Below are 57,671 nucleotides of genomic sequence, written 5' to 3'. Positions count from 1 at the left end.
AATCATCACTACCCCGTTCCGACAAAGAAATGCCACCCAAATGCTTCCGCACCGCATCAGAGCGAATGTGAATTGCATTTAATTGTCGCGCCAAATATCTTGCGGTTGTACTCTTCCCTGAACCCGACAAGCCCGACATTAAAATTAGCCTTCCTTGTTTGGGTTGAGTATATTCCCAAGCCAGCTTGTAATATTTGGCTGCGGTTTGTGCTGCTTCTTGTTTAACTTCTGCTGGTACGCCAGGATCATCTAATAAAAATGACGTGACTTTTGCCCGGACATAAGACTGTCGGTTTAAATATATTGGTAATACCTCTAAGCCTTCCCAGTCGCCAGTCTGCTCTAGATAAGTATTTAAATAAGCATTACTCAAGTCTAGACGTGCTTGCGCTTCTAAATCCATCACCGCATAAGCAATATCAAACATAACATCGACAAAGCGAAACGGTTCATTAAACTCTATGCAATCAAATAAGAGAATTTTATCTTGCCATAAACAAATATTCCGCAGGTGTAAGTCACCATGACATTCTCGAATGCGCTGATTTTGCATTCTTTTGTGGAATAATTCTTGTCTTTCGGCAAAAAATTTATCGGTATAAGCTTTGCTGTCATCAAACTGCTGTTGTGTCTGGGGGCCGCCAATATATTTTTCTGTTTGCTCGTAATTTTCATCAAACGCCGCCCGTATTTGCGGAACTTCGCCAAAACTGCGAATATAATCGTTTGTCTCGGTTTTAGCATGATACTGCCCCACAACCCGACCCAATTCTTCTAAATGCGCCTCATTTAACTTGCCTTGGGCAAACAAGTTACTTAATAGTGTGTCTTGGGGAAACTCGCGCATTTTGAGTACATACTCGACAGGCTCACCCGTGCCGCCTAAATGATATTTTTCACCTTCTTGGGTGATGGGTAAAACTTCCAAATATAATTCAGCCGCGCCTCGTTGATTGAGTCGTAATTCTTCCTGACAAAAATGCTGCCGTTTCTCCAAAGTCGAAAAATCTAAAAACCCAAAATTCACGGGTTTTTTCAGTTTATAGGCGTAGTTTCCTGTCAACAGCACATAAGAAACGTGGGTTTGGCTGAGTTGAATTGGTTCTGTTACAGGGTGGGGATAAAATTCAGGCTGTAACATCTGCTGAATTAAAGGTGGAAGAGTTACTTCTGTCATATTTTTCTGTAGTAGCTTAACAAAAAACCAGGGTTTTACCCCTGGCATCATCAGCAATTATTTCACAGTTAAACTATCTAGAAAAACAAATAATGCAATTGTTCTAGCGTTTTGCACCAGCATAGAAACTCAAGTGGTAGAGTGTACCCTTAGCTGGGTGGACTTGAACTTCTTTTAAAACTGTTTTACCAGTCCATTGCAGTTCAGGAATGTTGAGTTCAATTTCGGTTTTGTTCACAGCTGCTTTTTTGAGCAGGCGTTCAACTTCTTTGGCATCAACTACCAAAGAAATAGATTCGGAACCGTTATGTCCGTATACGTTGGCAGGGATTAAACCAGAACGACGCAAAGCGTTTGGTTTACTACCTTCTGGGCGCTTTTTAGATTCAACTGTCACAGTCATGTTGTTTGTCCTTTGTCAATTTTGTTCTTTGTCATTTATTCTTTGTCATTTGTCATTTACTAATGACGAATGACCAATGACAAATGACTAAATATTATGCACTCAGCAAGGAGGCTGGTGTGCCGTCAGCGTGTAGTAATGCACGTTTGGGGCCGTGAATGGGGTCTTCTACAATTATGGTTTGATCGCGGCTTGCCCCTAAAGAGACGATCGCAATTGGGACTTCCATTAATTCTGCTAAGAATTTTAGGTAGTCTAGGGCTTGCTGTGGCAAGTCTTCTAAGGTACGACAGTCACTTGTAGACTGCTGCCATCCTGGTAAGGTTTTGTAGATGGGGCGACAACGGGCAAACTGACGGGAACTGGTGGGGAAATGTTCGCAGCGTTCGCCATCTATTTCGTAGGCGACGCAAACTTGAATTTCCTCTAATTCGTCAAGCACATCAAGTTTGGTAATGGCCATACAATCCATGCCGTTAATGCGGACGGCATAGCGACCAATTACCGCATCAAACCAGCCACAGCGCCGCTTACGTCCGGTGGTTGTGCCGAATTCTGCGCCGCGATCGCACAAATGTTCACCTAACTCTCCATGCAACTCTGTGGGGAATGGCCCTTCTCCCACGCGGGTAGTGTAGGCTTTAGATACGCCAATTACCCGGTCTATCATTGTCGGCCCTAATCCTGTACCTACGCAAGCTCCACCCGCTACAGGGTTAGAGGAGGTAACATAAGGATAAGTGCCATGATCTAAGTCCAGGAGTGTACCTTGCGCTCCTTCAAACAAGATATTGCGTCTTCGTAGAATGGCATCGTATATTTTCAACGATGTATCAATTACGTAAGGACGCAAGCGATCGGCATAACCCAAATACTCGTCAATGACTTTTTTGGGATCTAATGGCGGCAGGTTGTAAAGTTTTTCTAAAATGACGTTTTTATAATTGATTGTCCACTCTAACTGGTCGCGCAGACCTTCTGAGTCCATCAAATCTAAAACTCTGATGCCTGTACGCTCTGATTTATCAGCGTAAGTTGGGCCAATTCCTCGACCAGTTGTGCCGATTTTATGGCTTCCCCGCCGTTCTTCTGATGCCTTGTCAATCAACCGATGGTATGGCATCGTGACATGGGCTGTCTCAGATATCAACAGTTTGGCAGTGGAAATATTGAGTTTTTCTAGTTGGTCGAGTTCTGCAATCAAAACCTGTGGATCAATGACTGTCCCACAGCCAATGATGCACTCGGTATCTGGATACAAAATACCAGAGGGAATCAGGTGGAGTTTAAAAGTTTGGTTCTGAGCTACGATTGTATGCCCAGCATTGACACCCCCTTGGTAACGTACCACTACATCTGCGGAACGGCTGAGTAAGTCGGTGATTTTACCCTTCCCTTCGTCGCCCCACTGAGCACCTATGACAATGACGTTAGCCAAGCGTTTATATTATGAGGTAAAGTTTCCACAAATCGCTATTCTATACATATACATCTAAAAATGTCAAGTCAATATAGGAACAAACTTTGGGGGTTGTGGCTTGTTGCTAATAAGGGAAACAATATTGAGTGTTAATTTATACTTAATACATTCATCAAAGAAAGTGCGATCGCACTTTCTCTAACAGCTTTTTACCTACCAATATCATATCTGTCAAGTTACTTATCATGACAAACGTTTAGGCTAAGAGCTAGAGACTAGAAAAATTTACTTGACTGGAATGAAAATTGCTGTAGTTATCATCCTTAATATCGTTAAGTTTTGACTTATGACTACTGTATGCTGAAGTCTTAATTAATATGTACGGAATGTATTCAAAAAATCCAATCAAATGCTGATAATTTTTCTCCTGATTATTAACTATAAAATTCGCAATTTTTGCTTAAATTTCGATAATTAACCGTAGCTTTACAGAATCTTACTCTCAGTATAGAGTTTTCTTCTTAATGTTTTTGTTACCATTAATAAAATTTTCTAAAGAAACTACTATGGCTTTACATGCTGAATTACACAGACATTTAGGCGGTTCCGTTGTACCGCGCGTTTTATGGCGATATTTTGAGCGACATTCTACAGAATTAATTTCTCGCTTTCCTAACTACGGAGAATTTGAGGATTTTTATACCAGACCTCGTAACACTTTAGATGAGTATTTGGAATTGCATACTTTAGTGGAAAGTGTGCAAACTGTAGAGACTTTGCCTTACTTTATTTATCGCTTGGTGCGGGGTGCTTATATATTTGAAAATTTGGCTTATCTGGAACTGCGCTATACTCCATACCTACGGACACCAGAACATCTGAGTCAATCACAACGAATTGACAAAATGGCAGAAATTGTGGATGTGGTTGGTAAAGCTAGTCATATTCAAGAATGCCCGATTGTGACGAGTCAAATTTTGTGTATGCACTCGCGCTTGCCGTTTGAAGTCAATAAGGCGATTATTGATTTGGCTGTGGAGAACAGACAATATGTTTGTGGGATAGATGTGGCTGGGGGTGATAGCTATTATGCCGATCGCCTGCAAGAATGGATTAGTTTGTATGATTATGCGCGATCGCAAGGTGTTAACACTACCGGACACCTTTACGAAACCACGGCTGGTTGTTACCCAGAACTTTTACCTTATCTCAAACGCATTGGTCACGGTATCCAAATTCCGTTATTGTATCCAGAGTTACTTCCAGAAATTGCCAGACGCGGACAATGTTTGGAAGTTTGCCCAACCACGTACATTAAAACAGGTACTTTACAGGATATCCGCCAACTTAAATTAGTTTTTGACCGTTGTTTTGAGGCTGGAGTAGATATTGCGATTTGTACAGATAATGCTGGCTTACACAATGTCCGTTTGCCATTTGAATACGAAAATCTCTTGACTTACGACATTATTAGCTTTGCACAGCTACAAGCTTGCCAAGAGGCGGCTTTTCGCCACGCCTTTGCTTGGCCTTATACCCATCGTCCAGCATCACTGTTAAATGGCTTACTACAGCCAGAAACTCCCAAGGTAATGGCGATGAAGGATTAGTGAAAAGAGACAGGGGGGCAGGGTGCAGGGTGCAAGGGGAAAGAATCTCTGAAAGGTATGGTTTTTGACGCTATTCTGAACAGACAACCTTTGTGCGTAATATCATGTCAGGCAAATCAGTTATGATTCAGCATATCTGTGCAGAAAGACAAAACTCTTCCTCCTCCTGCTCCCTGCTCCCAGCCCCTTTTTCTCTACCTCTTCGGTGACTTGTGGTGAACATTTCGGAAATGGTACCGTCTACAAGTTGGCAAAGGAGTAGAAAAAGTTTTCTCATCATGAAGCGCAGACACAAAGTAGCTGGTTTTCAAGCATTACTCTTCAGTGTTAGCTTAGTTTCAACATATTTGTTACCTGAGCCTACTATTGTTGCTGCATCACCAAGAACCCCAGATAAAACAGTCAACTGCGAGATGTTGGTAGTAGGTGGTGGACTGTCTGGGGTAGCCACGGCTTACGAGGGGTTACTAGCAGGACGAACAGTATGTTTGACAGAAATTACCGACTGGTTGGGGGGACAAATTTCATCTCAGGGGACATCTGCGTTAGATGAACGACCAACTCAACGCGATCGCCAATTCTATTCTCGCGGATATTCAGAATTACGCAACCGGATTCAACGCTATTACGGCAAACTTAACCCTGGGGAGTGCTGGGTAAGTGACTCTTGCTTTCTGCCTCGTGATGCACACATTATTATGACGCAAATGCTCAAGGATGCCGAAAAAAAGGGTAAAGGTAAGTTGGAATGGTTTCCCAACACAGTAATTAAGGAATTAAATATTAGTCAGAATCGGAAAATCATTGAAGGTGCGATCGCAATTCAACATCAACCAGCCAAAGGCGCACCACCTCTCAACACTTTTACCTTATCTCAAACTATTGAAGATGCCTATCGCTACCAAAATTCATCGCGGTTGAGTAAAAAAATTATCCGCTTTGTTCCCAAAATTCCCAAAAAACCAACCACCAGCAATTCTCCCCAGTGGTATGTGATTGATACCAGCGAAACTGGCGAAATCATTGCCTTAGCTGATGTTCCCTATCGTTTGGGTATTGATGCGCGTTCTTTCCTCGAACCATCTTCTTCTAGCACCAGCAATGATCCTTACTGTACCCAAGGTTTTACTTATACCTTTGCAATGGAGGCTACCAAGGAACCGCAACCCCAAACCATGCCCCCATTCTATTTACAGTATTCACCATATTTCAGCTATGAATTAAAAAGATTAGCAGACTTTGGCTTAGTTTTCACCTACCGCCGGATATGGCATCCGAATCCCGGACAACCCACACAATTTAACGGCGTGAGGTTTACTGCACCCACACCAGGGGATATCTCGATGCAAAACTGGACTTGGGGTAACGACTACCGTCCAGGAACAGCCAAAGATAACTTGATTTACACTCGCCAACAACTGCAAGCTACAGGACAGTTAAAACCAGGCGGTTGGATGGGGGGACTACGGACAGAAACTCTCCGCAGAGGTGAGGAAAATGCCCTGGCGTATTATTACTGGCTGGTAAAGGGAACTACAGATTCTCAGTTAGGTAAGGGTGTGAAGCAACAGCAAACGAATAATCGATTGCTGACTGGGTTAAATGCACCAATGGGGACAGTGCATGGCTTATCAAAATATCCCTATATGCGAGAAGGTAGGCGAATTATTGGTCGCCCTAGTTGGGGACAACCGGAAGGCTTTATGATTTGGGAAGTTGATATTTCTCGCCGCAATTACAACGATGAGTATTATCGTAAAACCTTATCTGCGGATACCTATCGTCAGTTAAAAGCAACACTCGCAGGTTTAGAGGCTGCATCTGTAATTACTGGTCAAGTCTCACCAGATAAATCCTTACGCCGTAGCCGTTCCACCATTTATCCTGATGCAGTGGGTATTGGTCACTACGCCATCGACTTTCATCCTTGCATGACTCAAAGTCCGCCAGAAGCCCCAGGAAATAAAGAACGTCCAGGAGAAAGGCGCGGCGCAGGACAGGCTTACCCGTTCCAAATTGCACTGCGAGCGATGATTCCTCAAAAGATTGATAATTTAATTGTGGGTGGTAAGAGTATTGCTACCAGCCATATTGCTGCGGCTGCATATCGGGTACATTCCTTTGAATGGTCTTCTGGTGCGGCGGCGGGAACTGTGACGGCTTTTGCTTTAAAAAATCAGATTGCACCTTATCAACTCGTGGATGATTTACCCAAAGCAGAACCGCAACTACAAGCCTTAAAAAGTTTATTAGAGAAAAATGGCAATCCTACCGCTTTCCCTGACACTTCAATTTTTAATCAAAATTGGGAAGATTGGCGATAGTTAATAGTTTGAGGGATTGGGAATGAGAAATCTGTTATGTTCATTCTCAGTCCTGATTTATAGCGGTTCTCGACTCAGTGAAGTACAGGAAAAAATAATTAACCGCAGATGGACGCGGATGGACGCAGATGAAAATAGATAAATTTGTACCTCAGTAGACTAGTAAATGCTATATCATCATTTCTGCTTTTAAATTGTTAAACTATCTGCTATTGTTACATCCCAAGCACTATCAATTTCAGCAGATGCTTGGCGGTAAGCTTCTTCTAGTTCTTGATTTCGCAGCAATTCTAATGCTTGTTCAATTACCTGAGAACGAGATTTACATCCTTTATTCAGCTTGTAATTTTCGATAAACTCCACTAAATTCAGTGGTAAAGAAATAGATAGTTTTTCGACTTTCATCTTCCTACCAATTAGTAGTAAAAATAATTCATACTACTATAGTATAGGAATTTGATTGGATTTCTGACACCAGAAGAACATGAGTAAGTGCGATCGCATAATAAAATGGTAGCTAAGGAATTAACCAAAACGCCCTGAAACATAGTCATGGGTACGTGCATCGATGGGGTTATAAAAGATTTGATTTGTGACACCAAATTCCACCATTTGACCAATTCGGCTTTCGTCTGTGCTAAAGAAAGCGGTAAAATCGGAGACGCGAGCAGCTTGCTGCATGTTATGAGTAACAATGGCAATTGTTAATTCTGAACGCAGACTGTGAATTAATTCTTCGACTTTCATCGTTGCTATGGGGTCAAGGGCTGAACAAGGTTCATCCATTAACAGTACTTTGGGTTTAATGGCTAAAGCACGGGCTATACAGAGTCGTTGTTGTTGACCCCCAGAAAGTCCTAATGCAGATTTATGTAGTTTATCTTTTACCTCTTCCCATAAAGCTGCACCTTTTAAAGCTGACTCGACAATTTCATCTACTTCTGTTTGCGATCGCCTACCTGCTATTCTGACTCCATAAGCGACATTTTCATAAATACTAATCGGAAAGGGATTTGGTTTTTGGAATACCATCCCAATTTGACGACGCAGGCGGTTGACGTTAATTTTTGGGTCGTAAATATTCTGTCCAAAGAACTCTACTTTTCCTTCTACTTTGACAGGCCCTTCTAATTCACTAATCCGATTGAGAGTTTTGATAAAAGTTGATTTACCGCAACCACTAGGGCCAATTATTGCCGTTACTTGATTTTGATAAATATCTATTGATATGCCTTCAATCGCTTTAGAAGTATTGTAGTAAAAGCTGAGGTTTTTAACTTTGATAGCGGGATTGAGATTATTCATGTTTAGTAGAATCAGGAAAGAGTTTTTAACTAAATTTTTTTCTTACTTGTGATTAAGCGAGAAATCAAACTCACACAAATAACTAAGCCAAGTAAGACGATAGCAGTAGTCCAAACCAATTGATTCTTTTCTGGGTCTGGGTCGTTATACAGATTAAAAATTAATACAGGTAACGAAGCTGTTGGACTCAGCAATCCTGGAGACCAATCTAAACTAAATAATGCAGTGAAAATTAGGGGTGCTGTTTCACCTGCGGCGCGAGCGATCGCTAGTAAAATACCTGTAGTAATTGCAGGTAAAGCGGCAGTTATTACAATGCGAAATGTTGTCTGAAACCGCGTCCCACCCAAAGCAGCAGAAGCAAGGCGTTGGTCTTTAGGAACTAATTTTAAAGCTTCTTCCGTGGTCAGAATCACGATGGGTAACATCAACACAGCTAAAGCAAAGCCACCTGCAACTGCGCTAAATCCTTTCGTGACTAATACAATTACACCGTAAGCAAAAATACCAACAATAATTGAAGGTACACCAGTCAAAATTGTGGTGATGAAGCGAACAAATTGTGATGCTGGGTTAACTTGACTAAATTCTGCTAAAAATATCCCTGTTAATATGCCAATTGGCAGGCTAAAGATTGAGCCAATCATGACAACTGTAATCGTGCCTGTAATAGCATTACCCAAGCCATAATCAATTACTGAATTGACAAACATTTCTGGTCGCAAGCTAGAGAAACCGCGTTTAATAATTTCCCATAAAATTGATATTAAAGGAATTAACGCTAAAGCTGTGAATGCAAAGGCGATCGCATTCATGCTATGGGTGAATAATTGTCTACTTGTTGGCAGTGGAGCATATAATTCTTTTGCTAATAAAGATTCATCTATTTGCGAGTTTTGATAATCAGTCATATATTTAGTTTATGATTTATTTTTATTACTAAACCAACGCACAAATAACCTAGCAGCAATATTTACACCCAAGGTTAATCCAAATAAAATTAACCCTAAATAACTCAATGAGCCAACATGTAATCCTGGTTCAGCTTCTGCAAATTCATTGGCTAATATTGAAGGAATTGTGTAGGCTGGGTCAAGTAAAGAAGCACTGATTTGAGATGAATTACCAATCACAAGAGTGACAGCCATTGTTTCACCCAAGGCTCTACCTAAAGCCAGCATTGCTGCACTGACAATACCAGAAAATCCTGCTGGCAATAACACCCGAAAAATGGTTTCCCAACGTGTACTACCCAAAGCCATTGAGGCGCTGCGTAATTCTTTAGGAATGGCGAGTAAAACATCGCGGCTAATAGCAGCCATTGTCGGCAAAATCATAATAGCTAACACAATTCCTGCGGTTAACATATTTGTGCCGATAGGATCTACCGAGTTAAATAATGGTATCCAATTAAAATAACTGGCCAACCATTTTTGTAACGGTTCTAAAACTGGAATAAACACAAAAATTCCCCACAAGCCAACAATTACACTGGGAATTGCGGCAATTAATTCTACAATGAATGCTAATGTGCTTCTAACAGATATAGGTAAGAAATTTTCGCTAGTGACTATTGCAATTGCAATGCCGATTGGGATAGCAAATAAAATTGCGATCGCACTACTTACTAAAGTTCCATAAATATAAGGTAACGCCCCAAAAACCTGATTACCCGTATCCCAATCTTGACCCCAGAAAAACCCAATACCAAACTTCTCAATTGCTGGTTTCGCTTCTTTATAAATTACCCAACTCATCAAAAACAATATGGCAACTGTAATCGTAGCAAAAAAATATGTTAACCACGTAAAGCCTTTATCTAACCAGAAATTTGCACCACTTGTAGCTGTTAATCCTAAATCTTCATTACTTAAATTTAAAAATGACTTGTGACTATTTGATTCTGATGAGTTATCCATAAATTAAATAGCTAAATATTTTTTTAACTAACTTGATATTTTTAAATGATACCGAATCCATACAAAGAAGCATATAATTAACCTGCAAAGGCGGTCATTGAGCTTATCGAAGTGCAGGCTTTGTTTGTATATCCCATATATAAATTTTGAGGGATTTGTATGCTTTTATTCTTAGTTAATTATGAATAGAGTGAAATACTATCCACCCTATTCATATTCAGAAAATTAGTTAGGTAATACAACAGATTAAGTATCTATTTAACTGAACTATTCACTGTTTGTAATACCCGATTGCTAACATCAGATGGAATTCTGGTGTAGTTGAGGTCATCATTATATTGTTGACCATCTTTGAGTACCCAATTAATCCATTTCTTAATAGCGTCAGCTTTTGCAGCTGTAGGATATTGCTTGTAAACCATCATCCAAGTAAGACCAACAATTGGATAACCTTGTGTTGGATCACCAACAAACACGCGATAGTTATCAGGGAATCTCACAGATGATAAAGCTGCGTTAGCAGTTTGTAAAGAAGGAGAAACAAATTCGCCTGCTTTGTTTTGTATTTGAGCTGATCTTAAATTGTTTTTGGTAGCAAAGGCATATTCTACATAACCAATAGAACCAGGAGTACGCGCTACTAAGCCAGCTACACCTGGGTTGCCTTTACCTTTGAGGACATTTGGTAAAGTCCACTTAGGCGCGGTGCTTGTACCAACTCTACCTCTGAAATAACCACTTATGTTACTCAAGTGGTTGGTGAAAATAAAAGTTGTACCGCTACCATCAGCACGTACTACAAATTTAATCGGTTGATTAGGTAAATTTACACCAGGATTATCAGCTTTGATTTTAGCGTCGCTCCAGTTGGTGATTTGACCAGAAAAAATAGCTGGTAATGTAGCACGAGATAATCTCAGATTGCTGACACCAGGGAGATTGTAAACAACAGAAACTGCACCGCCTGCGGTGGGTACTAATATGACACCTCTTTTAACTTGGGCGATTTGTGCATCTGTCATAGCTGCATCACTACCACCAAAGTCAACAGTACCCGCAGTGATTTGACGAATCCCGCCACTACTACCAATTCCTTGATAGTTAATTTTTAATTCTGGATGCTTCTTTCTCACTTCACGAGCATATCTTTCGTACAGTGGAGCCGGAAAAGTTGCGCCTGCACCATTGAGAGTTTCAGCCTGAGCAACTGCTGACAAAATAGGACTCAAGGCCACAGCAGATGCTACGACTGAAGTAGTAAACGCTCGGTACAAATTGGTGGTCGAAAAGGTCATATTTCTCCGTATTTTGGCAAGATTTTTACTTTACTTGCAGGTGTATATAAATGTGTATTATTTAACTATTTAAATTAGTTTAATAAATGGTAAACAATAGATTAAATATGATTGAAAACATAATTAATTACGACTTTTGAAAGTCGCAATTAATCATGTTTTACGATATAGAAAAGTGGACAAATTAAGCATAAAATTTTACTTAATAGATAGGCAAAAATTACGTTTTCAAATAATTAGAATGTGAAATAATTTTCAAGACTAAATTAAACAAAACTGGTTATAAATTTTACGAATTAAAGTAAATGAGCTAATAAATAATTTTTCAAGAAAAATATTTTGTAATCTTTCAACATGAGCAACTTAATTTCAAATGAGGAATTTACAAATTTCTTCATAGATACACTAGTTTATTTATCTCTCACAAATAAACACTGATCGACTATTGACTTTGATTTTTTGGTTAGTTCAGCACATTTTAAGCAGTTGAAATCATGCTCATATAAAATAAGTGATAAATTTAGTATTTTTAGTAAAAATAACCGTTCAAGAAAATTGAGAGGTTAATGATTGGTTTTAATAAGATTAAATTTTGGTTATATCCAATTTAATTAAGGCTGAAAGGCTGATTAGTGAGATGAAGTTTAAGATTTTCATGTACATTAACTAATTACCCTCTTTTGTCACTTTCCGTACAGTCAATCTCTGAAAGCTTTATTAGTCAGTCAATATAGGCTTTCCTATTAGAAAAAAATAGGTCTTGTATTTGTTATTAAGAAATAATCTGGCGATCGCTTGCTATACAAAAGCTTTAGAATTCAGAAATGGCAAAAGTTTTCGGAGACTGACAGAAGAGGGGTATTACTGTTAATAAATTAATGTCTGTGTCTTTGTACCTATTCTTTTCCTGACAGAAATGCTGCGCGAACGAGAGGACGCTACCGCATCTAGGCGCAAAACATACAATGCTTATTTTTCCACATTCATCATCTACAACCCATTCCCAATTAAAATAAAAGCCGACCAATAATAAGGATGATTAAACTCACTATTCTTATCTGTTAATAAAGCAATTTGCGCCTTTTGCAACGCCTCGGCTTTAGTAAATTTCCCAGCTTTCAACGCTGCATAAAACTCATTCATTAAAGCTTGTGTTCCGCCATCAGATACAGCCCATAATGAAGCCATTGTGGCTTTCGCACCAGCTAATTGGATCTGATATCCTAAACCGAGAATTTCTTGTCCATTGGCTGATTTTTCACCTAAACCAGTTTGACAAGCACTCAATACTACTAAATCAACATTCGACAAAGACCAATTTTCAATATCGCGTAAAGTCGCGTGTTCGCCATCACCAAATACAATAAATGAATCTTCTGGGGAACCATTCACCAACTTACCATGCGTCGCCAAATGTACAATTTTGTAATCATTCATTTGGGGAATTGTTGCATTAGGATTAAAATCTTTATCTAAGATAACTTTGCTACCAGGAAGAATTTTAGCTAAGTTTTCGACTTCGGCTTTAGCAAATTCTAACCCACTAAACATTTCTTGGCGTTGACCAACTGCTACTGTATATTCGCCTTTAGTAAAAGCCGCAGCTAAAGCATTGCTTGGAGTTGGTGGTTGATTCACTAATTTAGTCAAACTAGTAGAAGTAATATTATTAATTACAAACTTCTGTACTAACCAATTCTGCCCATCATATAATGCAGCTAATGGCACATATCTCAGCTTACCATCAGGTGCATAAATTATAGTTTTGGCTTCGGCTTGTTTTAAGTCATTTTCTATAGGTTTAATCAGCCAATTATATAATTTATTGGCTGGGGTTTTACTATTTTTGTAAGGAACAAGAATTGCTTCTCGAAATTCATTAATTGTTTGGTCTAACTCTGCGGCTTTGACTGGTACAGTACGATGAATTGGTGGCGCATCCGCCGAGACAATAACTAATTCTAATCTGTCATCTAAAACTAAAGGATATAACAAAACAGCTTTTTGATTTAACTGGCGTAAGTTATCTCTTAAAGAATTGAGTTGGCGTAAGTTTAAATTTTCCTGTCCTGATGTGGCTGATAATTGTTGTACCAACGCCACAACCGAGGGACTTTTAATAAACTTGTTAAACTCGGCGTTGGTAGTTTGTTCTAGTTTCACCAATTCAGCAAGGCGTTTTTCTTGAGTTGCGGTACGGGTTTGCGGTGGAATTTTTCGCAGGGTGGTGAGTTCTTTACCCAGAGCGATCGCTTGATCTTGAATTGCGCTATACTTCTGAGATATTTGCTCTTCCTGTGGTTTCAACGGTAATTTTTCCGGTGTCACTGCTACAGTTGCAGAACTTCCCCGTTGAGTATTGCGATTTGTGGCTTTTGGCGTACTAGCACCGTGATTCCCAATATAGTCAGTAACTTCCTGAATTTTCAGCAAATCTAAAACTTGTTGCGCTTCGGCTGGACGATTTTGCTGCAATAATAAGTCAGCTAGACGGCGATATCTTTCCGAGACGGTTTCGGTGTAAGATTTCTGCACATCTGTCGGCACAAATCGCAAACTTTGGCGAATCGTTTCTGTTAAGTTAACCGATTGCTTGTAAAATGCGATCGCTAGTGGTGGTTGATTTTGGGCTGCTAAAACATCGCCTAAAAACTTCAGTGTCGCAGCTTCACTAATTTTGTCTTCCACCTCTCGATGAATAGCGACAGCTTGCTGATATAACCCCAAAGCTTTATCGTACTGATTTTGTTTTTGATAAACTTGCCCTAAGTTACTAATTGTTACGCCTTCGCCAGTGCGATCGCCAACTTCCCGATAATTAGCTAAAGCCTGCTGATTAAATTCTATAGCTTGGTTATAGTTGCCTAAGTTTTGGTAAACACGCCCAATATTATTTAGTGCTACCGCTATCCCTACTTTATAGTTATTTTGCTTGTATATATCTAAAGCTTGCTGATATAACTTGAGTGCTTCGTCATACTTACCCAAGCTAAAATAAATCTGCCCAATATTATTCAGATTTAACGCTGCACCTTGAAATTGAAATGAATCTTTGCCAAACGCATCACCTACATTAGCACGATTGGTAACTTGTTGCAGAGCTTGAGCATTTTGACCAAGGGCATTGTACAATAGCTTGATTGCTTGCTCGTCTGTACTTTTATATTCTCCAGTGCCAAGTTTTTTATAAATATTTGTAGACTTTTCCGCAAACTCCAAGGACTTTTGATACTGACCTAAGCTAAAATATGCACCGGAAATATTATTAAAAATCGCTGCTTGCGTTCCATAAAAAGTAGAACAGCATTCTTGTAAATTTTTTAATCCTTGCTGATAAGAATCTAAGGCTTGAGCGTAGTTACCCAAGTTGAGATAAACAACACCAATGTTGTTTAAAGTTTGAGCAGTACCGCTTTTATCACCCTTGGCTTTTTGAATTGTCAAACTTTGTTGATAAAACTCTAAAGCTTGAGAATATTTGCCAGTACGGAAGTAAACTGAGCCAATATCTGCTAATAAAATAGTTTCGCTAGTTGCGTAATTATAACCTTGAGGATTTGCCGCTTTTAGTTCTTGGAGAACTTTTAAAGCTGGTTGATAAAAATTGAGGGCTTTTTCATATTCTCTGAGATTCAGATAGACTTCGGCGATATAAGATAATGGTATCCATTCATTCTCTTTATCGCGGAGTTTGCGGCGAATATCTAAGGCTGACTGCAAAAAATCCAGTGCTTTAGTGTACTCTCCTTTACGTAAATAAACGTAGCCAATATTTACCAAGCTATTGGCTTCTCCAGCCTTCGCGCCATACTGTTTAAATATTGCTAAGGACTGTTGAAAGAGTTCTAACCCGGCTTGTAAATCAGCCAAACCCACTAAATCTTTATAAACTAGTCCTTCACCTTGATTATTTAACATGATGGCTTCGGTGAGGCGTTCTTCCGCAGTGGGGGTTGGCGCTTGAGCAAGGCTAGGTTGTGAATAATACAATACTACAGCCGGAGATCCAACAGTCAACAAGATAGTAGCAACTATGGGAGAAAATTGCATAAGCACAGTTTTTTATGCAGTTAAATAGTTATAGTTTATTGTTCCCATAAACGAAACTAAAGTTATAATTAAAAACTTAATATTTGATAAAGCTATCTTTTCTTTAAAGCAGGCGATCGCTCCCACAAACAATGGTATAATTACGCTAATTTTCTCAGACTTCTTTGCAATACTTAACTTGCTTCTAATGAATAAAAGTTAATATAGATTAAAAATAATAAATAACATCATATTTTATAAAGTTAACTGAGCTAATATTAAGAGTAAGCTTAATTATTGAAGCCTAGTTAAAAGACTAGGTAAGAGGTAGCAATCAAACTCAAATCTTCTAGTTGATTTCATGTATTTCATCTTCAAAATGCTAGTGATTTCAACTTGATTTGCTCTCAAATACTCAGTCAGATAGTTAGGCAGAAATAATTAACATTTCAAACAACAGGTAATCCTGCGTAAACAGCTAGGTTATTGAGCCAAAAGTTGGTAAATCAACTGAGCCAATTCCTGAATAGCAAACACTAAAGCAACATTTACAAGTCAGAATTAAGCAATGATAGAAAAAATTTTGTTAGCGGTTTCGGGCTTAGGTCATGCAGAAGAAATGCTCAAAACCTTGAAAGAAGTACCATCAATTCAACGTGCTAAAGTAACAGTTCTGCACGTTGTACCTCCCCAAAGTACTGCTTCTGCAATGACAAATAAATGGGAAGAAGGGGGTAAAATTCTTGCCAACGCCATTCAGTCTTTAAACTTAGATCCTAGCCAAGTTTCTTCGATTTTACGGCAAGGTGAACCCAAAGACGTAGTTTGTCAAGTAGCCGATGAAATTGATGCTGACTTAATCATCATGGGTTCACGCGGACTCAAGCGTTTGCAGTCAATTTTGTCAAACTCCGTCAGTCAGTATGTTTTTCAATTGTCTTCTCGCCCCATGTTGCTGGTGAAAGATGACATTTATGTCAAAAGAATCAAGCGCATCATGGTAGCGTTAGACAATTCTGATCCAGCCAAACATTGTTTAAGTTTAGCTTTATTCTTGCTGCGAGGTGTTCCTGGTAGCCAATTAATTTTGACTCATATTAATACTGATTTGCGCGGCAAAACCTCAGAAGTGACTGAAGTTATCCCCGAAAAAAATCCCGTTTTTGGCGCAGCTTACGCCGAAGCTCAAAAATATGGTGTCCAAACTCGCTGCTACACCAGTAGCGGTAAACCCGGTGAAGAAATTTGTCGTCTCGCCGAAGAATTGAGTGTAGACTTACTTCTACTCGGTTCTCCAGATCGTCGTCCATCAGTAGCTAAGAGCTTTGTCGATATAGATAGACTCATCGGTGCTTCTTTGTCTGATTATGTTCGAGTCAACGCTACTTGTCCAGTATTGTTGGCAAGAACTAGTGCATAAAACTACAAGGGGCTAGAGGCTAGAGATTAGAAAAAAGTATTTTTAACTTAGCACTCAGCGAGAACTTGCGTGCGGAGAGAACTTGCGTGCGCGGGTTCTCCCCGTTGAGCAAACTTCGGTGACTCAGCACTCCAAATTTAGCGGTTGATAAATAAAAACCCCAGCACCAATGGTGTAGGGGTTTTTTATATTATGCACAAACTATTAACTATCTTTTTTACCTTCGCGGCTGGCTGTTTGGATGTACAGAATTAATAAAAACACAGAGGGAACTAGTACGAACAGAATGCTCGCTACGAACCCTAAGTCATTAACTTGCATGGCAAAGAAGCCTCTCTATATTTTCCAGTCAACACCTTTAGAATAGCATCATCGATGCCCGTGTTAGCCTTATTTTTTTTACTTCTCATATCACCAATGTTGTTGGCAGGTAAGCTTTAAGGGTTAAGGTTTTGTTACTACACTCACAGGGCCATGCACTAAAGCTTGACAGGCGAGGCGGTAATTATCTGGTTTTTTCTTAAATTTGCGCTTTTCTACCTCGGTGCGCGGCGACAGATTTTCTAAACCTTCTACTACCTCTACAACACAAGTACCACACTGACCATAACCACCGCAATTGGTCATTTTACCGAAAAGTGTATACAAATCAATGCCGTTTTCTACAGCTTTTTGTCGTAAGTTAGCGCCATTAGCAGCTATGACTTCTTTATCTTCTTTAACAAATTTAATGTTACCCATAAATATTTAATTCCTTGTTGACTGTAAAATGCTTGGCTAAAAAGGCTAATACCATTTTGGATTGAGAATTGCAGTCTATGTCTAGGTTCTGTCAATCCATGCGATCGCCATCTTTTTTCCAATTGGCATAAGTTTAAATTAGTCTGTATCAACTATATTACTTAACTTCTAGTTACTTGTTACAAATAATTAAGAAATATCAAGTTTTAGCAAAAACATATTGTCAAAAAAAATAGGACAGGTATTTTGCCTGTCCCATTGATGAAAAATTTACTTAACTTACCTAAATCCCACAGCTGCTTGCCATACGAAAGCAAGTAACAAGAAGAAAACAGGAATTACTGGAAGAACGTCTACCAGAGGATCGAAAATTTGGTAAGCTTCGGGCAGTTTAGCTAATAATAGTGCTGCTTCCATGTTCGTTTTTATCCACTCTATCCAACACAGCTTTCATAATTGAGATGTATCTTAACATGGTTTAGCCACTGAGAATTAGTTATTCGCCGCTTTGAAAAAAAGTGAGTAGAGACTAAGGACTAGTACAGGTCGGCGGAAATAAAGATATCATTTCAAGTTAGTGAAAAGCTTGTAATATAAGCTTTTTGACTTTTAACTTTTGACTTTTGACTTCCGCGTAGCGGTACTAGCCTCTAGCCTCTGAAATATCAGACACCGAGTAATTTGTAGATTAAGCTGTTGATGAAGGTGAGGGCTAACGCGCCTAAAACAGCACTCCAGATACCGAAACGTAACCGGAAGCCCTCTACTAACCAAGCAGCAATACTAAAACAAACAACGGCAATCATAAAAGTGAAGATGCCGGATAATAGATCAAATGTGAGGAAATTCGGTACTGCAAAGATTAGGCGTAAAATCGGTCTGATGATCGCCGTAACAATACCGAGAACTGCTGCTGAAATAAAGGCTTTTTTGGGTGAGTCAACTTCAACTCCGAGGGGAAGTTTACTAATAATCAGCAGGCTGATAGATGTTACTACCCAAACAATAAAAAGCGTTACAATTGCATTCATTGCCACAACCCTTGAAACGCGAATGGCGATTGGCGATCGCTTATTTAAGCAACCGATTTCAGATTTTTTGAAGCTTTGCCAATTACTTGTAAATTACCAGATATTTTTATCTATCGATAATTTATTTTTTATATCTTTAGGTTTGGGCGATAAATTATCAGGAGGCAGAAGGCAGGAGGTAGGAGAAAATTTATTACTCAGCACTCAGCACTTTCAACTCAAGAGTCATAATTTAAAACCCAAGGTGGAAGATGAAGAAGGATTTTTGCTGCATCTTCCATTGCTGCATTTTGAATGGGAAAATTCTGCTCAAATTTATCAGTTTGGCGCAGAATTATTAGTATTTCCTGGTGCTACTGGTACTTGTGTTGCTGGTGCATTTGGTACACCAGGAATTACACCTTCTCCAGAGGAAGGCTGCCCATAATTAGGAGGTATTTGGTTAGGGTTAATAGGGATATTTGGATTAAAATTTTCCTGGGGATTAATTTCTGGAACTGGTGCAGGCGGCACGCCAGGATTATTGGGGAAATAGGATTCTGGTAATTGATTAAGTTGAGTAGTGGAAGGTTGACTAGGCCCTGGGATAATACCTAAAGAAACGCGATCGCCGCCTATTTGTCGTAATAAATCTAGCGTTTCTACCACATCATTATAAGTGGTAGTTCGAGAAGCATTTAATACCAAAATTCCATCAGGATTTTGTTCGAGATATTGTCTGAGTCTCTGTGCTAATTCCTCGCGTTTTACTGGTTGTTTTTCAATGTAAGTATTGCCTACAGCATCAATAGTCACAATTTGACTACCAGTTTGTCCAGCGATCGCAGCCGTACCTGTAGAAGCTTTGGGCAAATCAACATTAATAGCTTGTTGGCGAGTAAATTGTAACGCTGCTAACAAAAAAAACGTCAAAATACAAAAAACAACATCAATTAAAGGAATAATTTGAATTTGTACTTCTTCAACTGGAGTATGCAGATTAACTTTCATCGTCTGATAAATTTTAGTTATAGCAAAGTGTTAAGTGCTGAGTGCTGAGTAATAAATTGCCTCCTGCCTCCTGACTTGAAAGTGCTGAGTGCTGAGTGCTGAGTGCTGAGTAAAAATACTAGTCCCACTTTCATGCTTGGCTATGAAACTTGTTTCATCGGGACTGTCTTCTGCGTTATGACTCAGGATCTAATGAATCAGTCACATCTGGTTCTTCTGGAGGTTGGGGAAATAGATTTTTAGCTTTTTTGCGGGGTGGAGTGACAGTTTCACGAGAAGCTTCATGCACAATTGCTGTATTGTTGCTAAATTCCGGTGGAGATTGACGATAAAGTAATTCCAATTCATTCCCCGCCTTGCGAAAAATTTTGACTTGGTTAACTAAAAAACTTTGGAATAGCCGATAAAATACCAAGCTAATAATTGCAACGATTAACCCTGCGGCAGTACTAATCAAAGATTCACCAATCCCAGTAGTTACCCCAGCCGTCGATTCTGTACCTAAATCACCAATGCGAATTGAGCGCAAAGAGTGAATCAAACCCAACACTGTACCCAACAGTCCCAAGAGTGGGGAAAGTGCAATCACCGCTTCTAAAAGTTTTTCACCACGACGCATCCCGGCTAATTCGTCTTCGGCTGTGGCTTCTAGTGCTAAACGAAAAGTTTCCAAATCCACCTTTAACAGGCGTAAAGGTGCATAGAGAAATCGCCCAATTGGCTGATCTGTAGCTCGTTTGGCGATATCTGCGGCTATATCCCAATCTTCTTGGGCTGCATCTAGTACACGGTTAACTATTTCCTTTTCTTGATTTAAAATCCGCAGCCAAAACCACAAACGCTCTAAAATCACACTCAGCGCCAGAATTGACAAAACTGCCAAAGGCCACATCGCTGGCCCACCTTTTTGAAACAGTTCTAAAATATCCACTGCTTAACTTTCCTCCCTCCGTACTTAGAGCAATTATCCCAAAGCATTTTAATTCTAAAGATTAATGTGCAGTTAGAAACTCAGATAATATAAATTTCCTGAAGCAAAGAAGGATTAGACCCTAATTTCTCACGTATGGGTAGGGGCTGTGGGAAGTGTGGGAAGTGTGGGGAGTGTGGGGGGTGTGGGGGGTGTGGGAAGTGTGGGGAGTGTGGGGAGTGTGGGAAGTGTGGGGAGTGTGGGAAGTGTGGGAAGTGTGGGGAGTGTGGGAAGTGTGGGAAGTGTGGGAAGTGTGGGGAGTGTGGGGAGTGTGGGAAGTGTGGGAGGGGCTAGAGGCTAGTATTTTTATTCACTACTCCCAACTCCCTATTCCCCACCCCCAACTCAGTTACGGAACTTAACTATTGCTAGACTGGCATGCAGGAATTATGTCATAAGTAAAAAAGGCTGTTCAATGCAAATCAACTTATGACTGCTGCTGTACAAAACTCTCCTAACTGGGCTGTTAACTTGGTCAACGGCATTTTAGCAATTAAGCCTTTAGCGAACCTCGCCAAGCACCAAGCCCGGCAAATGATGATTAAACGCGCTGAAAAAATTGGTGTGCCTTGGACAAAGGAAGTAGAGAAACTAAAAGCGCGTAATTGGTCAATAGATTTAGCGCAAGTCCAAAATCCGCAGCTTTCCTATCCAGATTATTATGTCACTTCATTTCATGCCTACGAACAGGGCAATCTGAGTTGGCACGCGGCGTTTGAAGTCGAACCTGCGGCCCATGCTGTTCACGCGAAGATTTGGCCTGGTGCTGAAGTTGAAGGCGATCGCCAACTCCGGCAGAGTTATCATAATATTCTCAAACCTTTTTTGGCTGAGGAACCACGCGACATTCTGGATATGGGATGTAGCGTAGGATTAAGTACTTTTGCTTTGCAGCAGGTTTATCCCGAAGCGAAAGTGACAGGCTTAGATTTGTCTCCCTACTTTCTGGCTGTTGCTAACTACCGCGCCCAGCAACGTCAAGCTAAGATCAATTGGCTTCATGCCGCAGCCGAATCAACAGGGCTACCAGATGCGTCTTTTGATTTGGTTTCGCTGTTTCTGATTTGTCATGAATTACCCCAAGCACCCACGCGCCAAATTTTTGCGGAAGCGCGGCGGTTGTTGCGTCCCGGTGGTCATTTGGCAATTATGGACATGAATCCCAAATCGGAAATTTACAAAAAAATGCCTCCCTACATTTTGACTTTGCTCAAGAGTACTGAACCATATTTAGATGAGTACTTTTCTTTGGATATTGAGCAAGCTTTGATGGATGTAGGTTTCCAACGTCCTACAATTACCAGCAATAGCCCCCGTCACCGGACTGTAATTTCTAAGGTGCGTGACTAATTTAGCTGTAATACTTTGGGCTGCAATTCCCCCACTGTTACTTTTAGGTTATTACTATTACCGTGTCGCCTTTGCTCCGGCTTTACTGCGTTTGCTGTGGTTTTTTATAGCCGGGGCAATTTCTGGTGGTGCTGCCTTGGGTTTACAATGGTTGGCGGAACTTGCATTTAACTCGATTGTAAATTGGCAACAAATTCAGCGATCGCTTTTTGGCGCAGCCTTACGTCAACTCATAGAAATCGGCCCCATTGAAGAAGGTTGCAAGTTCATCGCCGTTATTCTCCCCATTATCTATCTCCAACGCAGATATCGATTCCGCAGCAGTAGCATTTTGCTATTTACCATTGCTGTGGCTTTGGGGTTTACCGCCGAAGAAAACTGGATTTACCTTTACCACGGTACCGCCTCAATTCTTGACCGGAGTATTGGTACACCAGTTCATACAATGTTTTCTGCACCTTGGGGTTATGCTTTAGGAGTTTATTTTGCCTCAAATCTCAAATTACATCACCACAAGAAGTTAATTTTCTCAGCTTTTATCAATTCTGTGGTTTGTCATGCACTGGTGAATTTTTTATCAATTGCTTGGCGTTATGCTGTACCAATTAACTTTCTCAGTTATGGTTTATTTCCCTTTTTATTGTGGATGTTTTGGCGGTTAGAAAAATTATTAAGAAGGGTACAGAAGCAACCACCCATCATCTTAATTTCTCGCTCATGGCACAGAGGTTTAGTGTTATTTGGACTGATGTTGGGAGGAAATGCTATTTTTGGATTATTTTTGTTAGCTAGAGTTATTGAACCTTTACGTTGGAGACATTTTTTTTATCCAGAAATTGGGCGTTTTATTCTGAGTCGTTTTTCATGGAATTTATTTTTGGCAATTTTGGCATTGTTGATTTATTTGTATTTACGTCATGGGGGATAGGTTATAGAGTGAGGTTTAAATTGGCAGTCAGATACTAAAAAGGAATTAACCGCAAATGGACGCGGATGCACGCAGATGATTTTGGATATTATCTAAGATGAAAATGACTTAATAATAATATACTGAAGGTTCATTTTCCCTTGATTTTAATTTCACTAATCTTACGATTGTCATCATCGCTAAATTTATAGATATTAGAAACATAGAATTTAATGTTGAAGATAATGAAAAGATTTTTAGTCATACCGATGGCTTTAGCCAGTTTAACTATTGCTTTATTGCCTGCTCGTGCTGAAGTTACAGAATCAGTAATAAACAATATGCGCTTTTTTATTACTAGTGATAACTTATTAATTGCTGCCAACATCAAGAGTGGTTCTGCTTGCTCTTTAAACAAAGGTACTTCTATTACTAAAATGGCTGGGTTTAAAGCAATCTATCAAGACAAGACTAATGCCAGGGTTTCAGGGAGAGTTGAAAGTTTTTTGGCACTGAAAAATAATGAAATTTATCCAGTTGCAGGTAAGTTTCAAAGCAATGCTAAAGTTAGAACTGCTGACTGGTTAATTAGAAATACAGAATATTATCCTGAGTTTCTCAGTGAAATGGTAGATTGTACAACTGAAGGCGGATTAAGAAGAATGCAGTTCGACTCTTCTTCACCTTGAAGCTTTTACGAAGTTTATATTGACTGAGATTTTCACTATCTTACACAAGTTTGAACAATGATGATGACAAACGGATTACTGAAAATCTCAGCAGTAAAATATTCTCTAACTTACAATCAAAAATTTCAAATCCAAAATAGTATTATGCTATAATGCTTTATTCAGACGTTTAGAACAGTATTTACATAATCTTATGGAGGAAACAAAACTAAAATTTGTTGATTTATTTGCTGGCATTGGAGGTTTTAGATTATCTTTTGAAAAAGCTGGATATGAGTGTGTTTTCTCCTGTGAGATTAATGAGGCTTGTAGACAAGTTTACTTTAATAACTTTGGAGATATACCTGCGGATGATATTAGAAATATAGATATACAAAGTTTGCCTGACTTTGATGTTTTGACAGCAGGCTTTCCTTGTCAACCTTTTAGTATTTGTGGCAGAAGAAAAGGGTTTCAGGATACTAGAGGTACTCTATTTTTCCATATTTGCGAAATTATTGAACATATTAAGCCATCTGTTGTTGTACTTGAAAACGTTAAGCATATATTACATCATGATCAAGGAAGAACATTAGAAACTATATTATATTCCTTAGAAGATATAGGTTATGTGGTAAATTACGAAATACTCAACTCTAAAGATTTTGGTTTGCCACAAAATAGAGAAAGAGTAGTATTTGTTGCTACGAGAAATAGAAAATTTGATTTTAAGCTGCTCAAAAAAATTTATCCGTTTCCTACTCTCAAAGAATTTTTGTGTACTTCAGGAGATTTTGAGTACTTAAATCCTCAAGATTACACAATGATAGAAAACCCAAAACAACAAACTTCTGGGTTAATTTTTGTAGGTTATCGTAATAAAAATATTTGGAAAACAGGTGTTAGACCAAATACAGAACATTTATCTAGGGTGCATCATCAACCCAATAGAATATATTCTATTAAAGGTGTACATCCAACAATACCATCTCAAGAGACTTCCGGTAGATTTTTTATTTATATACCTGAAGAAAAAGCTGTGCGGAAATTAACTATTAGAGAGTGCTATAGAATTATGGGGTTCCCTAATAGTTTTAAAATTCATAGTAATTTAGGAGAGTGTTATAAGCAAATAGGTAATTCTGTTGCTATACCAGTCATGTATGAATTGGCGAATCAAATTAAGAAACAGTTTTTTCATGATTCAGAAACAAACGATAAAAATATTAGTCATAATAAAAGTTTTCATATTGAGCGACCTATTCAACTAGAATTACCTCTTTAATATTAAGAATGAATCATCGAGAAAAACTTTTAAAAGTTTATCAAGATATAGCTAAGGTTGAAATTAATCAAATTATTTTACCTGAAGAATATCAAAATTATGTGGCAGAAGTTGCGAGGAATTGCTTTAAACGAAAAGCTGCTCACACAGTATTAATAACTCTTTTGGTACATAAAATTTTACATCCATCTCAAGATATTCGCTATCATCAAGCTGAAATGATGGATGGTTTTTCTGGAAGAAGTATAGATACAAAATACATTACTCCGACATTAACAGAGTTAGGCTTACCTGCAATGGCTGAAAGTGGTTGGTTAACTCGTTCTTTTGAACAACCTTACCCTTACACATTAAGTTATAACGGAAACATAAGCCCTAAATCTTTAAAAATAGCCTTTCTAAATATTATTGATTTTGTACAGACGCATTCTGAAAAAGCAGAAGATGTATTGAAATTGCTGCTGAAGCTTATTAAATCAGCTAAGGATGATAACTTGGTTGAGATTGTTAAATTAACAAATCCAGAGAAATTGTCAATACAAAATGTCATTAATGCTTTAGATGAACATTTTAACCATAATTATGCAACTGTAGGTGGTTCAAAACTACCAGTGATTGCTTTCTATGCTATTTATCAGATTCTAATTAAGGAAATATCTAGATATAGTTTTTGTAAGCTTGGTAAATTAGGTAGTCACACAGCTTCTGACAGAACTTCGAGAACTGCGGGAGACATTGAAATATTTAATCAAAATAATCATCTTGTTGAAGCGATAGAAGTAAAACATGTTCAAGAAATAACTCTACAAATTGTTTATCGTGCTAGAGAGAAGATAATTAAATACAATCCCAGAAGATATTATATTTTTGCTGCAAAAGATATTAAGCAATCAGAAGCAGAAGAAATTAATAAATTGATTACACAAATATCGTCTGAACATGGTTGTCAGGTAATTTTGAATGGGATTATCCCAACAATCAAATACTATTTAAGATTGATAGACTCTATTAGTGATTTTATTGAGGGATACTCTTATTTGATAGCGTCGGATAATGAGCTACAAAAAATACACAAAGAGAAATGGAATGAAATTTTAGGCGGATTAATGAATGAAGAGTAACAGAAGTTCAGCTTGTTTACGCGGGATGAAAGTAATCGTAGATTTCTTGCGCTAGTCGTGGGCCGATTCCTGGGACTTCGGCGAGTTGGGCTGGTGTAGCTTGGCGGATATAATCGACTGAGCGAAAATGCCCTAATAGTTGCTTTTGGCGATGATGTCCTAAGCCGGGGATTTCATCTAAACGCGATCGCTTTAGTTTATCACTGCGTTGTTGCCGATGGAAACTCACGGCAAACCGATGGGCTTCATCCCGTAACCTTCTAAGTAGTTGTACTCCCGGTTGTTCTGCGTCGGTGGGTAAGGGTTGTGACTCTCCCGGTAAAAAAATCTCTTCGCGCTGTTTTGCCAAACTCACAACCCGCAAGTCTTCTAGTAAGTTCATTTCTTGCAACACGCCAACGACAGATGATAGCTGACCTTTACCGCCATCAATCATAATTAAATCAGGCCAGTCAGGATTACCAGCGCGTAGTAGTTGGGAATCTTCGCTATATTTCCGAAACCGCCGTTGAATGACTTCCGCTAAACTGGCAAAATCATCAGAATGTCCTATTGTGACGGTGGGATTTTTGATTTTGTAATGGCGATAATTTTGCTTGGCGGGTAAACCATCAATAAATACCACCTGAGAAGCAACCGCATTGGAACCTTGGATATGGGAAATGTCGTAACCTTCAATGCGGTGGGGTAATTCTGGTAAGTCGAGAATATCAGCTAAATCTTGCATAGCTTGATTATTGCGATCGCCCAATTTTTGCATTCTTTGTAATTCGTATTGGGCATTACGCTCGACCATCTCAATTAATTCTGCCTTGGTTTGGCGTTGAGGCGCAACAATTGTGACTTTTCTACCCTTCCTCTGAGTTAAAACATCCGCTAATATTTCTGTGTCGGGTAACTCATACTGTACCAAAATCTCTGTTGGAATTTCCACCGCATCAGCAGTTTGATAATGTTCTTCTAAAACTCGTTGTAAAATTGCACCTGGTTCAGCTTGTGCATCTGCAACAAACGCCAAGCGTCCGACTAATTGTCCAGCGCGAATTTGAAATAATTGAATGCAGGCGTGTTGTGTATCTGCGGCTAAAGCGATCGCATCCCGTGAAACTGTATCATCTGGTAAAGATACTTTTTGATCTGCCGTCAGAGATTTTAACCCAGAAATTTGATCACGTATCCGCGCCGCCGATTCAAAGTTTAAAGCTTCGGCGGCTTTGTGCATTTGTTCGCTCAAAATATCAATTAATTCCTGAGTTCTACCTTGGAATACCATTGCTACTTTCTGCACAGTTTTGCGATATTCGGACGGGGAAATCAATTGTTGACAGACACCAGGACAACGCCCCATGTCATAATTCAAACAGGGACGGTCTTTAAATAAAGGTTGTGGTCGTTGTCGCAGAGAAAAGATGCGCTTACTAATGCGGAGGATTTCTCTTAATAAACCTGTATCTGTATAAGGGCCGTAGAACTTATCTTTTTCTTTACCTAGCTGGCGTTTGCGAGTAATGAAGATGCGGGGATAGTCTTCTGACCAAGTGATGCAAACGTAAGGATATTTTTTATCATCTTTGAGCAGCACATTAAAATATGGTTGATGCTGCTTAATTAAATTTGCTTCCAACGCCAAAGCTTCGGCTTCGGTGTCGGTGACAATAAACTCAATTTCTGTGACTTGTCTCGCCATTGTGGCGATGCGTTCGCTTTTGATGTAGCCTTCACGAAAATAAGAACGCACACGCGATCGCAATTTCCGTGACTTACCTATATATATAATGCGATCGCTGCCATCCCGCATAAAATAAACACCGGGTTCCGGCGGGATTTCCGCTAATCGATTTTCTAAACGCTCTGGATCTTTGACCAGTGGTAGTATTTGAGCAGATGTTGTCACAATTAAATTTTTGGTAATCTGACGCTTTTACCTATCTCTATTTTAAAAAATAAATTGGGCGTTGCGGAATTTGAAGATGAAAGAGAATAGGCACTTAGTCCCGACGAATAAAATTCGCGGCTAGAAAAACAAAGTCCGCCTGCGCGGACTAATATAAAATCAAGGTTTTGAACCCGCGCAGGCGGGTTTTGTCTGTGTAGCCGCGATTTCAATCGCCGAGTGCTTTTTCCTTTTGCCTTTTTACTTTTGCCTTGTTGTACTAGTGCAAGATATGTGTATATATTAATTAACTAGCGATCGCTACTGACTTTTTGCGAGCGGGACGTTTACGGTCGGATTTTTTCTTAAATCCTACGGCTTGCGCTTGATCACTATCTGAACCATATTGTCCCCGCACAACTTCTTTCATGGCTAACACTGCGTTGTGAAATTCCCACTCGGCTAACCTCGCCGCATCAGTAGCCGCACGGTATAAAGTGAGTTTTTCATTTTCGACTTGTTGCAACGTTAACATTTTTTGATAAGCTGTCTGCAAAGCGTCTTCTGTGGCATCAGCGCGGGTTGTTGTATAGTTGTTAATCGTTTGCAAACCGTGTAAGGAAGTGGTGTCTTGAATAATTATCTGGCGAGATAAACGACGTGTCATGTCTTGGGTAGGCATGGATGTTTCCGTATAAGGATACATATTTAACGTACCCATTGCAACTAAAAATCTATCAGTAATATAAATTTTTTAGCTAGGCTAATATTTAATGTAAGCGTGCAGTTTGATTGCAGACTGATACATTGTGAATGTGAGTCGTTACATTCACAATGTGAACCAGTACATTCATGATGTGAGCGATCGCATTTACAATGTGAGCAATCGCATTCATAATGTGAACCGTCACATTTATCATGTAAGTAATTATATTTACATAACAATAATGTTTATTTTAGAGTTAGCTTAATATAGATTTTTAAATCCACAGTTATTAGTATTTATTTAATACCAAATCGATATATAGCCTTTCTCATTCTAGTGAAGTACAAACAAGAATAATTAACCGCCGATGAACGCAGATGGACGCAGATAAATTTGTACCTCAGCAGACTAGGAAAGGCTATATAAAAATCCTAAATCATTTGTAAAATTTTCTTTCTTCTCTTCCTTCTCTTTCTTTGTGTCCTTTGCGCCCTTTGCGGTTCGTTAAAAAGAATACTTTTTCACAACTCAGATAGAATTGCTATATAAAAACAAATTTTCACAATTTAATCTCTTCCGTGAAAATAGTTGATAACGGCAACTCTGATTGACACAGATTGAGATAAATTTGTGCGACTTGATCTAAGGGATTTTGTTGTAAGCAATCTTGAAAATGTTGGGCGGCTAAGTTAAATTGTTGTACTTGGTAAAATTTGAGGGCGCTGTTAAATAATTCTGTAGTTGCTAATTTACCTTGGCGAATTTCAGGAACATCGGCGGTAAATACTTCATGAACAGTTACAGCCGTAATTTTACCTTTGACTTTTACTTGTCCAACTATGCGAATATAAGAGCGATCGCAATTTTTCAAACGTTGAAATGTTTGGTCTGTAATTAATAATGGTGTGTTAAATGTTTTAGTTAAACCTTCTATTCTTGAGGCTAAATTTACAGCATCACTAATTACTGTGCCATCCATGCGATTAAAGCCGCCGACTGTGCCTAAAATCAGCGAACCAGTGTTAATACCAATACCAATTTGAATTGGTGTTTTACCTTGGGTTTGCCGTTCTTGATTGTAAGTTACTAAAGCTTGTAACATCGCAATGCCGGCTTGCACTGCATCATCAGCATTACCAGCAAATAAAGCCATAATTGCATCGCCAATATATTTATCAATGAAACCATTATGTTGAATAATGATTGGTTCCATACAACTCAAATATGAGTTGATGAATTGAAAGTTTTCGGCGGGGGTTAAAGTTTCTGATAAAGTGGTGAATGAGCGAATATCAGTAAATAAAACTGACATTTCCCGTTGGACTTGATCACCCAACTCCACATCAACAATACTTTGTTTGTTAAGAAATTGAAGAAATTGACGGGGAACAAAGCGTTCGTAAGCTTGGTTTAAGGCAGCTAAATCGGTGTATAACCGGGCGTTTTCGAGAGAAATTGCTGCTTGAGTCGAAAGTAAGTTAAGTAACTCTAAACGGTCAGGGGTGAATGCGCCTGTGGTTAAGTTATTCTCTAAATAGATGATACCAGTGAGTTTGCCTTGGTTAATTAAGGGCGCACATAAAAGCGATCGCGGTTGAAATTGGCGAATATAAGGATCACGGATAAATTCACCTTTGCGTGTGGCATCATTCAACACTACACTTGTTTTAGTGCGGATGGCATAATTGACAATTGCCACAGAAAGTATTGAGCTATTTTCTATCGGTAATGATTCTAAGACTTGAATGTTATTTTGTTCAACTGTGCCTCGCGCCTCAATTAAAAACTTACCTTTGGTTTCTAATAACAAAAATCCCCGTTGCGCCCCCGCATTTTCCATTAAAATTTGCATTAAATTAGTCAGCAGTTTATCTAGCTGAATTTCTCCTGATAAAGCTTGGGAAGCTTTCATCACTGTGACTAAATCCAGGGAAGCAGAACCACTGGTACTTGTAACGCTGCTGGCGTTAGTATTTTTAGTAGAAAGATGCGGGGTAGTAATTCTTTCTAACTTGCGGTTTAATAGTTGGGGATATTGATTTTCCAGATGTTTAACTTTCGCAGTTGCGCCCCATTGCAAATAAAGATAGGCAGCATCCTGCATATATCCTTGGGCAACTTTCTGTTTATTTTGGGCAAGATAAAACTTGGCTGCTAATTCATTTGCTAAAGCAGCTTCGTTAGGATAGTTGTTTTCTTGGGCTAAATTAATGGCATGATCATAACAAGCGATCGCCTCTGCTGTTTCATTATGAACTCGATGCCATTCTGCTTCGACTAAAGCTAATTTATGGCTGTAGTTACTCGGTGCAGATTGCGCCCAAGTTTTAAGTTTTTTGATATTGGCTGTAACTTGTTTGAGTAATGTTTGCCGTTCTGTTAAATTACTAGTTGCTACTAAGGCTAATCGCATCAAAGCATCATAAAAACAAAACCAACCAATGATAAATAACGCCACGACAGCATCTAAATACGGAATTGCTAACTCGGCATTTTGCCAAGCCGTTTGATAATCTTCAAACAAATAATTCAATGTCAATAAATGAGTGTAGACAGTAAAAGTTGCTGTACGATAATTTGTCTCAATATGTAGGGGTAAGCTGGCTGTAATATCATAAAATTCCCCTACTAACTCGCAGGGATTGGCATTTTTACCCTGCAAATTGGCGATCGCCTGCCGATAAATTTGAATTAAATCTAAAACTGGCTTTTTCTTAAACTTTTGAATTACTTCTAAATAATTAGCTAAACTTTGATCTACTTCTTTTAAATCTTGTCCACAAAAATAACTATGACTAGTGCTAACATTTGCAGAAAAAGCCGCATACTCAGTATCACCTGTGTCTCGTCCTACTTGAAAAGCAATTTGCAATGCAGATAAAGTATTAGCGATTGGTTCTCGCCAGTGACGCACAAAACTATTTACCACAAACAATACTCTGGCTTGCATATTTTTGGCATTTAAGCGTTCTATTAGTTTTAATGCCAACTCACCAAACTCATATCCCCCGGTTAAATCTCCGACAACACCACACAAAATCAAGCCGTAAGTAGCGTAAGCAAAAGCTGATTCTGGCGCATTTCCATGTATGGCAGAAAGTTCCACTTGTTTAAACACTGTTAAAGGAAATAAGTTTGGCGCTGCCAAATAAGTTGAAGAAGCAATACTGGATAAAATATGAATTGCAGCTAACTTAGTGGGATTAGTTAGTTGGGGCAAATCAGCTAAATTTTGTACCTGTCTACCAGCTAAAGCAAGTTTCGTTTTTAATAGTCCCAACAGAATTTGCAATTGTCCAGGGTTAGCCGCTAAAGGAATCCCTAAAAGTTTGAGAACTTGCAAACCTAATTTTACGGCTGTTAATAATTCATCTCTGGCGACAAGAGATTGAATTTTGATGGCATAAACTTGGACTTGATCAATTGTGTTTTGGGCGTGACGTAACACCACCTCAATTAATTCGTCCATATATTCAAACGCCCCAGCCAAATAAGCAGCTTCGACAGTCGCTTCGTGTAAAGATAAAGTCAAAGAATATTGCTGTTGCCAACTTGTTGCTGTTAAACAATTAATTCCTGTTTTGAGGTACTGTAAAGCAGGTTCGTAAGCGGCGGAAGCTTTTGCTTTGTTTCCGGCTGTTAAGTTTAACTGGGCTAATTGCTGTCGCTGTTGTGCATTTGTAATTAATTCCCAACCGAAATTTAATTGGTTAACAATATCAAAAATCTTTTCTTCTTGTTCTGCAATGGTGATATTCTGCAATAATAATTGCCCAATTTGCAGATGCACTGCTTGTTTTTCTTTGGGAGGAATGAGTGAATAGGCTGCTTGTTGGACGCGATCGTGTAAGAATTTGTAGACAATATCTAAATTTGTTAAGTTGGCGGCAACTTCTTGATCGCCTACTTGTAACAATTGATAGTCGTTACCTTGGGGGAAAATCAGCCCCATTTCTACAGCTTCCCATAACTCGGCGGCTGTTGCTGGCAGAGATTTTTCTTGGACAATAGCTAAGGTTTTTAAATCAAATTGATTGCCAATGCAAGATGCCAACTGTAAAACTTGCTGAGAAGCAATTGGCAATTTTTGAATTTTACCCGCCATTAATTCCACAACATTATCAGTAATTTGCGCCGCTTGAATTTTGCTGAGTTGCCAATCCCATTCCCGGCGCAGCGCATCAAATTGCAGCAATCCTTCTGTATACAGCGACTTGAGAAACTCATTCATAAAGAAGGGATTGCCGTTGGTTTTCTGCTGTAATAATTGTGCCAGGGGAGTTAATTTTTCCCAATTGTGACTATTAAATGTGTCACTCAGCAGTGCATGAATTTGCGGCAATTCTAAAGGTGTTAAGACAATTTCATTAATTGTGACTCCGGCGGCGGTTAAAGTAGCGATCGCACTCCGCAATGGATGAGTTGCATCTACTTCATGATCTCGATACGCCCCAATCAGCAATAAATATTTACTATCTAACTGACTCATTAATAATTCAATCAACTGCAAAGATGCAACATCCGCCCACTGCAAATCATCCAAAAAAATTACTATAGGATGTTCTTTTTGGGTAAAAACAGTAATAAAGTTTTGAAAGACTAAATTAAAACGGTTTTCTGCTTCTTGGGGCAGTAATTCTACTACAGGCGGCTGCTTACCAATAATCAGTTCAACTTCGGAAATCACATCAATAATGACTTGACCATTGTCACCCAAAGCATTTAATAATTTTTCTCGCCAAATATTGATTTCTGTTTCTGTTGCCGTTAACAGTTGGCGAATTAAATCTGTAAAAGCTTGAATTAATGAACTATAAGGAATATTGCGTTGAAATTGGTCAAACTTTCCTGCGATAAAATATCCCCGTTTTTGCGTAATTGGTTTATAAATTTCCTGCACTAAAGCTGATTTACCAATTCCAGAGTAACCAGCAATCAACATGACTTCGCTTTGTCCACGACTAGCCCGATCAAAAGCCATCAATAAGTCGGTAACTTCTTGTTCCCGACCGTAAAGTTTTTGAGAAATTTGAAATCTATCAGAAATATCTTTTTGTCCTAGTTCAAAGGGCGGAATTTCCTCTGTTGTTGTCAACAAATCTAGGCATTGTTGTAAATCTGCTTGCAAACCAAAGGCGCTTTGATATCTTTCTTCCGCAGTCTTTTCGAGTAATTTCATCACTAATTGCGAAATGACTACAGGAATTGTGGAATTGATTTTATGAGGCGGAATTGGTTGTTTGGCAATATGACTGTGAACAAGTTCTACAGGATCTTCGCTAATAAAGGGTAATTGTTGCGTCAGCAGTTCGTAAAACGTCACCCCCAAAGAATAAAAATCACTGCGATAATCAATCGCCCGATTCATTCTTCCTGTTTGTTCTGGCGAAATATAAGCCAAGGTTCCTTCTAAAATATTTAGGTTCAGTACAGTCGGATTTTCTTTCGACAACAGCGTTGCAATCCCAAAATCAATAATTTTGGTTTGGCGCGTTTCGGGATTGAGCAGAATATTACCAGGATTAATATCTTTATGAATAATTTGTTGCTGGTGAATTGCACCTAAAGCTGCTGCTACTTGAATTGCAATGTGCAGAAAATTTTCCAGCGCCAGGGGATTTTGAGTTAGCCAACTCCGCAGAGGTTGTCCCCCAAAATCTTCTAAAACTAAGACTAAGGTATTTTGATATTTTTCGACGCTGTAAGCTTGGATAATTCCCGGAACTTGAAAGCGGCGTGTCAGTTCGTATTCGAGTTTAAACCTTGCGATCGCTTCTGGGGTAGGATATTCCTCCCGCAATAATTTCAACACGACTGGTTGGCGATCGGACTCTCGGTATCCCTGATACACCTGAGAACGAGGGCTGTCATACAGTTCTCTTAAAATTTTGTACCCTTCCAGTGCGATCATAGATTGCTCAAGCATTAGAGCTATGTTTCTTAGCCTCACCAGTATAGTTTGGACGCTTTTAAAAGTGGTAAGATTACGTAATAGTTTTTTGTTAACAATTTAAAAAGCTCAGTGTAGCGATCGCACTGAGCCAAGATAACAATTTTTGAGTTTTGGGTAATTACCCGAATTTAAGCTTAACTTTCAGTATTCATTGATTATCGTTCCCGCCGCTTTCATTGCCGTAAACTGGACGACAAATGTAGGTAGGATAGTTATACCCACCTGATTGATCTGTGGATTGACCGCCTGAAGGTTGTCCACCGTATGTTGGCTGACCATCTGATGTTGTTCCAGTACCTTGTCCACCAGATAAAAGCTGCTGTTCTGCTGTTGATAAGTCAACAACTAAATTAGATGTGATGAATTTATTTGACATAATTTTTTACCTCACTTAAGTTTATAGGTATATCAAACCTATGCCTTTATTATTAGTTGTTTTGTCTTTTAATAAATTATTCTTTAGCCATAGTTTTTTGTCTGCAAACTCACTCTTTAGGATTAAAAATATTTGGAAAACCAATCAATACCAATACTATGAATAACAATATCCCCGAATTATTAAATAATTTGGGAATATGAGTTTGTTGAGAATTTTTAAGGGCAGTTTGACGGCTAAATCAATAATTAACGCGATTTTTATTTGTCGGAGTTAAGTGTAAGATAAGTGAATTACAAATTACAAATTAGTCAATTACTTTAAAAAGATAAAAACTTTAAATGTTCTCCTTTTTGAGAAAGAAATGTTTCAAGTGTGCCTTGTAACTGCACTTGACCTTTATCTAACATCACAATCCAGTCAGCACGATGTACAACACTAGGACGATGAGTAATCAAGATTGTGGTTTTACCTTTGCGGGATGCTAACAACTGATCTAACACTTGTGCTTCACTTACAGGGTCAAGTCCGGCTGTAGCTTCGTCTAAGATTAATATAGGTGGATTAGTGAGAATTCCTCTAGCGATCGCTAATCTTTGTCGTTGTCCTCCAGAGAGATTAGCACCAAATTCCCCTAATACAGTTTGATAATTATTCGGTAATTGACTAATAAAATTATCTGCATCTGCAATCTGACAAGCTTTGACAATTTCCTCAAAGGAAATATGGGGAGTCCCTAAGCGAAAATTATCCACAATTGAACGACTCCAAAAATGCGGTTCTTGCGGTACATAAACTACTTGTTGGCGTAAGCAATCCAGCGCGATATCTTGGATGTTATAAAAACCAATGCGGATATTTCCTGAATTTAATTCATACAAACCAGCAATGAGTTTTGCTAAAGAACTTTTTCCACAACCTGATTTGCCAATCAAAGCAATCACATTACCACCAGGAAGTTTTAACGAAAATTCTTCTAACAAATCCACTCTCCCCGCATGATGAAAGGTAACTTGGGAAAAGCGAATATCTGCATCAGCCGGGATTTGCACCGTTGGTTTTTGACTCCCACCAATGACTTCTGGTGTCGCTTCAATTACTTCTAACAGCCGCGAAACGGCAGTTTGCGATCTGAAATATTCATCACCAAAACCAACTAAAGAGTTAATTAAATTCAAAACATTAACTTGTAAAACATTAAAAGCCAGTATTTGACCAATGCTTAACTGTCCTTGAATCACTAAAATACTACCCAAACCTAATAAAACTACACCACCAATAGTAGAAATTAATCTCGCAACAGTTCCGTTAATAATCCCAATTTGAATAGTACTAAAAGTTAAATGCGCTAACCGCCCAAAACGGCTTTGAAATTCATCCCAAAACTGAGGAGCCGCATTCGTCGTTTTAATTACTTGTGCGCCTTTAAATGTTTCTACTAACACACCTTGATTTTCTGCACCCAAAACCAACAAACTGCGAGTTTTTTGTTGGAGAATTGGTAAAAAAGGTAAAGTAGATCCAGTCATTAATAAAGCAACCACGATAACTGCCAGTGTGAGAGTCCAACTATAAAAAAGCATGATGCTGAAAGAAATTACCGCGATAAAAAACTGACTGGGTAATAAAATTACAATTTGCGATACTAACTGATTAATTTCATCAATATCGCGCAATCGACTCGAAATTTCCCCACTGCGGCGCGATTCATAATAACTCAAAGGTAACTGAAGAATTTTGCGGGCAAACTCCATTACTAGTCCTAATTGCAACCGTTGACCAAAATGGGCAATCATCATTGATTGTACAGCTTGCAAACTACTACTAAATAAGCTAGTAATCACAACGGCTGAGACAATCACAACTAGTAATTGAGTATCTCCTCGTACTAACACATCATCTGTTAAAAGTTGTAGTAAAACTGGACTACCAAGCGCCAATACACCTAAAACAATATTGATGAGTAATACCTGACTTAATAAATTTCGATAAGGTAATACACGCTGAAAAAACCTACCAAAACCCTGCTTTGGTTCTTCTTGAAACTGCACAAAAAAGCGAGTCAAATCAGGCTCTAGTAAGAGCATGACTCCATTCCATGCAATGGCTAATTCTTCGCGGCTAATATAACGTAAGCCTGTAGCCGGATCACCAACAATATACTTTTTCCCTCGCTTACCATACAGCACAACCCAGTGATAACCATGCCAATGGATAATGGCGGGTAAATGGATTTCTGTAATTCTATCCATAATTGCTGGTGCGGCTTTGACGGCTCTAGTATTAAATCCCAAAGTCTCAGAACCGCGTTTTAATCCCAGTAAAGTTGTGCCTAACTGTCCAGTTCCTACCGCTTCTCGGCTTTTACTCATACTCAAGAAGCGTCCGTAATGTTTGCAAATAGAAACTAAACAAGCTGCTCCACAATCTTCTTCACTGGATTGTAAAACACACTCGTATTTTTTTTGGTGTTTAAATTTGAATAGACCAAACATGATAATTTGTAATGCAGAAAGATGAATTTTTTTGATTCTGAATTCTGAATTCTGACTCCTGAATTCTTTTAAATATCTGCAATTAATCTCGCTTTTCGCAGAATGAACTGCATAACGGTTTCTTGGCGAGAAATAATATCAGCGCGTCCTTCCATTCCAGGTTTGAGATGACACTGGCGATCGCCCCTAGCAACAGATAAAGTTTGCGGTACAATTGTCACTTCATAAGCTGGCGGTGGTTGCACAGTCGGTAATGCAGCGTTTTTCTCCACAGCTAAAGCGTCGGGTGCAACTGTGGTGACAGTACCCTTGAGTGTGCCGTAATCTGGATAAGGACAAGCCGAAACTTGCATCTGTACTTGTTGATTTGGTTTTACCTTATCGATATCTTGCGCGGGAACTCTGGCTTTGATTTGTAATGTTGCATCTAAAGGTGCAATCTGCGCGATCGCTTCACTGGGTTGGACAACTTGTCCAGGGTTGCGTAAATTAAATTGCAACAAAATTCCATCACTCGGTGCGCGAATCACCGTTTTATTTAAATCATTTTCGGTTTGTTGTAGTTCTTTTTGCGTCGTGTCTACTTGCTTTTGAAATTCTAGGCGCTGCTGGAGTAAAGTTTCTCTTTCTTTTTTCAACGCCGCTAAATCTGCTTGTTTCTTCGCCTGTTCTTGCTGAATGCGGACAAGTGCGACAGCTACAGGCGAATCACTCGGATTAATGGCAGTTTGCGCCTTGATTAAGTTTGTTTGGGCAATTGTGAGGGCTTGTTCTTTTTCTTCTAAACTATTTTTAGCGTTGGCTTTGGCTTGCTCTAACTTCGTTTCGGCTGCTTTAACTGCCAATTGTTTTTCTTCTAGGCTATTTTTAGCATTTTCTTGAGCTTGTGCGAGTTTCGCTTTTGCCGAAATTACCGCTTGTTCTTTTTCTTCTAAACTATTTTTAGCGTTGGCTTTGGCTTGTGCTAACCTAGCTTCCGCAGATTTAACTGCTTGAATTTTTTCCTCAAATAAATTGAGTGAAACGGCTCCCAATGCGACTATTGGCTGTAGGCGATCGCGTTGTAACTTAGCTATTCGCAAGGCGGTTTCTGCTTCTTGCACTGTAGTTTTTAACAGTTGATCTCGCTGCAATCTATCTTTTTGTTTTTGGGCGATTTGTAAGGCGGTTTCTGCTTCCTGCACAGTTGATTGGAATAATTTTTCGCGCTGCAAGCGATCGCGTTGCACTCTTGCTAATGTCAAGGCGGCTTCGGTTTCTTGCACAGTCGTAGTTAGCAGTTTTTCGCGCCGTAATCTGTCTTTTTGTAACTTTGCGATCGTTAACGTTGATTCTGCTTGCGTCATTTCCGCTAAAGCTTTAATTCGCTGGTCTTGATAGTTGCGTTCAGTTCCACTTAAATCTGCTTGCGCCGCGAAAATCGTCTGGTTCATTAATTCAGTTTGTGCCGCCAGCTGCATATTAATTTGACTCAGTTGTGCATCAATTTGACCCAGTTGTAATTTACTTTTTTGAATTGTATTTTGTAGCTGACTTTTTTGATTCTGAAGCCGCCCATCATCCAAGTAGGCGATCGCTTGGCCTTGTTTGATTATTTGATTATCTTTCGCTTCAATTTTCTGCACAGTTCCAGTAATCGCCGACTCCACAACCTTGAGTTCCCCTAAAGGTCGAATCGTTGCCGGAACTTTCACCGTGACATTGTACTTGAGAATTGAAGATAAAGTTACTCCCAGCACAAAAATACTAATCATTACACTTCCAGCAACACCAATCCATTTGCCAATGCTGGGAAGAAATTCATTGACATCAAATACAGGGAGTTGTTCTGGATTCAGGTCATTAAAACTATTGTCAGCATAGTTTTCCTGAGCGCGTAAGAAATTCACTGTACTGCACCTTATATTGAGGAATTTATATGTAGAACTATCAAAAGTTAGACAAAATAACTGGGATTTTGCCTGACAAATATAACGAAATACCAAGCAAATTGTAGAGTTTGCCTTGAAGGCGATCGCTGTGAGCTATTATTTCGTAAATTACCTTTCTCAAAGAAAGAGAACATCATCCCCAATAATCTTTTATAATTAGTTATGGGGGACGAGAAAAGTGTGTGACAAGCAAGCACAACCATCACTTTTCTCATATCTCTAACGTGGGTAACACAGAGAGAAAACAGAGGAGAATGCTCAGACTCCCTCAAAAACCTCACTTACGTTGAGCGAGTAATAACTGTCTCCTCTCCCCTCTTCTTAATTTGGTCGAAATAATTGAATAAACTGCATTTAAAGGTAAGATAATCGATTATTTTTGCTGTTTGCAAAAAATGATTCAATGACTTGATATACCATAAATTTTAGCCTCGCATCCGCAATCAAGCAGCCAATAATTCTCACAATTCATGTATATGTGCAATCTTTTCTTTGACCAGCTGAAAAAATTACATAAACGCTTCTACCATGATTAATGTTGACTCTCAAAGAAACAACCAAGCACGCAGCTATTAAATTGCCCATAACTACAGCGTCGCTTCAAATGGCTGTGCCATACTCAACGTTTAAGCAAGTTAGATTCTGCAATACTGTGTGAATTATTCAAGAAATTGCAAATCAGTAGAAGTCAATGATTTTATCATTTATACATCCTACTTCTAGCCAATATTTTGGTTGGCAAAACAACTACCAGCCAACTCAAATTTTATAGGAATAGCAACTAATTCTTGTTGTTGATCTGATACCTCAATCAACAACTTTGATACAAATAGTGAATGTGACATGATTGTTAGCCTCACTTAAGTTCGGTGGTTTGACCACCTAAGTACCCAACTATAAGCACTGTTTGTCAGGAAATCATAAATCTATAGATAGAAATCACAACTTTAGTTTTACTACTAGCAGCAGATATAAAAAAATCTTTTATGTGTTCCAGATATCCTAGTATTCTACGAGTAAAAATAGTAAATATTGCTGAAAAATTCTAGTTTCTTCCCTAAAGAGACAAGATATTATAAGATATACCATTGAAATTCAGCTAATATTAATAAACAAAAAACAATCAAAGCACCTGTGGATAGAAAGTAGGTAGACGGGAAAATTTATAACTAGTACAGGTCGGCCTAAATAAATAGACCATAAGAAATTGCTAAAAGGCTTGTGGTACAGTTATTATTTCTTTTTACTTTTGCCTTATTGTACTAGGTCAAGACTAGTTTTTTGTGTACGCAGTTTATGACTGCTACTTATTTACCTGATAATAGTTGCATTAATACAAAGGCTAGACCGGCACTACCTAAAGGAACAGTTAAATTATCAACACCCAAAAAGGAAATAGCTTCTAAACCAGTAGCTGCGATCGCCACAGCCAATGATACCACCCAAATCTGCCAGATATTTCCTTGCACACCCAGCAAAATCAAACTACTCACAATGTAGCTGGCTAAGGTCATTGTTAAAGAGCCTTCCCAGCTTTTACTGGCTCCAAAAACTTTATACTTATGTTTACCAAAGCGTTGACCAACCAATGCTGCTAGACCATCTCCCCAAGTCATCACCATAATTCCAATTGCAGCATATTGGGGTTGTTGCAAATACCAGAACCACCCAACTAAAATGCCAAAACTCACAGCATAAAAAAACGTTCCTAAACTTTGACGACCGACACTGTTAATTCCAGGCAGAATTGGCAATCGATAAGATAACAAGGTCACAATACTCGCTACAATCGAAGCTGTAATGCCTACACTGGCAGGGATATCTAGCCACCAAGCCAGCAAAATCACATTACCAGTGCCAATATGCACGATTTTTCTGACTATTTCTGAATCATCAGTTGCAAAGCGACTTACCAACCATGAAACTAGGAGGATAAGCAATACCCAAACTGCAACTATGGTAATTTGCAGCCACAAAGGTGGAATTGACGTTAAACCAGGAATCAGAGTTAACAAGGATTTTACACCCTAGAAAGTTTTTACCCTTGTTTCTAATTTATAAGATTTGGGCATCAGCAATGAAACTATTATTTATTTGGTTAATTCGGGGTTACAGAATGTTTATCTCGCCTTTGTTTCCCCCTACTTGCCGCTTTCAGCCAACTTGTTCTATGTATGCTATCCAATCAATTGAGAGGTTTGGAGTAGTGCGCGGTGGTTGGATGGCTACTCGCCGCATCTTGCGTTGTCATCCATTCCACCCCGGTGGTTATGACCCAGTACCAGAAATCGCATCATCAGACACAAAACAACAAGATTGTTGTGGTCACACTCAATTGAAGTCTGAAAATGAAACTCAACCAGAACCGCGAAATCACTAAAAAACCTTTTGCTGTCATCCGCAATCTCTACAGCTTTCCCACTAAAGCAGTTAATTGCCCGGTGAGGAAAAAAGTGAAAAATAGCTTGATTTATAAATGCTTGCGGATGAATAAACATTTCATTTGCGTACTTTTACTTTCGTATTTGTTCAGTAATTATTCCTTTAAGAATCACTTTAAATAATTAGCGTTGATGATTGGATTTCCAGTGTATATACATAAGTTTTATAATTGGTTTTTATTAAATACCCTCAATATAAAAAAGTGAACAAGTTCCTAAAATAAACTGGACGCATTCATGGCTAATCTTTTACAAATGGATTCATGATTTCAAAAAGGCAAGCTATGAAAAGCTCATTGTTCACTAAATTATTCGCTGCAACAACTTTAGTAACTGGTTTGTGGGTCTCTGCTACACCAGCAAATGCGGTTAACATCCAAAGCAGAAATGAAGCTCCAGTTGAGTTTAAAGATAATATCCAAGACTTCAAAGATTTTGTGGGCAAAGAATCTCGTTACTTATCCCCTGAGACAATTGGAGCGCATAAAGTTGATTTATCTCAACTGACACTGAAATATGCTCACGATACAAAAGTCTTCTTTATTGGTGAAACTGCTGGTGGTTATCGCAACCGTTTAGATTTTCAAGCAACTTATGGTGATACAGTCACCACCGGAAAAATCTTTGGCGATACATCTTGTAGTACCAAAGACAGTGCTTTCCAAAATTTTAAAGAGTTTTGTGCAAATCCTAACGATGCTTTAGCTAATAAAACCCAACAAGACAGCCCATTAAAAGTTGGTGACTGGGTTAGCTTAGGCAAATTCCAAGCTGGTACTACACTCGATTTCCTATTGCATTCTAATGATATCAATGGTGGTATCTCTGGCAAAAACCAACAAGGGCAAACTGTTAAAGGCGTGTTTGGCTTAAATGAAGCTACTAACCCAGATGGTTTGCAACACGTAATGACTTATGTGTACAAAAACTTCTTAGTTTTGGGTTATGAAGATTTATGGGGAGGCGGCGATAAAGATTATAATGATGTCGTTTTTGCCATAGATATTGGTTCTAGAAATGCTACTGCATTAACAAAAGGTGTTAGTGTTCCAGAACCTTCTGCAACCTTGGCCTTAGTTGGTATAGGTGCAGTTGGTGTACTCAAAACTCGTCGCCGTTCTCTGAAAAAAGCTAACAGCTAATAGCATTTTTGATTGTTAACAGCTTGATTAGTGAGCTTTTGAAGCTTCAATTCGTCACAACCATTTTTCCAATCGGTATAAATCAATAACTTGATGCCTATATCAAGGGCGCATCTATCAATATCGATTTACAAGCTTATAATTTCACTACTGTTTCAGGGTCAGTAAATAACCTTTTTGTTCTGAACTATCAAAAGATACTGAATTTTTTGCGTACTTTTTCAAATATTTTCGTATCTGCCAGTATACAATCCAAGCGATCGCTTAATCAACTCCGAGAAAGCGATCGCTTATTTTCATTAAGCTTGTCCGCACTATCAAACCTCAGTTTCTTTCTTGATATCAACTGACATTTCCGCAGTCATTGACTAGCCAGCACTTCATATAAATCAACTGTTTTCAAGTTAACTTGTGACAAATCAACATCACTGAGATCGGCTTTGTACAAGATGGTTTTATGGAGATCAGCATAACTCAAGTCGGCTTTGCTCAAGTTAGCTCCCGTAAGGTTTGCACCGTGAAGATTGGCTCCTGCTAAGTTAGCACCACAGAGGTTGGCGTAACTCAAATCTGCACCGCTTAAATCTGCACCACTGAGGTCAGCATTGTGTAAATTAGCTAAACGTAGGTCTGATTTCTGTAGAGATGCTTTGTGTAAGTCTACGTTACTCAGGTTGGCACGAATTAAGTTAGCAGCTTTGAGGTTTGTCCAAATTAATTTGGCACCACTAAAGTTAGTTCGCCAAAGACAAGACAATGCCAAGTTTGCTTCTATGAGGTTGGCTCCACTCAGGTTGGAATGAGATAAAGTGACGTTGACTAAGCTGGCGCTATCTAAGTTAATCCCAGCTAAACATACTTCACTCAGATTAACTGAATGCAGGCAAACCTGTGTGAAATTTCTCTCTCCTGCCTGATAGCGCCTGAGAAGTTCATCAGTGTCCATACAGCCTGCCTTCCAAATGATCATTTACTTAACTCGATTTAGTGGAATTAATTGGTTAACAAATGTACGCATGAACTGACTTTGCAATGAAAGTCTGAGGGCAAATGCTTGACTGGATGTGAATTGTTTTGTACAACCATCTGTAAAGAAATATAACAAAAACGTTACAAAAGTACAACAAATTCTCAGTTATGTGTTTATAGTTCCTGTTTATAGGAGGGATATAGCAGTCCGATTTGATTTTTGAACAAATACATGTAGGGACGAACTTACGTCCGTCCCTAGTTGGAATTTTTGATATTTCCGGCAAATTTAGTTAACGCAAACAGCGAATCGCTACTAATAGCCCTCTGGCTTTATTTAGCGTCTCTTCATATTCTTTTTCTGGTTCAGAGTCGGCTACCAAACCTGCACCAGCTTGCACACTAACGATGTTATCTTTGACTACCATTGTGCGAATTGCGATCGCACTATTTAATTGTCCTTCAAAATCGTAATAGCCATACACACCCGAATAAACACCCCGGCGACTTGGTTCTAGTTCGTTAATAATTTCCATCGCCCGAATTTTGGGTGCGCCACTAACTGTCCCCGCCGGGAAGCAAGCTTTCATTAAATCCCAAGCGTTTTTATGGCTGGCTAATTTACCTACCACATTACTCACAATGTGCATCACATGAGAGTAACGCTCAACAACCATCAATTCATCGACTTTCACACTACCGCTTTGGCAAACTCGCCCCAAATCGTTCCGCCCCAAGTCAACCAGCATCACGTGTTCAGCAATTTCCTTGGGGTCTTGCAGTAAATCTTCTGCTAAGGCGATATCTTCTTTGGTGGTTTTCCCCCGTGGCCTTGTACCTGCAATGGGGCGGACTGTGGCGATAATTCCCTCATCTGGGTCACGTTCGGCTTTCACCATGACTTCGGGACTAGAACCAATAATTTGCCAGTCCTGAAAGTGAAAATAAGCCATGTAAGGCGAAGGATTAATTTGGCGCAGCGAACGGTAAAGGGCAAAGGGGTCGCCTGTGTATTCTGTGGCGAGTCGCTGGGAAATGACAACTTGGAAGATATCACCAGCTTTGATATATTCTTTTGCCTTTTGGACGCTGGCGCAGAATTCTGGTTTGGTGAAGTTGCTGGTGTATGCTAATTCTTTGTTTTCTACTGGCTGATTACCTGGGGGTGTCCATTCCAGGATAGTTTTTTGTGGTGACAGTGGTAGAGATAACTTGCTGACCAAATTAGTCACGCGATCGCAAGCTTTTTGATAAGCTGCTTGTAAATCTACATTGGGGTCGCGTAAATCAGAATAGGCGATCGCCCAAATTTTTCGCTTTACCTGGTCAAAAATTAACAGTTGGTCTACCTGCATCCATAACCCATCAGGAATGTTGCGTTCATCTGGGGGATGGACGGGAACACGCGGTTCAATCCAACGAATCAATTCATAACCCCAAAACCCAAATAATCCCCCAATTCCTGGTGGTAATTGGGGTAATTTTACTGGCTGATAAGGCTCAAGACATTGGGCTAAAGCTGTAAAAGGATCACCTGTAAACACAGCTTGCGAACCATCACGGTGTGTTTGGGTGGTTGTCTCTCCTCTCGCTTCTAGCACCCACAAAGGATCACAACCGACAAAACTATAGCGTCCGATTTTTTCACCGCCTTCCACTGATTCCAACAAAAAGCTGTAAGGTTGTCCAGCACAAACTTTGTACCATGCAGAGACAGGCGTATCTAAATCAGCCACCCATTCTTGATACACCGGGACAAAGTTGCCTTGTGAAGCTAATTGCGAAAAATCAGAGAAATCGGGAAAAATCATAGGTTACTACAGAGATTGAGTATCAGGGATGAGGGACTGAGGAGGTAAAAGCATCAAGGCTAAAGGATGAAAAAACTTATTTCACACTTTACACTACATACTTCATACTTCCTCTGTCCCTGCTAGTCCCTAGGCATCGTAGGTAGCTGTACCACTAAATTTAAGTTTTGATGGCTCAGGATTTTCGCCAATCCTACGAGCTACGTGGCGTACTTTTTCGCGGCCTTGGTTAACTTTTTCAGGGAAGACACCATCTGCTGGGTGAATGAAGGTGGTTTCTCCGCTAGGCAAAATCCGATAAATTTTGTAGTCGGTGATTTTGAATTTACGGAGTTGACCGCCCAAAGCAATGCCGTATTCTTTACGAGCTAAGTAAAGCAAGTTTTCGCCTTGGTGCATGGTAGCAGCGCCACCTGTAGGTAATTCAAACACCTGAGCCTTGGGGCTTGTCCAAGTGATAGCGTACTTTTCTTCCTCTTTTGCTTTGGTGAGCAAACCGCCAGTACTACCGGCGAACAGTGGGGTTTTTCCAGAAAGTGTTTCTGCCATAAAGCATTCTCTCAAGGTTTTTAGGGCATCGTAACACCGCCATCACGATCATATTGCGATCGCGTCATAGTCTGTAACAGTTTTTAGTTTAAAGTCAAAAGTCCATAATCTATAGTCCCGCAATTTGTCAAATTCACTTTTTACCAAAACACCGTGAATGATCATCAAAAAAAATGAACTTCACCCAAAAACTGAAATTTGGACTATACAAAACTTTACATGATGGGTTGGATTTTGCTGTCTGAATTTCCTTCGCTAATTTTAGGGTTGCGATCGCCTATTAACGCTGAGTAACTTCGTTTAGTGCCTCTTGAAGCACTTCATCACTCACACCGTGGCGCTTTAAACTGGCAATCAACGCAGATAGTCAATATGATTTTTTGATTTTAGGTGTATTGATGGCGATCGCACTGCTTTGATTATGCTTTGTGAGCTTCTGCATAAATCCGCAATGCCGCAGCCATTTTCTTTTCATAATCCTCTCCTTGAGCCTGAAACCAAGCTAGTGTGTGGGGATCTACTTGAACAAGAACATTTAATGGCTCTACGGGTTTCCACCATCGCGACTTACTGAAGAACTCCTCAGTCAAGGGAGGAATGTCAGAGGTATCGATGTCCTCTTCTGTCAGCGAGTCAACCTTCTCCCAATTCGTCTCTGAGGTATTGTTCATAGCGTTTTCGTTTAGATTGAATAATCTCGAATGTGTAAGTTCAATAGCTATTTTTTTGCATTATTCTTTGCGTCTTTGCGCCTCTGCGTGAGATTTTAAACAGTCTTGTCAGCAAGACCAAGTATTATTAACCATTGACTATTTACTCCTAACCCTTACCCGCTTTTCTTCTTGACTACCCAGCACAATGGGAATGGTGAAATGAAACTGACTACCTTGGTCTTTGCCTTGAGACTCTGCCCAAATTTCTCCACCCCAACCATTGACAATTTGCCGACAAATTGCTAAACCCAAACCTGTACCGCCTGCGGTACGCCTTAGCGCCCCTTCTTCCTGATAAAAGCGGTCAAATACAACCTCCAAGCGATTAGGCTCAATACCCCTTCCTGTGTCAGCCACGGTGACTTCTACCATCTGATTGCCGTTTTGAGAGGCTTGAATGGAAATTTCCCCGTCAGAAGGCGTAAATTTGCAGGCGTTGTCGATCAGTTTTGCCAAGACTTCTACTAACCAATCGCCATCGGCTTTCACTAAAGGTAAATTTTCTGTGATTTGCGTTGTAATTTGGGGCGGATTCTCCATTGAGGGGCGGGTGCGAGTGCGGCTCAGGGCTAAATCCACACATTCTTGTAAGGTTAGTGATTCGGGATGCCATTCTACCCGCCCGCTTTCTAAGTTAGATAGGGTGAGAAAATCCTGGACGAGTTTTCGCATCCGTTCCGAGTCGGCCAAGGCTGTATTTAACATTACCTGCTGTAATTCCACAGGCATATCTGGTTCACTGGCAAGACTTTCTAAGCACACTTGAATGGTAGATAAGGGGGTACGCAGTTCGTGACCGGTAATGGCTATCAAGTTGCTGCGGGTGCGATCGAGGGCTTCTAGTTGTTGGTTGAGTTCTTCGAGGTTGGCGTAGGCTTCGGCCTGAATTAAAGCGGCTCCGATTTGGGTGGAGATCGCTTTTACTAAGTCAAGTTCTCCGGCTTGCCACTGGTGCGGCGGTACACTGCAATAGTGCAGTTCCACAATCCCCAGCAGTCGCCCCTGAGATAATACTGGTTCCATTAACCACGAACGAATACTGTATTTTTTGGCAATTAAGGACAGAGTTCTGGAACTGCTGATCCGCAAATCATTGTGTGTATCAGCTACACAAACGCCTTCACCTAGCTGCACAACTTCCTGAAACAAAGCATTATTATCTAAATCCCAAGTTTGCCCACTTACCGATAAAACGCCAGTCGTCAAAAATTCATGTTCAATTGTGGCTTGGGCTTGTGTGGCTTGAGCGCGGTAAATTAAACAACGACTTGTCCCTAAGTGTTGTCCTAATTCTTGGGCGGCGATTTGCAAGACTTCATGGGGATCGAGCGATCGCCTAATTGCCGTACTAATAGAATTAATTAAACGTTCTTTACGGGCTTGGGCAATAATTGAGCGATAAGCTTTGTGTAATTTATACTGACTAGCTTGCAAATAAGTTACCAATCGCTGCACAAACGGATCTGTATCGATATCACAAGCAAATTCGGGTTGTCCGATTTGAGAGTAAATTCTTGGTTCCCCAATGCCAAATCTTTGGCGGGCTTCCTTGACTTTATTCGCCAAGTCTGGGCGATAAATTAAAATCCTGTCTAATAGCAATTGTGCAGCTTTCAGGCTAACTCCCCGCTCTGATGTCCATATACCTTCAAACCTCCGGGCTGTATCTATATCCAAACCAGTACTAAACTCTGGAACTTGCTGATTTTTGGTAATAGAACCCAAGCTTTCTCGACACACTAAGCAAGTAGCATAATTATCAGCAACCACTACTAAGTGCCACTCTTGCGTTAAAGCATCATCTGGTTCAAAGGCGACTTTCTCATAGTATTCTGAGCTATTGGCAAAGTCCGTTTCTGGAGCAGCTAAAACGTATATTTGATTACTGCGCTGCGCCAGCCTTTGATAGCGATGGGCTTCTTGGCGATAAAATCGCTCGCGTTGAAAGCTGGCAATTACCAAAGGTCTGTCTAAAGTCGCCGCCAAAACCTGATCTTCCATTGCATGGGAGAGGGCGGTTAGTGAAGCTTTGAAATATAGCTGGGGCCGCAGGTAAGGGATGGACTGTAGCAGATCACTCAGTACGGAAGTCGAAATGCTCATGAATATTGTTTAAGGAGCCACTTTCACAGAAAAAATCCACGTCACAGCTGCATTGTACAAATTACAATCAACTCTCAAACTAGATAGACTGTTGCATTATGTAAAGAATCCTAAACAGCACTTTCAAAAGGCAGTCGCAGCAATTAACTTCCGAATCTATATGGCTAAAAGTCAAAACAGGCTTTTTGTATATTGTTCAACTTTTAGTCATCAGATGGCGAGTTACTTTGCTTAACTGCACGAGGAGGAGTACCCAGAGGTTTCTTGACAAATATCCCAGTCTCTAGTCAAGTTCAAAACCAACAACGGAGATCAATTCCGTCAGCATCTTTGCTTAATCAGGCATAGACGTGATATGACCATTCTTTAAAGATGCTATGGTCTGGATGGAAATTGTGTTTGTTGATCTAGATTTTGCCCATTGGGATGATTTAAGTCCTAAGCTACTACGCTCAATATACATTTTCGTTCAGAACTGCCCTTTCGTTAACCGAAAGTTGATCAAAACGGAAATTAGGCAGGGGCATCCTGACTTGAAAGTGCTGAGTCACCGAAGTTTGCTCAACGCGGGGAACCCGCGCACGCAACTTCTCGCTGAGTGCTGAGTAAAAATACTAGTCCCACTTTCATGCTTGGCTATGAAACTTGTTTCATCGGGACTGCCTTTCAACTCCTGCCTTCTTCAATAAGCCTCATAAATTTCCAATTTACTGGTTTTTCAGTAGCTTTGCATCTTTTTGCATACTGATTGATGGGTAATTCTAGATTCTGCTTTTATTGCGGAGCTTTAGTCCCAAAATACAAGATAAAGCGAGTAAAGCTAGAGTATATACCAGGGTTGATTTAATCTCCGTGAAAATCCTGTAATATCAGCCTTGACTTTCACCCCAGACAATATAAATTTATAAAGATTTGTTATGGAAATTTTCTCTAATAAGTTTTTCAGAACGTCTTTTTCACAGTTCTGAACAGAGTTTTTTGCTTGGATTTTACTGCTGTTGAACTGCTCAAAGTTACTCAGACTACGAAAACATAGACTTTTACACGGAAAATTGGCTGATGACACCGGATTTGCTAATCACCCAAGATAAAATTTCATTGGACGGCAAGACTTTTATCCCCGCAGAACAATTATCTATACCAGAGTGGCCTTGTGTGGTTAGTGAACGACCACAACCCACGCTGACGGTCAAAGATGATGATTTATTCCTAGTTACAGATACGATGGGGAATATTTCAGGCTGTTCCCTGAATGATGGCAATCCTAGTATGGGATTGTTTTGTTGTGATACGCGATTTCTCAACCGTCTAGAATTGCAAATTGAAGGGCGATCGCCTACACTCCTGAGCAGCACAGCAGAAAAGGGATTTTCTCTTTCGGTTTTGTGTACTAACCCCAGAATTGATGATCGCCTCAAAGCTGATAACATAGGCATTCGCCGCGAAATCGTCCTCAATGGCGCATTATTTGAAGAAATCGAAATATCTAACTACAGCACCACAACTGTCAACTTTGAACTCAGCATTAGCTTTGATGCCGATTTTGTTGATTTGTTTGAAGTGCGGGGTTATGACCGACCCCAACGCGGTAAACTTCTACGTCTAGTAGAACCGATACAAGAAGATGCAGCCACATTCAATGGTGATAGTGCTGCGCCTGTATCGCTTCACCCAGAAGCTCAAAAAGCCGAGTTCTTAACATTGGCATATCATGGTCTGGATGGCTTAATCATGGAGTCGCGTATCCAGTTCCAGCATCGCCTACCGGATCACTTTAAAGGTTATACAGCCGTGTGGCGGTTAGAGTTAGCATCTCATCAAACTCAAAAAATCGGCTACCGCATCAATTTGTTAACTAACAATACTTCTAGTTCTACCGTCAGTGCAGCTTTTACCCTAGGACAAGCCAAAGCCGCAGAAATGATGGAAGAACAAAATTGGGTGCAACAAATTACCCGTATTAGTTCCGACAAAATTATACTCAATCGCATTATTGACCGTGCTGAACAAGATATGTACTTGTTACGCCAGTCATTTGGCAAGTACAAAACTGTTTCTGCTGGTGTACCTTGGTTCTCGGCTTTGTTTGGGCGAGATTCGATTATTACGGCTGCTCAGACTTTAATTTTAAACTCGCAAATCGCCAAAGAAACCTTGCAGCTATTGGCAGCCTACCAAGGTAAAACTGAGGATGAATGGCGCGAAGAAGAACCAGGTAAGATTCTGCACGAATTACGCTTGGGTGAGATGGCGCGTTGCCAAGAAATTCCCCATACACCTTATTACGGTACAGTTGATGCTACGCCTTTGTGGTTGATGTTGTATGGCGAATACTACAGTTGGACACATGACCAAGAAACCCTAGAACAGCTTTGGCCAAATGCGTTAGCCGCAATGGAGTGGATTGACCGCAACTTGCAAGCAACTGGCTATTTGAGTTACTATCGCCGTTCTAAACGCGGTTTAGCTAACCAAGGCTGGAAAGACTCTGGCGACTGTATTGTTGACCGTAAAGGTGATTTGGCTAACGGGGCGATCGCTTTATGTGAAGTCCAAGCTTATGTTTATTCTGCTAAAATCCGCCTAGCGGAAATTGCCAAAATGAAGAAGCGGTTAGATTTAGCAGACCGTTGGCAAGAAGAAGCCAAAAATCTGAAGTTGCGGTTTAATCAAGACTTTTGGATGGAAGACCAAGATTTTTGCGCCTTGGCTTTAGATGGTGATGGCAAACAAGTAGATAGTATTACATCTAACCCTGGTCATTGTTTGCAGTTGGGCATCTTTACCCCAGAAAAAGCTTATAGTGTGGCGGAAAGGTTACGCGCACCTGATATGTTTAATGGTTGGGGAATTCGGACTTTAAGCAGTTTATCCCCTGCATACAATCCAATGGGTTATCACATTGGTTCGGTGTGGCCTCATGATAACTCTTTAATTGCGACGGGTTTGCGATCGCTCGGTTTAATCGATCAAGCCTTGGAACTTTTTCAAGGTATACTCGATATGACTAATCAACAGCCCTATCAACGTCCTCCAGAACTGTTTTGCGGCTACGAACGCAACGGTGACAACGCCCCTGTACAATATCCCGTGGCTTGTACACCGCAGGCTTGGGCTACAGGTAGCGTGTTTCAACTGCTACAAATGATTGTCAATTTAGTTCCAGACGCACAAAATAACTGCCTACGAATTATCGACCCCGCTTTACCAGAATCGATTAATCATCTGTCTTTTCACAACTTACGAGTCGGTACAACTATTCTCGATTTGGAATTTGAGCGTTCTGGTAATACTACTGCCTGCCGCGTAGCAAAAAAACGCGGCAATCTCCGCGTAGTTATCGAAGCTTAATCACACAATTATGAAGTATCAATGAGGCTAGAGGCTAGTACAACAAGGAAAAAGGAAAAAGGCAAAAGGCAAAAGGCAAAAGAAAGAATATTCATACCACAAGCCTTTTAGCAATTTCTTATGGTCTGTTTATTTACGCCAATCTATACTATGGGCTAGAGGTTAGGGGTTAGAAGTTCTAATTTAAGACTTTTGTGTGGCTTTAGCTATAAATATCTAGCCCCTACTCTCTACTCTCTACTCCCCACTCCCTACTCCCTACTTTTCATGATTTTCACTTTTTTGTCCTGGAGAAGCTTCATAAATTGCATCTAGTTGTTGTCTAGCATCTTCAACATTAATAGAACGCATAACTAATAATGGTTCTTTAATGATGTTGCCATCGCTATCTAATAATTCTGGATGGGGTACTGATTTTCTCCCTGAACGATAATTGCGATTTGCTGAAGATGTGGCTTGATAATTTCGCTCTCTGTCAATAAAACTAAACATAACTAAGTTGCGAATTAAGTTTGCCACTGCAATACAAGCCAAAATCGTAAAAGCAAGAATATAAAGTAGGTGCAACATAATGCGGGTTTCCTCCAGAGCAGCAAGTTTAAAAACCTTATACTGAAAAGATTCGCTGAGGTTGGGACTCGCAGCGATTGTAAGTTTTTAACGCACTTTTGATGCGCTTATATGATTAATATGAAAAATTTGTCAAGGCTATTCAATTAACGGTAGCATAGGATACATTATTTGTTAATAAAAAATTTATTAAGTATTTTATAGTATCTATGCGAAGTGTGTGATGTGTCACTAACTCCAGCTAGTAGCTATGACTTTTCTTTTTCTTGATGAAAGCGCATCCCTACATTCCAACATTCTGTAACCAATTGATGCCAAGGCGCTAAGGTTGTCATATCTAATCCGACTTGTTGATCAGTGGCTGCAAATAGCATTTTTGCTGTATTTAGCTCTGTTTGTGCTTGCTTGACTCGTAACAGCAGGTCAGATTGTTCTTGATGACTCATAAATGAGAGTTGCTCAGTTTCTAAAAGATTGCGCGATCGCCCAAACCAATAGTCAAAGTCTTCTAACAAAGGCTCTAAGATCGTTTTCAGCAACTCAGTCCCTGGTAAATTTGAGTCTTGCATAGCTATGAAGGATACTTCTATTTTTCTTATTAATATTAACGTTTTTTACAAAACTTAACATTATTATATGCTATGTCCTCAGAAAGATAGTAAAAAAAATCTGTCATAATGGTTACGAAAAGCAAATCTTCATCAAGAACACAGTAATTTAACCTAAGAAAATTCAGGCTCAAGACTGTAGACTAAAAACGACTTACAGCAAGCTAAGATCAAGTTTCATACTTCAGACTTCATCCTACCCTGCGGGAAGCCACCCAAAGGGTATCTACACACTTCATACAATGCTAGAGTGCATCCAGGACAGCTAAAAGTCCCTCAAGCTGAAATATAACCCTATGTTATATTTGGGTAATATTTTCAGCATTCTAACTAATAAATTACTTTTTGCAATTACTTCGCCAATGGTTCAGCAGCCAATGTCGCCTAATCAAAATCTGCATCAAGCAGAACAACCAGAAAAGATTTCTTTACCCCGTACCAGCGAATCAGAGACTTTAAAAAAGATTCGCCACACAACTTCTCATGTGATGGCAATGGCAGTGCAGAAGCTGTTTCCCAAGGCGCAAGTGACAATCGGCCCCTGGATTGAAAACGGATTTTATTACGACTTCGACAGTCCAGAGCCATTTACTGACAAAGACCTCAAAGCCATCCAAAAAGAGATGGCTAAGATTATTAATCGCAAATTGCCAGTAACTAGAGAAGAAGTCAGCCGGGAAGAAGCCGAACGCCGCATTAAAGAAATCAACGAACCTTATAAATTAGAAATTCTGGCAGATTTAAAAGAACCCATTACTATTTATCACTTGGGTGATCAATGGTGGGATTTGTGCGCCGGGCCTCATGTGGAAAATACTCAAGAATTAAACCCCAAAGCCATAGATTTAGAAAGCGTTGCGGGTGCATATTGGCGTGGGGATGAAACCAAAGCACAACTACAGCGCATTTACGGTACTGCGTGGGAAACTCCAGAACAACTAGCTGAATATAAACGCCGCAAAGAAGAAGCACAGCGCCGTGACCACCGCAAACTCGGCAAAGAATTGGGATTATTTATCTTCTCCGACTTAGTGGGGCCGGGTTTACCTTTATGGACTCCCAAAGGCACTTTATTGCGGAGTATCTTAGAAGACTTCCTCAAGCAAGAGCAACTCAAGCGTGGCTATTTACCTGTAGTCACTCCCCACATTGCTAGGGTGGATTTATTTAAAACTTCCGGCCACTGGCAAAAGTATAAAGAAGATATGTTTCCCTTAATGGCTGAGGATGAAGCCGCCGCCGCACTTGAGCAAGGCTTTGTCATGAAGCCAATGAACTGTCCCTTCCACATCCAAATATATAAGAGTGAATTACGCTCTTATCGGGAACTACCGATGCGCTTGGCAGAATTTGGTACTGTTTACCGCTACGAACAGTCAGGGGAATTAGGCGGTTTAACCAGAGTGCGCGGTTTTACTGTGGATGACTCTCACTTGTTTGTCACCCCAGAACAACTCGATAGCGAATTCCTGAACGTGGTGGATTTGATTTTATCGGTGTTCAATAAACTGCAACTGAAGAACTTCAAAGCCAGACTGAGTTTCCGTGACCCTGCGAGTGATAAATATATTGGTGGCGATGAGGTTTGGGATAAAGCCGAAGGTGCGATTCGCCGCGCTGTTCAACAGTTAGGAATGGAACATTTTGAAGGTATTGGTGAAGCTGCATTTTATGGGCCGAAGCTTGACTTTATCTTTAAAGATGCGTTGGAAAGAGAATGGCAATTGGGGACTGTGCAAGTTGATTACAACTTACCAGAACGCTTTGATTTAGAGTACGTCGCTGAAGATGGTTCGCGCAAACGTCCGGTGATGATTCACCGCGCACCTTTCGGTTCATTAGAACGACTGATTGGGATATTAATTGAAGAATATGCAGGTGATTTTCCCTTGTGGTTAGCACCTGTGCAAATACGGCTGCTATCTGTAAGTGATGCACAGCTAGATTTTGCGAAATCTGTTGTAGCAAAAATGCAGGCTTTGGGTATTCGTGCAGAAGTTGACACAAGTGGCGATCGCTTGGGTAAATTAATCCGCAACGCCGAGAAAGATAAAATACCAGTAATGGCAGTGGTAGGTGCAAAAGAAGTGGAAACCAACTCCTTAAGCATTCGTACCCGCGCTTCTGGGGAATTAGGCGCAATTTCTGTAGATGAAGTGGTACAGAAATTGAAAGATGCGATCGCTAACTTCGATAACTTCTAATGAAGAGTGCTGAGTTGAAAGTGCTGAGTGCTGAGTTAAAAGACCGCCCACAAGGGGCAGGGCATTTACTGAGTACGAAAGTGCTGAGTACTCTTTTTCTTACTCAGCACTCAGCACTCAGCACTCAGTACGGTATGTTATGGATAAATAATTTCAGATATTCCTGTGAGCGAAACTGTTTATATTGAAACTAGTATTTTGGGATATTTAACTGCCAGATCAACAGACAACTTGATTCTGGCAGCAAACATGAAAATTACGCAAGATTGGTGGACTATTCGTCGTAGTTCTTTTGTTCTGTATGCTTCTGAGATTGTCGAGGATGAAGCAGCCAGAGGAGATGCAGCGATCGCTGCTCAAAGGTTAAATCTGTTACAATCTCTCCCGTTTCTCGATCTCATAGAAGAAACTAGAGAACTTGCACAGGAGTTTTTACAACAGAGTAACTTACCACCCAAAGCCTCTAATGATGCTTTACATATAGCATTAGCAACAGTTTATGGTTTAGACTACTTGTTAACATGGAACTGTAAGCACATGGCAAACGCCCAAATCCAGAAAAAATTATCACAAATTAGCTCTGACCTTGGATATGAGTTACCCATCATTTGTACACCTTATGAATTGATGGGATATGACATTGTAGGAGAATAAAATATGTATAAAGATGAAATTATAGAAGAAATTCACCAGTACAGAGAAGAATACGCTAAATCATTGAACTATAATTTGAACGCAATCTTTAATGATCTACGTCAAAAACAGATCGCTCACGGACATAAAGTTATAAAACTTCCAATTAAGCGACAGTTGGCAAAATCATTGCAATCGACACAAACTGAAAACTTGTCTACTAAAGCTTAAAGTATTTGTGCAGGTTAGAGGAGTCTTTGGCTTTATGCGATCGCTTGGGTAAATTAATCCGCAACGCCGAGAAAGATAAAATACCAGTAATGGCAGTGGTAGGCGCAAAAGAAGTTGAAACCAACTCTTTAAGCATCCGTACCCACGCTTCTGGGGAACTAGGCGCAATTTCTATAGATGAAGTAGTGCAGAAATTGAAAGATGCGATCGCTAATTTCGATAACTTCTAGTAAAAATTAGTAGCGCGGCAAGCCTAATTTATTGGGTTGAGTAATCAAAGACTATATTTATGGTTTGTGGATTTTATAGATTGTTTGAACCCAACATTTGAAGCTTGCCGTGCTAGTAGGCTGGTTAAATGCCCATCCAAAAAAATTAATATTAGAATTATGCAATCATGCTGATATGTAAGCCACTTACAAAAAACTCTCAAACACTTTGAAGATGCTATACGCAAGTTCAACTTATTTTCAATAATTCTTTTGGCTTTTATACTATAAACAAATGCTCATTCAAAATTTGAGTCAAACCTTTCCTGCAATTCTAGGTTTTATGATTGGTTTTATTTGGCTTATTTATACACTTTTAAAAAGTCTTTATAAAATAAGTTTAATTCAAATATTATTTAACTTTTTTTCCACAAAAAAAGTAGTGATTCCAGCTTTATCTACTTTATTTTTACCATTTTTATTCATGTACTTTTATCAAGAAATACCGACATTAATAGATAGATGGAAATTACGTGATTTTGTGGGAATTTTAGGAGCTGTCGTTGGTGCAGTTCTTGGATTTTTTATAAGTGAATTTCGTCAATGGAAGACGGAAGGACAACAAATTAATGCAGTCCGTAAAATGCTTAATATCGAAATTAATCATAACTTAATGTTACTGAATGAATTCAAAAGTAAAGCTAACGCAGATAAAAATAACATTTGGTTCTTCCGGTAATTTTATGGAGAATTAGTAGTAAAGTGCCAAGTTAATAAGCTACGTAAGCGGAAATTACTAAAGTTGCGAAAGCCATATCCAAGTCTTTTGATTAACTTG

At 39.6% G+C, this 57,671-nt stretch carries 48 protein-coding genes and 1 pseudogene (1 of these 49 running past the window's edge); 18 read left to right on the top strand and 31 right to left on the bottom strand.

Going from position 1 to position 57,671, the window contains the following annotated elements:
* From H6G74_RS12445 to H6G74_RS12435, 3 genes are all read right to left on the bottom strand, one after another.
* A protein-coding gene (locus H6G74_RS12445) for a bifunctional aminoglycoside phosphotransferase/ATP-binding protein (RefSeq protein ID WP_190967969.1) crosses the window boundary here: on the bottom strand, nt 1-1,177 show its 5' portion. It extends 374 nt beyond the left edge of the window; 1,177 of the gene's 1,551 nt are visible here — the first part of the coding sequence; it begins with the start codon at nt 1,175-1,177; the stop codon falls past the left edge of the window.
* A 103-nt stretch (nt 1,178-1,280) separates the two neighbouring features.
* Entirely contained in the window at nt 1,281-1,580 is a 300-nt protein-coding gene (rplY, locus tag H6G74_RS12440) for a 50S ribosomal protein L25 (protein ID WP_190967968.1), read from the bottom strand.
* Nucleotides 1,581-1,674: 94 nt separating this feature from the next.
* Complete coding sequence (locus tag H6G74_RS12435; protein WP_190967967.1) at nt 1,675-3,018, bottom strand: adenylosuccinate synthase; 1,344 nt, start codon at nt 3,016-3,018, stop codon at nt 1,675-1,677.
* A 548-nt stretch (nt 3,019-3,566) separates the two neighbouring features.
* Between H6G74_RS12435 and H6G74_RS12430 the strand changes: the two genes are divergently transcribed.
* The gene (locus H6G74_RS12430) at nt 3,567-4,610 is read left to right on the top strand and encodes an adenosine deaminase (RefSeq protein WP_190967966.1); all 1,044 of its coding nucleotides are present in this window, start codon (nt 3,567-3,569) and stop codon (nt 4,608-4,610) included.
* Between the two features lie 278 nt (nt 4,611-4,888).
* Nucleotides 4,889-6,934 carry an FAD-dependent oxidoreductase gene (locus tag H6G74_RS12425; RefSeq protein ID WP_190967965.1) on the top strand — a complete coding sequence of 682 codons (2,046 nt, stop codon included), beginning with the start codon at nt 4,889-4,891 and terminating at the stop codon, nt 6,932-6,934.
* A gap of 189 nt (nt 6,935-7,123) precedes the next feature.
* On the opposite strand, the gene H6G74_RS12420 is transcribed toward H6G74_RS12425, so the two are convergent.
* From H6G74_RS12420 to H6G74_RS12395, 6 genes are all read right to left on the bottom strand, one after another.
* Nucleotides 7,124-7,339 (bottom strand): ribbon-helix-helix domain-containing protein, encoded by a 216-nt coding sequence (locus H6G74_RS12420; protein ID WP_190967964.1) that lies wholly within the window; start codon nt 7,337-7,339, stop codon nt 7,124-7,126.
* 120 nt (nt 7,340-7,459) lie between these two features.
* Nucleotides 7,460-8,239 carry a phosphate ABC transporter ATP-binding protein PstB gene (pstB, locus tag H6G74_RS12415; protein ID WP_190967963.1) on the bottom strand — a complete coding sequence of 260 codons (780 nt, stop codon included), beginning with the start codon at nt 8,237-8,239 and terminating at the stop codon, nt 7,460-7,462.
* A gap of 29 nt (nt 8,240-8,268) precedes the next feature.
* A complete protein-coding gene (pstA, locus tag H6G74_RS12410; RefSeq protein WP_190967962.1) occupies nt 8,269-9,150 on the bottom strand; it encodes a phosphate ABC transporter permease PstA in 882 nt (293 codons plus the stop codon).
* A gap of 9 nt (nt 9,151-9,159) precedes the next feature.
* Nucleotides 9,160-10,158 (bottom strand): phosphate ABC transporter permease subunit PstC, encoded by a 999-nt coding sequence (gene pstC, locus H6G74_RS12405; protein ID WP_190967961.1) that lies wholly within the window; start codon nt 10,156-10,158, stop codon nt 9,160-9,162.
* Between the two features lie 254 nt (nt 10,159-10,412).
* The gene (gene pstS, locus H6G74_RS12400; protein ID WP_190967960.1) at nt 10,413-11,453 is read right to left on the bottom strand and encodes a phosphate ABC transporter substrate-binding protein PstS; all 1,041 of its coding nucleotides are present in this window, start codon (nt 11,451-11,453) and stop codon (nt 10,413-10,415) included.
* 990 nt (nt 11,454-12,443) lie between these two features.
* The gene (locus H6G74_RS12395) at nt 12,444-15,503 is read right to left on the bottom strand and encodes a CHAT domain-containing protein (protein ID WP_190967959.1); all 3,060 of its coding nucleotides are present in this window, start codon (nt 15,501-15,503) and stop codon (nt 12,444-12,446) included.
* Nucleotides 15,504-16,050: 547 nt separating this feature from the next.
* Here H6G74_RS12395 and H6G74_RS12390 point away from each other — a divergent pair.
* Nucleotides 16,051-16,902 carry a universal stress protein gene (locus H6G74_RS12390; protein WP_190967958.1) on the top strand — a complete coding sequence of 284 codons (852 nt, stop codon included), beginning with the start codon at nt 16,051-16,053 and terminating at the stop codon, nt 16,900-16,902.
* 204 nt (nt 16,903-17,106) lie between these two features.
* Here the strand turns inward: H6G74_RS12390 and psbM are convergent, their stop codons facing one another.
* The 4 genes from psbM to H6G74_RS12370 form a co-directional block, all read right to left on the bottom strand.
* Complete coding sequence (gene psbM / locus H6G74_RS12385) at nt 17,107-17,223, bottom strand: photosystem II reaction center protein PsbM (protein WP_015113622.1); 117 nt, start codon at nt 17,221-17,223, stop codon at nt 17,107-17,109.
* A gap of 123 nt (nt 17,224-17,346) precedes the next feature.
* On the bottom strand, nt 17,347-17,643 hold the full coding sequence (locus tag H6G74_RS12380) for a 2Fe-2S iron-sulfur cluster-binding protein (RefSeq protein WP_190967957.1): 297 nt from the start codon (nt 17,641-17,643) through the stop codon (nt 17,347-17,349).
* Between the two features lie 279 nt (nt 17,644-17,922).
* Entirely contained in the window at nt 17,923-18,060 is a 138-nt protein-coding gene (locus H6G74_RS12375) for a photosystem II reaction center protein K (RefSeq protein WP_006195022.1), read from the bottom strand.
* A gap of 248 nt (nt 18,061-18,308) precedes the next feature.
* On the bottom strand, nt 18,309-18,674 hold the full coding sequence (locus H6G74_RS12370; protein WP_062295233.1) for a phage holin family protein: 366 nt from the start codon (nt 18,672-18,674) through the stop codon (nt 18,309-18,311).
* 22 nt (nt 18,675-18,696) lie between these two features.
* On the opposite strand from H6G74_RS12370, the gene H6G74_RS12365 reads away from it, so the two are divergent.
* Nucleotides 18,697-19,101: a hypothetical protein gene (locus H6G74_RS12365; RefSeq protein WP_190967956.1), complete on the top strand. Its 405-nt coding sequence runs from the start codon at nt 18,697-18,699 to the stop codon at nt 19,099-19,101.
* Here the strand turns inward: H6G74_RS12365 and H6G74_RS12360 are convergent.
* Nucleotides 18,993-19,664: an ExbD/TolR family protein gene (locus tag H6G74_RS12360; RefSeq protein ID WP_190967955.1), complete on the bottom strand. Its 672-nt coding sequence runs from the start codon at nt 19,662-19,664 to the stop codon at nt 18,993-18,995. The genes H6G74_RS12365 and H6G74_RS12360 overlap by 109 nt on opposite strands.
* Before the next feature lie 175 nt (nt 19,665-19,839).
* Nucleotides 19,840-20,595, bottom strand: coding sequence for a MotA/TolQ/ExbB proton channel family protein (locus tag H6G74_RS12355; RefSeq protein ID WP_190967954.1), 756 nt, complete (start codon nt 20,593-20,595; stop codon nt 19,840-19,842).
* A 148-nt stretch (nt 20,596-20,743) separates the two neighbouring features.
* On the opposite strand from H6G74_RS12355, the gene H6G74_RS12350 reads away from it, so the two are divergent.
* From H6G74_RS12350 to H6G74_RS31165, 6 genes are all read left to right on the top strand, one after another.
* On the top strand, nt 20,744-20,935 hold the full coding sequence (locus H6G74_RS12350) for a hypothetical protein (RefSeq protein WP_190967953.1): 192 nt from the start codon (nt 20,744-20,746) through the stop codon (nt 20,933-20,935).
* 128 nt (nt 20,936-21,063) lie between these two features.
* Nucleotides 21,064-21,984 (top strand): class I SAM-dependent methyltransferase, encoded by a 921-nt coding sequence (locus H6G74_RS12345; RefSeq protein ID WP_190967952.1) that lies wholly within the window; start codon nt 21,064-21,066, stop codon nt 21,982-21,984.
* Complete coding sequence (locus H6G74_RS12340; RefSeq protein ID WP_190967951.1) at nt 21,977-22,912, top strand: PrsW family glutamic-type intramembrane protease; 936 nt, start codon at nt 21,977-21,979, stop codon at nt 22,910-22,912. Before H6G74_RS12345 ends, H6G74_RS12340 begins: the two co-directional genes overlap by 8 nt.
* 224 nt (nt 22,913-23,136) lie before the next feature.
* Nucleotides 23,137-23,580, top strand: coding sequence for a hypothetical protein (locus H6G74_RS12335; RefSeq protein ID WP_190967950.1), 444 nt, complete (start codon nt 23,137-23,139; stop codon nt 23,578-23,580).
* A gap of 193 nt (nt 23,581-23,773) precedes the next feature.
* Nucleotides 23,774-24,844, top strand: a complete 1,071-nt coding sequence (locus H6G74_RS31170; protein ID WP_190967949.1) for a DNA cytosine methyltransferase — start codon at nt 23,774-23,776, stop codon at nt 24,842-24,844.
* A gap of 8 nt (nt 24,845-24,852) precedes the next feature.
* Nucleotides 24,853-25,965 (top strand): hypothetical protein, encoded by a 1,113-nt coding sequence (locus tag H6G74_RS31165; RefSeq protein WP_190967948.1) that lies wholly within the window; start codon nt 24,853-24,855, stop codon nt 25,963-25,965.
* A 16-nt stretch (nt 25,966-25,981) separates the two neighbouring features.
* On the opposite strand, the gene uvrC is transcribed toward H6G74_RS31165, so the two are convergent.
* From uvrC to H6G74_RS12285, 9 genes are all read right to left on the bottom strand, one after another.
* Nucleotides 25,982-27,859 (bottom strand): excinuclease ABC subunit UvrC, encoded by a 1,878-nt coding sequence (gene uvrC, locus H6G74_RS12320; RefSeq protein ID WP_190967947.1) that lies wholly within the window; start codon nt 27,857-27,859, stop codon nt 25,982-25,984.
* A gap of 286 nt (nt 27,860-28,145) precedes the next feature.
* The gene (locus tag H6G74_RS12315; protein WP_190967946.1) at nt 28,146-28,520 is read right to left on the bottom strand and encodes a hypothetical protein; all 375 of its coding nucleotides are present in this window, start codon (nt 28,518-28,520) and stop codon (nt 28,146-28,148) included.
* An 88-nt stretch (nt 28,521-28,608) separates the two neighbouring features.
* Nucleotides 28,609-28,749, bottom strand: a complete 141-nt coding sequence (locus H6G74_RS12310) for a hypothetical protein (protein ID WP_190967945.1) — start codon at nt 28,747-28,749, stop codon at nt 28,609-28,611.
* A gap of 354 nt (nt 28,750-29,103) precedes the next feature.
* Nucleotides 29,104-34,470 (bottom strand): AAA family ATPase, encoded by a 5,367-nt coding sequence (locus tag H6G74_RS12305; protein ID WP_242051210.1) that lies wholly within the window; start codon nt 34,468-34,470, stop codon nt 29,104-29,106.
* Nucleotides 34,471-34,645: 175 nt separating this feature from the next.
* Nucleotides 34,646-34,873 (bottom strand): hypothetical protein, encoded by a 228-nt coding sequence (locus H6G74_RS12300; RefSeq protein ID WP_190967944.1) that lies wholly within the window; start codon nt 34,871-34,873, stop codon nt 34,646-34,648.
* A 320-nt stretch (nt 34,874-35,193) separates the two neighbouring features.
* Nucleotides 35,194-37,368, bottom strand: coding sequence for a peptidase domain-containing ABC transporter (locus H6G74_RS12295; RefSeq protein ID WP_190967943.1), 2,175 nt, complete (start codon nt 37,366-37,368; stop codon nt 35,194-35,196).
* 68 nt (nt 37,369-37,436) lie between these two features.
* Nucleotides 37,437-39,257, bottom strand: coding sequence for an HlyD family efflux transporter periplasmic adaptor subunit (locus tag H6G74_RS12290; protein ID WP_190967942.1), 1,821 nt, complete (start codon nt 39,255-39,257; stop codon nt 37,437-37,439).
* Between the two features lie 761 nt (nt 39,258-40,018).
* Nucleotides 40,019-40,144 (bottom strand): hypothetical protein, encoded by a 126-nt coding sequence (locus H6G74_RS31505; RefSeq protein ID WP_277927148.1) that lies wholly within the window; start codon nt 40,142-40,144, stop codon nt 40,019-40,021.
* A gap of 462 nt (nt 40,145-40,606) precedes the next feature.
* Nucleotides 40,607-41,314 (bottom strand): diacylglycerol/polyprenol kinase family protein, encoded by a 708-nt coding sequence (locus tag H6G74_RS12285; protein ID WP_190967941.1) that lies wholly within the window; start codon nt 41,312-41,314, stop codon nt 40,607-40,609.
* A gap of 62 nt (nt 41,315-41,376) precedes the next feature.
* Here H6G74_RS12285 and yidD point away from each other — a divergent pair, with 62 nt between their 5' ends.
* A complete protein-coding gene (gene yidD / locus H6G74_RS12280) occupies nt 41,377-41,679 on the top strand; it encodes a membrane protein insertion efficiency factor YidD (RefSeq protein ID WP_190967940.1) in 303 nt (100 codons plus the stop codon).
* 345 nt (nt 41,680-42,024) lie between these two features.
* Nucleotides 42,025-42,882 (top strand): DUF4114 domain-containing protein, encoded by an 858-nt coding sequence (locus H6G74_RS12275; protein WP_190967939.1) that lies wholly within the window; start codon nt 42,025-42,027, stop codon nt 42,880-42,882.
* Between the two features lie 361 nt (nt 42,883-43,243).
* Here the strand turns inward: H6G74_RS12275 and H6G74_RS12270 are convergent, their stop codons facing one another.
* The 5 genes from H6G74_RS12270 to H6G74_RS12250 all read right to left on the bottom strand — a co-directional run bounded on the left by H6G74_RS12270 (nt 43,244) and on the right by H6G74_RS12250 (nt 49,027).
* The gene (locus H6G74_RS12270; RefSeq protein WP_190967938.1) at nt 43,244-43,828 is read right to left on the bottom strand and encodes a pentapeptide repeat-containing protein; all 585 of its coding nucleotides are present in this window, start codon (nt 43,826-43,828) and stop codon (nt 43,244-43,246) included.
* A 316-nt stretch (nt 43,829-44,144) separates the two neighbouring features.
* On the bottom strand, nt 44,145-45,662 hold the full coding sequence (trpE, locus tag H6G74_RS12265) for an anthranilate synthase component I (protein WP_190967937.1): 1,518 nt from the start codon (nt 45,660-45,662) through the stop codon (nt 44,145-44,147).
* Nucleotides 45,663-45,791: 129 nt separating this feature from the next.
* Nucleotides 45,792-46,211: a photosystem I reaction center subunit II PsaD gene (locus tag H6G74_RS12260; protein ID WP_190588119.1), complete on the bottom strand. Its 420-nt coding sequence runs from the start codon at nt 46,209-46,211 to the stop codon at nt 45,792-45,794.
* Between the two features lie 419 nt (nt 46,212-46,630).
* Complete coding sequence (locus H6G74_RS12255; protein WP_190967936.1) at nt 46,631-46,882, bottom strand: BrnA antitoxin family protein; 252 nt, start codon at nt 46,880-46,882, stop codon at nt 46,631-46,633.
* A 138-nt stretch (nt 46,883-47,020) separates the two neighbouring features.
* Entirely contained in the window at nt 47,021-49,027 is a 2,007-nt protein-coding gene (locus H6G74_RS12250) for a DICT sensory domain-containing protein (protein WP_190967935.1), read from the bottom strand.
* A gap of 1,059 nt (nt 49,028-50,086) precedes the next feature.
* On the opposite strand from H6G74_RS12250, the gene H6G74_RS12245 reads away from it, so the two are divergent.
* A complete protein-coding gene (locus tag H6G74_RS12245; protein WP_190967934.1) occupies nt 50,087-52,378 on the top strand; it encodes an amylo-alpha-1,6-glucosidase in 2,292 nt (763 codons plus the stop codon).
* Nucleotides 52,379-52,636: 258 nt separating this feature from the next.
* Here the strand turns inward: H6G74_RS12245 and H6G74_RS12240 are convergent, their stop codons facing one another.
* Nucleotides 52,637-52,948, bottom strand: a complete 312-nt coding sequence (locus H6G74_RS12240; RefSeq protein WP_190967933.1) for a DUF2973 domain-containing protein — start codon at nt 52,946-52,948, stop codon at nt 52,637-52,639.
* A 248-nt stretch (nt 52,949-53,196) separates the two neighbouring features.
* Entirely contained in the window at nt 53,197-53,517 is a 321-nt protein-coding gene (locus H6G74_RS12235; protein WP_190967932.1) for a DUF2605 domain-containing protein, read from the bottom strand.
* A gap of 401 nt (nt 53,518-53,918) precedes the next feature.
* Here H6G74_RS12235 and thrS point away from each other — a divergent pair, with 401 nt between their 5' ends.
* From thrS to H6G74_RS12210, 5 genes and pseudogenes are all read left to right on the top strand, one after another.
* Nucleotides 53,919-55,760, top strand: a complete 1,842-nt coding sequence (thrS, locus tag H6G74_RS12230; RefSeq protein ID WP_190967931.1) for a threonine--tRNA ligase — start codon at nt 53,919-53,921, stop codon at nt 55,758-55,760.
* 165 nt (nt 55,761-55,925) lie between these two features.
* Complete coding sequence (locus H6G74_RS12225) at nt 55,926-56,414, top strand: type II toxin-antitoxin system VapC family toxin (RefSeq protein WP_190967930.1); 489 nt, start codon at nt 55,926-55,928, stop codon at nt 56,412-56,414.
* Nucleotides 56,415-56,417: 3 nt separating this feature from the next.
* A complete protein-coding gene (locus H6G74_RS12220; RefSeq protein WP_190967929.1) occupies nt 56,418-56,624 on the top strand; it encodes a hypothetical protein in 207 nt (68 codons plus the stop codon).
* Between the two features lie 38 nt (nt 56,625-56,662).
* Nucleotides 56,663-56,854, top strand: a pseudogene (locus tag H6G74_RS12215) (His/Gly/Thr/Pro-type tRNA ligase C-terminal domain-containing protein); the annotation flags it as partial.
* Nucleotides 56,855-57,128: 274 nt separating this feature from the next.
* On the top strand, nt 57,129-57,572 hold the full coding sequence (locus H6G74_RS12210) for a hypothetical protein (RefSeq protein WP_190967928.1): 444 nt from the start codon (nt 57,129-57,131) through the stop codon (nt 57,570-57,572).
* Nucleotides 57,573-57,671: the final 99 nt, after the last annotated feature.

This window comes from Nostoc spongiaeforme FACHB-130 (assembly GCF_014698475.1).
Taxonomy (GTDB): Bacteria; Cyanobacteriota; Cyanobacteriia; order Cyanobacteriales; family Nostocaceae; genus Nostoc_B; species Nostoc_B spongiaeforme.
The sequence above is the reverse complement of the archived record's forward strand: the minus strand, read 5'-3'. Positions and strand labels throughout refer to the sequence as shown.

Excerpts from the sequence above, each read along its gene's own strand:
- rplY (WP_190967968.1), bottom strand. The coding sequence starts at position 1,580 with ATGACTGTGACAGTTGAATCTAAAAAGCGCCCAGAAGGTAGTAAACCA.
- H6G74_RS12430 (WP_190967966.1), top strand. The coding sequence starts at position 3,567 with ATGGCTTTACATGCTGAATTACACAGACATTTAGGCGGTTCCGTTGTA.
- H6G74_RS12425 (WP_190967965.1), top strand. The coding sequence starts at position 4,889 with ATGAAGCGCAGACACAAAGTAGCTGGTTTTCAAGCATTACTCTTCAGT.
- H6G74_RS12420 (WP_190967964.1), bottom strand. The coding sequence starts at position 7,339 with ATGAAAGTCGAAAAACTATCTATTTCTTTACCACTGAATTTAGTGGAG.
- pstB (WP_190967963.1), bottom strand. The coding sequence starts at position 8,239 with ATGAATAATCTCAATCCCGCTATCAAAGTTAAAAACCTCAGCTTTTAC.
- pstA (WP_190967962.1), bottom strand. The coding sequence starts at position 9,150 with ATGACTGATTATCAAAACTCGCAAATAGATGAATCTTTATTAGCAAAA.
- pstC (WP_190967961.1), bottom strand. The coding sequence starts at position 10,158 with ATGGATAACTCATCAGAATCAAATAGTCACAAGTCATTTTTAAATTTA.
- pstS (WP_190967960.1), bottom strand. The coding sequence starts at position 11,453 with ATGACCTTTTCGACCACCAATTTGTACCGAGCGTTTACTACTTCAGTC.
- H6G74_RS12395 (WP_190967959.1), bottom strand. The coding sequence starts at position 15,503 with ATGCAATTTTCTCCCATAGTTGCTACTATCTTGTTGACTGTTGGATCT.
- H6G74_RS12390 (WP_190967958.1), top strand. The coding sequence starts at position 16,051 with ATGATAGAAAAAATTTTGTTAGCGGTTTCGGGCTTAGGTCATGCAGAA.
- psbM (WP_015113622.1), bottom strand. The coding sequence starts at position 17,223 with ATGCAAGTTAATGACTTAGGGTTCGTAGCGAGCATTCTGTTCGTACTA.
- H6G74_RS12380 (WP_190967957.1), bottom strand. The coding sequence starts at position 17,643 with ATGGGTAACATTAAATTTGTTAAAGAAGATAAAGAAGTCATAGCTGCT.
- H6G74_RS12375 (WP_006195022.1), bottom strand. The coding sequence starts at position 18,060 with ATGGAAGCAGCACTATTATTAGCTAAACTGCCCGAAGCTTACCAAATT.
- H6G74_RS12370 (WP_062295233.1), bottom strand. The coding sequence starts at position 18,674 with ATGAATGCAATTGTAACGCTTTTTATTGTTTGGGTAGTAACATCTATC.
- H6G74_RS12365 (WP_190967956.1), top strand. The coding sequence starts at position 18,697 with ATGGCGATTGGCGATCGCTTATTTAAGCAACCGATTTCAGATTTTTTG.
- H6G74_RS12360 (WP_190967955.1), bottom strand. The coding sequence starts at position 19,664 with ATGAAAGTTAATCTGCATACTCCAGTTGAAGAAGTACAAATTCAAATT.
- H6G74_RS12345 (WP_190967952.1), top strand. The coding sequence starts at position 21,064 with ATGACTGCTGCTGTACAAAACTCTCCTAACTGGGCTGTTAACTTGGTC.
- H6G74_RS12335 (WP_190967950.1), top strand. The coding sequence starts at position 23,137 with ATGAAAAGATTTTTAGTCATACCGATGGCTTTAGCCAGTTTAACTATT.
- H6G74_RS31170 (WP_190967949.1), top strand. The coding sequence starts at position 23,774 with ATGGAGGAAACAAAACTAAAATTTGTTGATTTATTTGCTGGCATTGGA.
- H6G74_RS31165 (WP_190967948.1), top strand. The coding sequence starts at position 24,853 with ATGAATCATCGAGAAAAACTTTTAAAAGTTTATCAAGATATAGCTAAG.
- H6G74_RS12315 (WP_190967946.1), bottom strand. The coding sequence starts at position 28,520 with ATGCCTACCCAAGACATGACACGTCGTTTATCTCGCCAGATAATTATT.
- H6G74_RS12305 (WP_242051210.1), bottom strand. The coding sequence starts at position 34,470 with ATGCTTGAGCAATCTATGATCGCACTGGAAGGGTACAAAATTTTAAGA.
- H6G74_RS12300 (WP_190967944.1), bottom strand. The coding sequence starts at position 34,873 with ATGTCAAATAAATTCATCACATCTAATTTAGTTGTTGACTTATCAACA.
- H6G74_RS12295 (WP_190967943.1), bottom strand. The coding sequence starts at position 37,368 with ATGTTTGGTCTATTCAAATTTAAACACCAAAAAAAATACGAGTGTGTT.
- H6G74_RS31505 (WP_277927148.1), bottom strand. The coding sequence starts at position 40,144 with ATGTCACATTCACTATTTGTATCAAAGTTGTTGATTGAGGTATCAGAT.
- yidD (WP_190967940.1), top strand. The coding sequence starts at position 41,377 with ATGAAACTATTATTTATTTGGTTAATTCGGGGTTACAGAATGTTTATC.
- H6G74_RS12275 (WP_190967939.1), top strand. The coding sequence starts at position 42,025 with ATGAAAAGCTCATTGTTCACTAAATTATTCGCTGCAACAACTTTAGTA.
- H6G74_RS12270 (WP_190967938.1), bottom strand. The coding sequence starts at position 43,828 with ATGGACACTGATGAACTTCTCAGGCGCTATCAGGCAGGAGAGAGAAAT.
- trpE (WP_190967937.1), bottom strand. The coding sequence starts at position 45,662 with ATGATTTTTCCCGATTTCTCTGATTTTTCGCAATTAGCTTCACAAGGC.
- H6G74_RS12260 (WP_190588119.1), bottom strand. The coding sequence starts at position 46,211 with ATGGCAGAAACACTTTCTGGAAAAACCCCACTGTTCGCCGGTAGTACT.
- H6G74_RS12255 (WP_190967936.1), bottom strand. The coding sequence starts at position 46,882 with ATGAACAATACCTCAGAGACGAATTGGGAGAAGGTTGACTCGCTGACA.
- H6G74_RS12250 (WP_190967935.1), bottom strand. The coding sequence starts at position 49,027 with ATGAGCATTTCGACTTCCGTACTGAGTGATCTGCTACAGTCCATCCCT.
- H6G74_RS12245 (WP_190967934.1), top strand. The coding sequence starts at position 50,087 with ATGACACCGGATTTGCTAATCACCCAAGATAAAATTTCATTGGACGGC.
- H6G74_RS12240 (WP_190967933.1), bottom strand. The coding sequence starts at position 52,948 with ATGTTGCACCTACTTTATATTCTTGCTTTTACGATTTTGGCTTGTATT.
- H6G74_RS12235 (WP_190967932.1), bottom strand. The coding sequence starts at position 53,517 with ATGCAAGACTCAAATTTACCAGGGACTGAGTTGCTGAAAACGATCTTA.
- thrS (WP_190967931.1), top strand. The coding sequence starts at position 53,919 with ATGGTTCAGCAGCCAATGTCGCCTAATCAAAATCTGCATCAAGCAGAA.
- H6G74_RS12220 (WP_190967929.1), top strand. The coding sequence starts at position 56,418 with ATGTATAAAGATGAAATTATAGAAGAAATTCACCAGTACAGAGAAGAA.
- H6G74_RS12210 (WP_190967928.1), top strand. The coding sequence starts at position 57,129 with ATGCTCATTCAAAATTTGAGTCAAACCTTTCCTGCAATTCTAGGTTTT.